Annotated in this window: 28 protein-coding genes and 1 pseudogene; 11 read left to right on the top strand and 18 right to left on the bottom strand. The window is 46.6% G+C overall.

The genetic code is table 11. The annotated features are described in order from the left end of the window. Position 1: 1 nt before the first annotated feature. The 6 genes and pseudogenes from J4G07_06540 to J4G07_06565 form a co-directional block, all read right to left on the bottom strand. Positions 2-460 (bottom strand): annotated as a pseudogene (locus tag J4G07_06540) (glycosyltransferase). 139 nt (positions 461-599) lie between these two features. Further along, a complete protein-coding gene (locus J4G07_06545) occupies positions 600-2,360 on the bottom strand; it encodes a hypothetical protein (GenBank protein ID MCE2413645.1) in 1,761 nt (586 codons plus the stop codon). 27 nt (positions 2,361-2,387) lie between these two features. After that, positions 2,388-3,377, bottom strand: coding sequence for an RRXRR domain-containing protein (locus J4G07_06550; protein ID MCE2413646.1), 990 nt, complete (start codon positions 3,375-3,377; stop codon positions 2,388-2,390). Between the two features lie 23 nt (positions 3,378-3,400). Then, positions 3,401-4,786: an AAA family ATPase gene (locus J4G07_06555; GenBank protein MCE2413647.1), complete on the bottom strand. Its 1,386-nt coding sequence runs from the start codon at positions 4,784-4,786 to the stop codon at positions 3,401-3,403. Continuing rightward, entirely contained in the window at positions 4,783-7,224 is a 2,442-nt protein-coding gene (locus tag J4G07_06560; GenBank protein MCE2413648.1) for a tetratricopeptide repeat protein, read from the bottom strand. Before J4G07_06560 ends, J4G07_06555 begins: the two co-directional genes overlap by 4 nt. A gap of 205 nt (positions 7,225-7,429) precedes the next feature. Next, complete coding sequence (locus tag J4G07_06565; GenBank protein MCE2413649.1) at positions 7,430-11,149, bottom strand: Eco57I restriction-modification methylase domain-containing protein; 3,720 nt, start codon at positions 11,147-11,149, stop codon at positions 7,430-7,432. Between the two features lie 183 nt (positions 11,150-11,332). Here J4G07_06565 and J4G07_06570 point away from each other — a divergent pair, with 183 nt between their 5' ends. Then, complete coding sequence (locus J4G07_06570; protein MCE2413650.1) at positions 11,333-13,363, top strand: TonB-dependent receptor; 2,031 nt, start codon at positions 11,333-11,335, stop codon at positions 13,361-13,363. A 127-nt stretch (positions 13,364-13,490) separates the two neighbouring features. Beyond that, positions 13,491-13,877 (top strand): hypothetical protein, encoded by a 387-nt coding sequence (locus J4G07_06575; protein MCE2413651.1) that lies wholly within the window; start codon positions 13,491-13,493, stop codon positions 13,875-13,877. On the opposite strand, the gene J4G07_06580 is transcribed toward J4G07_06575, so the two are convergent. From J4G07_06580 to glpK, 3 genes are read right to left on the bottom strand one after another with little or no spacing between them, the layout of a single operon-like run. Then, a complete protein-coding gene (locus J4G07_06580) occupies positions 13,874-15,262 on the bottom strand; it encodes a sigma-54-dependent Fis family transcriptional regulator (GenBank protein MCE2413652.1) in 1,389 nt (462 codons plus the stop codon). The two genes, J4G07_06575 and J4G07_06580, sit on opposite strands and share 4 nt — an antisense overlap. Before the next feature lie 30 nt (positions 15,263-15,292). Continuing rightward, the gene (locus J4G07_06585; protein MCE2413653.1) at positions 15,293-16,849 is read right to left on the bottom strand and encodes a hypothetical protein; all 1,557 of its coding nucleotides are present in this window, start codon (positions 16,847-16,849) and stop codon (positions 15,293-15,295) included. Position 16,850: 1 nt separating this feature from the next. Further along, a complete protein-coding gene (gene glpK / locus J4G07_06590) occupies positions 16,851-18,395 on the bottom strand; it encodes a glycerol kinase GlpK (GenBank protein MCE2413654.1) in 1,545 nt (514 codons plus the stop codon). Positions 18,396-18,798: 403 nt separating this feature from the next. Between glpK and J4G07_06595 the strand changes: the two genes are divergently transcribed. Together J4G07_06595 and J4G07_06600 are read left to right on the top strand one after the other, a co-directional pair. Continuing rightward, positions 18,799-20,676 carry a hypothetical protein gene (locus tag J4G07_06595; GenBank protein MCE2413655.1) on the top strand — a complete coding sequence of 626 codons (1,878 nt, stop codon included), beginning with the start codon at positions 18,799-18,801 and terminating at the stop codon, positions 20,674-20,676. 131 nt (positions 20,677-20,807) lie between these two features. After that, positions 20,808-22,952, top strand: coding sequence for a WD40 repeat domain-containing protein (locus J4G07_06600; protein MCE2413656.1), 2,145 nt, complete (start codon positions 20,808-20,810; stop codon positions 22,950-22,952). 58 nt (positions 22,953-23,010) lie between these two features. Here the strand turns inward: J4G07_06600 and bioA are convergent, their stop codons facing one another. Further along, entirely contained in the window at positions 23,011-24,369 is a 1,359-nt protein-coding gene (bioA, locus tag J4G07_06605; GenBank protein MCE2413657.1) for an adenosylmethionine--8-amino-7-oxononanoate transaminase, read from the bottom strand. Positions 24,370-24,390: 21 nt separating this feature from the next. Beyond that, positions 24,391-25,650 carry a ferredoxin family protein gene (locus J4G07_06610; GenBank protein ID MCE2413658.1) on the bottom strand — a complete coding sequence of 420 codons (1,260 nt, stop codon included), beginning with the start codon at positions 25,648-25,650 and terminating at the stop codon, positions 24,391-24,393. A 261-nt stretch (positions 25,651-25,911) separates the two neighbouring features. On the opposite strand from J4G07_06610, the gene truD reads away from it, so the two are divergent. Next, positions 25,912-26,991 (top strand): tRNA pseudouridine(13) synthase TruD, encoded by a 1,080-nt coding sequence (truD, locus tag J4G07_06615; GenBank protein MCE2413659.1) that lies wholly within the window; start codon positions 25,912-25,914, stop codon positions 26,989-26,991. A gap of 42 nt (positions 26,992-27,033) precedes the next feature. Here the strand turns inward: truD and J4G07_06620 are convergent, their stop codons facing one another. After that, positions 27,034-28,665 (bottom strand): PEGA domain-containing protein, encoded by a 1,632-nt coding sequence (locus J4G07_06620; GenBank protein MCE2413660.1) that lies wholly within the window; start codon positions 28,663-28,665, stop codon positions 27,034-27,036. A gap of 437 nt (positions 28,666-29,102) precedes the next feature. Between J4G07_06620 and J4G07_06625 the strand changes: the two genes are divergently transcribed. The 4 genes from J4G07_06625 (at position 29,103) to J4G07_06640 (ending at position 34,368) form a co-directional block, all read left to right on the top strand. Beyond that, the gene (locus J4G07_06625; protein MCE2413661.1) at positions 29,103-30,494 is read left to right on the top strand and encodes a TolC family protein; all 1,392 of its coding nucleotides are present in this window, start codon (positions 29,103-29,105) and stop codon (positions 30,492-30,494) included. 2 nt (positions 30,495-30,496) lie between these two features. Then, positions 30,497-32,470 carry an HlyD family efflux transporter periplasmic adaptor subunit gene (locus J4G07_06630; GenBank protein ID MCE2413662.1) on the top strand — a complete coding sequence of 658 codons (1,974 nt, stop codon included), beginning with the start codon at positions 30,497-30,499 and terminating at the stop codon, positions 32,468-32,470. A gap of 230 nt (positions 32,471-32,700) precedes the next feature. Next, positions 32,701-33,366 (top strand): ABC transporter ATP-binding protein, encoded by a 666-nt coding sequence (locus J4G07_06635; protein ID MCE2413663.1) that lies wholly within the window; start codon positions 32,701-32,703, stop codon positions 33,364-33,366. 33 nt (positions 33,367-33,399) lie between these two features. Beyond that, complete coding sequence (locus tag J4G07_06640) at positions 33,400-34,368, top strand: beta-ribofuranosylaminobenzene 5'-phosphate synthase (GenBank protein MCE2413664.1); 969 nt, start codon at positions 33,400-33,402, stop codon at positions 34,366-34,368. A gap of 46 nt (positions 34,369-34,414) precedes the next feature. Here J4G07_06640 and J4G07_06645 read toward each other — a convergent pair whose 3' ends face one another. The 4 genes from J4G07_06645 to acs form a co-directional block, all read right to left on the bottom strand. Continuing rightward, a complete protein-coding gene (locus tag J4G07_06645; protein MCE2413665.1) occupies positions 34,415-35,029 on the bottom strand; it encodes an iron-sulfur cluster assembly accessory protein in 615 nt (204 codons plus the stop codon). Positions 35,030-35,050: 21 nt separating this feature from the next. Beyond that, the gene (locus tag J4G07_06650) at positions 35,051-36,334 is read right to left on the bottom strand and encodes a sigma-70 family RNA polymerase sigma factor (protein ID MCE2413666.1); all 1,284 of its coding nucleotides are present in this window, start codon (positions 36,332-36,334) and stop codon (positions 35,051-35,053) included. 282 nt (positions 36,335-36,616) lie between these two features. Then, entirely contained in the window at positions 36,617-37,111 is a 495-nt protein-coding gene (locus J4G07_06655; protein MCE2413667.1) for a hypothetical protein, read from the bottom strand. Between the two features lie 270 nt (positions 37,112-37,381). Beyond that, positions 37,382-39,295, bottom strand: coding sequence for an acetate--CoA ligase (gene acs, locus J4G07_06660; protein MCE2413668.1), 1,914 nt, complete (start codon positions 39,293-39,295; stop codon positions 37,382-37,384). A 260-nt stretch (positions 39,296-39,555) separates the two neighbouring features. On the opposite strand from acs, the gene J4G07_06665 reads away from it, so the two are divergent. Then, positions 39,556-39,828 carry a type II toxin-antitoxin system RelE/ParE family toxin gene (locus tag J4G07_06665; protein MCE2413669.1) on the top strand — a complete coding sequence of 91 codons (273 nt, stop codon included), beginning with the start codon at positions 39,556-39,558 and terminating at the stop codon, positions 39,826-39,828. Next, entirely contained in the window at positions 39,828-40,241 is a 414-nt protein-coding gene (locus tag J4G07_06670; protein MCE2413670.1) for a hypothetical protein, read from the top strand. The genes J4G07_06665 and J4G07_06670 overlap by 1 nt, the downstream gene beginning before the upstream one ends. Here J4G07_06670 and J4G07_06675 read toward each other — a convergent pair. Beyond that, a complete protein-coding gene (locus J4G07_06675) occupies positions 40,238-40,873 on the bottom strand; it encodes a hypothetical protein (GenBank protein ID MCE2413671.1) in 636 nt (211 codons plus the stop codon). The genes J4G07_06670 and J4G07_06675 overlap by 4 nt on opposite strands. 364 nt (positions 40,874-41,237) lie before the next feature. Next, on the bottom strand, positions 41,238-41,515 hold a 278-nt coding region (locus J4G07_06680; GenBank protein MCE2413672.1), incomplete at its 5' end, for a hypothetical protein.

The raw sequence follows: 41,515 nt of genomic DNA on the forward strand, positions 1-41,515 counted from the left end.
CCAGAATCGGAATATCCGGAAAACCACCGATCTTCTCGAAGTCGGGGCGTGCTACAAAAATACCGCTATCCCCATAAAATACTTTTAGGTATTTACCTCGGGCGTTTCCTGCTATTTCAATCACACGATAGAGAATATTTTTGCCATCGATTTTCTGCCGGAATCCACCACCGATGTAACCTGACGACAGTGCTGATTCTACTGCCTTCAATGCCCCGGGTTCAAGCCAAATATCTGCATGTAGGAAAATCAGGATATCGCCTGTTGCTGCCGCTGCCCCTGCGTTTAACTGCTTTGCTCTTCCGCGTGCTGACGTGAGCACCACTCCGTATTTCTCCGCAATACAGACAGAGTTATCATTGCTTCCACCGTCTACGATGATAAGTTCATGGCGTTCCAATTCAATTTTTGCTTCGTTCAGAATCGGAATAATGACTGATATTTTTCGTGACGTTTCCATGCACAAACCTAAGGGATTGCTGGAATGGAAGAAGAGAAGGCTGGAAGAAAAGACTGGAAGGATACGGCCCCCGACCCTTCCAGTCTTCCAATCTTCTATCCCAACACTTTCCATCTGCTATCCAAATACTGATCACTGACTACTGATTGCTGATTGCCATTCTGTTGAGCGCAAGTATCGGAAAAACAGATGCATAAATCGGATCGGCATAACCACCGATAATTTCCCAATAGATACCGACACACTGTTCAAGCCATGAACCGTCTTCTCGCTGGTGTTTAAGTAGAAACGCTATCCCTCGTTCAGCGGCAGTGTTTTCGGGGTTCGCAAGCAGGAGTGCGTAGGTGCTCCATGCTGTCTGTTCAGCTGTGCTTTCGGTGGGATCCCCAAACATATCTTCTCCCCATCCACCGTCGGCATTTTGCGTGCGTTCGAGCCATGCGACACCCTGCTGGACTTCAGGAGCATTTTTGAGTCCGACCTTGACAAATGCTGCTATAGCACAGGCAGTGCCATACGTATCCTTTGCTAACCAGAGGTCTCGCCAATACCCATCGCGATTCATTTGTTTGCGGAGCCAGTAGACGCCAGCAACCATCGCCTCGCGAACATGCGGTATATCAGGGATATCGCTCTGATCAAAAGCAAGCAGTGCTTCAATCGCATGTGCTGCGATGCTCACGCAACCAACATCTCCTTGCCCGGGTTGATATGTGCTCCAACTGCCATCGCGTCCTTGCTGTGTCTTTAACCATGTGATGCCGCGGTGAACTGCGTTATCTAATGCCTCACGATCAATAGGTGAACCTACAAGGCGTGAGCGAATCAGTGCGAGGGTTCCGAGTGCGGTATCATCAGCGTCACTTGGAAGTGTGCTGTCGCCTAACCCCGAAAACGCCCATCCGCCATCTTCATTTTGATGGTTGACGAGCCACTGCGCGGCACTCTTTACTTTGTCTATGAGTTCATCTGTAAGAGGGATATTTTTGCTTGGGTGTTTCCCCAGTTCATTGTGTGTCGCGTATACCTCTGTCAGGGCAATGATGCTCAACGCTGTGTCCCACACATTCAGGTTTAATGCCTCTCGGCACCCACCATCACGATTTCGCGTCGTTCGGAGCCAACCGATACCGCGTTCGATAAGTTCCGCGATATCTTCATCTGCTTCCCATTTTTCTTGAAGCTCAATAAGTGCTAAAACAGAAAGGGCAGTAATGTAGTTAACCCGAAACCAACTCCCGTCGCTGAGAACGTGCGTTTTCAACCATGCCGCGAGAGAGGCTATCATTTCAGGACGTTTTGCCGTGTTCAGTTCAATCATGATGAAGACAGGTACGAGCGTATGTTGCTCAGCAATGAAGAGGGCATCGAACAGTGGCGTGTTGAAAAGCGCGACAGGTGGCAGGCGATGTCTTGGTGGCTTTAATCGACTGCCAAGGAACGGAATTTTCGTCAGTTGTCTTGCGAGTTTCATGAGAGGGAGAGCATTTTCTGACAGCGTCAGTTCCTTCCAATCGAACTGATCAAAAGCGGCATACGCCAATTTGACTAAGGCGAGGTGTGGGGGAAATTTCGGAACGGATGCCAGCAGTTTTTGGAGGGATGGATCGGGTGAACGTTGATGCGTTTGCTCCAGTATTAAGTGAGCAAATCGGGTCGCTTCTGCATTTGAGATATTTGCGGTATCTAATCCCCATCCGCCATCTTCCTTCTGATTCGCGATAAACCATTCAATCAGAGCCTGATCTGGGGTCTCACCTCGGACGAGTTCAATCCACGCGTACGCGCAGGTAGGGAACGTACTCGAGGAGAGTTGTCCCTCAAAGTTACCGTCTTTACACTGTTGTGTGAGTAAAAAAGCAGTGCCGCGTGTTAGCGCGGATTTAATTTCCTCTGTCATCTATCTTCGGGCAGGAGACCCCATCCTTTAGGTTGGGGAGGAATGCCCGCTCCTGTAATAGAAGTTGAGGCGTGTTAGTACTTTAAAATCAGACCGCTTCGCCCCTGTAGTTAATCGTTTGTTTCCCATACTATATATTGAAAACAAACCCTTTGCGTTAACGCCAGCAAGTCGTGTTAAACCGTATTTGACATGCTTAATCAATTTATTTTTGACGAGGGTTCCTTGACCGAATACACTGCCGCCCACCCGTGAGCGTTTACCACCCTTCGCTTCCTGTTGCCTATGCAACTCTCGACGCTTTATCGGTATCGGTGAGATACACATAAGAGTCGTGTTATCGGGTGTATCCGAACCGCCTACGATATAATAAGCGAGACACCAGCTATCCACGCAATGAGCATCAAAGGTTTCTGATAGTTTCTTTGACGACTTTTTGAGTCCTAACCTATCGCGTATCTCTTGGGTTTCCCACCCGTGAAGGGTTCGCAACTGCCACTGCTTGCGGATTTCGGTATAAAACCACTGCTTACCTACTTCAAGCGGACTAAAGGAGGTATTCCATTTCTTCGCACGTTCTATCGTGCGTGCCTTAATATCTTCTACACAGACGTGTGTGACCGGATACAACTTTGAAAGCCAATCCAGGATACGAAGTTTCCACTCCCACCTCGCACGCGTGCCTGCCGGGATACGTTCTCTATTCGTAAGGCGGTTGGTTCTATTCTTGCGATTCGGACACTTACGAGAGCGTCTACTCCTACGCAACTCTCGACGCTTTTTAACTTTCTTACCGACTTTATTATGCGCGTCTGCCTGAACATTCAAATAGGTATGAGATTCTGATTTGACGGTAAACCCTTCTTTCTTGCTACCCGGGTCTACACCCACAGCAATCTCTTGAGTGTATTGAGAAGTCTCGTAGTTGAGTCGAATACAAAAGAGTCCGTTATCCCAATATGGCGTTGCCTTCCCACTTTTGATAAGGTGTCTGGCAACCGGCGGGGAAGTTGGCATCCGTCGCTGACCTTCTTTAGATTTTATCTGTAGATGTTCGTAAAGGTAGCGTGACTTAATTCGTTCAGGATAAATTTTCGCGCCCGTTCAATTTTGTCAACGATTCTTAAATCTAAAAGGAGGTGCCCGGTTTCGTCCTTTTCCGTTTTTATGGGTACCCAGAAGTCCTCACTTCTCAAATCCCTCGGATTTTCGCGGTACTTGATAGTAAGATCCCTGTTCCCACAATATTGCTTGATTGCTGCTTCAAAAGCCGTGCGAACGTAAATTGCGCAGGCTTTATAGTCATTGGCATCAAGATATTCCCTTGCCTTTTCAAGATATGCCTTATTTTCCACGTATATCGGCACTTCATACTCATCGGTTTGGGAGAAATAGAATTCAACGGCTTTCCACTTTCCGCTACGGGATGTGCGTTGTTTCACAATTTCATACCACGCCTTATCGTAAGTCGTCAAAAAGATTTGGTAGTCTGAGAAATACTCGTCAAGGATATCAAGGACTGGGAGCCGATTTGACATGTCCAAGCCAATGAGGACATCATCTAAGGCGAGAATTTTTAGTGTACTATCAGGTTGGATCAGAATTGATGAAAGATAGATTGCAATTGCCATCGCTGATAGCTTTGCCTCGTTAAGAAAGATGTGATGTGCAGGTATTTCTGTATCAAAGAATTCAACCTTTAAGAGTATCTCTTGATTATCAAGCGTTTTCTTATCTTGATTATATACAATCCCCTGAAAATCTAAGTCGAGCACAACATCATATCCGAACTTGTTGAGAATCTCGTCCACCTTCGGACGTAGGTCCGCTAATCTATTGGCTAATTCTCTATTAAAATTAACTATCTGTCTTTCAAGAGCGGTAATTTGGGTTTTCGCGTTTCTGCGGGGAAATGGCGGCTGAATGGCACTCCAATCCTCGGCAAGGCTTCGCTCTGTCACCGGATTGATGGTATTTGCCAGCAGCCCATCAACCAACAAATCGAACAAATTCACGGTATCGTTTTCACGATGAAGATAGTGTGTTTCTAACAGTGCCTTATAGTCAAGGAACCCCTTTACTTTTGAAGCTTCGGTAATCAACTCGTCATTTGTCTCACCTGTAACACGCTGTGACCATTCATAGGTATTCTTCTTTGACCACCGGTCGGCGCGGAGAGAAAGCTTAATGTGCCCTGGGTCTTGAATAAAAATATTTTGATGGTTTTCAAAGGCAGGACTTTTGTTGCCTTCGTTGTTCTCGTCTACACCGGATTCAAGGAAGTGCTTTAGCGCGAGATATAGCGACGATTTGCCGCTCCCGTTTTCACCATAAACCAGTAGATTCTTGCCTGTTTTGCCCAGATCAATTTGATAAGTTGCAGGAAAGGCTCTGAAGTTTTTAATCTCAATGTCGGTAATTCTCACAATTTCCCCTGAATGACGCGAACAGGTTTTACACTGTCTACAAAGAAAAGGTTACGCCGGATTGGATGCGTTCTTTCATATAGCATCTCAAAGATGTCTCGCAACGCAGGCATCTTATCTCCTTGAATTTCTTCACACAAAGGCAACTGTTCCTCCAACAACGGTTGGAAAAAGTGCTTGTCTCCTTTGTGAAGATCCTCAGGTAGGTAAGACTCATAGACCAAACCATCAATAATTCGTTCAAAATACCCGAGCATCACGGCATCGCGAGCGTGTGCCAAATCCTTGCTATCTGTTGTTGGCTGCTGCTGGAGATAGATCAGGTAATCAACGATTTTAGCAATTAGTGCTTTCTGTATTGACGTAAGGTCGGGAATCGGAATCTGTTGGATATATCCGCTCCGCGCCCGAAGAGGATCGATTGTTAATTGCTTCGATACCTGTGAATAAAACCACTCTACTGTGCGGGAATTGAGGAGCCCGCAGAGCCACTTTTCCTCGGTTGGGATAAGATAGGCGGTTTTGTCATAATAATAGCCGGCTGTATCAACAGCAAAAGTCTGATGGTTATAGGTATTTGGACAGACCAGTTTCGGTTGTGCAAAACGCTCCACATCCCTAAGAGATACTTGAAGTTCATACCACTTCTGTTTGCCTTTTCTTTTTTCCAGGCTTTCGTTATGCTTTTCCAAATACTTCAGAATTGCTGGGTAGTCGTCTATCGCGATGCCGCGATGGGTGAAGATTAACCATTGCTGCGGTGTATCAACGTGCCAACGCCTTAAATCCCGCCCGTGCAAAAACGGCTTCAAAATATCAGTGGATGAGGGATGTGCCGCAATGAGTTCACTCCGTGTTGTTTTGTTTACCACAAATACCTCAGTGGGTGCCGTGTTGATTCCGAAGGCAGGCTTTGCCTTGATGTACTCGCTTAATGGTGGCCCAACATTGCGAAGCTGCTCACGTAAATTCACCACATTCGAGGATTTAATAGGATTGCCATCGGCATCCAACACTTTTTGTGTCTTCGGGTAACGGGTCCGCCGACGTTGTGTCAGCAGAAGCGCGAGGTCCTCTGGCAATTTGACGAGGCGATTCTTCTGATACGTCTCAACATCTTTGTAGGAATTGTGGAACACTGCAATGATGTCAACGCCCAACCGTTTAGCGGTTATGAAATCAGTTTTGGCTTTGTCCCATTCTTTTTGACATAACCACGCTTCCCCACGAAGGTAGTACGCTCGAGCCAACTGAGAGTCCTGTTGAATCGCTGTGGTATAGTCCTCAATAGCCTTATCAAAATCACCTTTGTTGAAATAGACTATACCGCGATTGTTATAGGCACCAGCAAATTTCGGATTTAGCTCTATTGCTTTGTTATAGTCTTTTATAGCTTTTTCAAACTCGCCTTTCTCAGCGTAGTTAACCCCGCGTACACTGTATGCCTCGGCATAACCGGGTTTTAGTTGTATAGCTTTGGTAAAATCTTTTATGGCGTTGGCATAGTCATTTTTGACAGTATAAGCACGGCCTCGATTGTGATATACCTCAGCAAGATTGGGTTTTAGTTTTATCGCTTTGGTAAAGTCGCTGATAGCGTTATCAACCTCGCCCTTGTCAACGTAAGCATTACCCCGATTGTTATATGCCTCGGCGAAATCTGTTTTGTGTTCTATTGCTTCTGTATAGTCCCTGATAGCATTATCAAAATCACCCTTTTTAGTATAGACAATGCCCCGGCCGTAATAAGGGGTGGCATAATCTGGTTTGAGTTGTACCGCCTTACTAAAGTCCGCAATGGCGTTATCAAGATCACCTTTGCGACCATAAATAATGCCCCTATTGTTATAGACTCTCGCGTTAAGCGGGTTAAGGTTGATAGCATTGGAGTACGCACCAATTGCCATATCCAGTTGTCCAAGCAGAAACAGAATATTCCCATGTTGAAAATCCATTTCAGCATGTAGTTCCTTTTCAGAAATTTTGGATGAGGAAGCTGCTTGAATCTGAATCTTTTTAAGGACTCTTCGAATACCATCTACTACATTTTGCCAACCATCACTTTCAGGTTGCCATTTGTTAATCGGATTTCCTTTATCAGGAAGAGCTTGGAAATCACTCAGTTGATGATTTAGCCAATCGCAGTTCTCAAGGATAATTGGAATCACCCTTATCTCTGCATTCAGTGCCGCTGCTAATTCCTTATTACAGTTTTCAGATTCAAGACTATAAGTGGAAGTGAGATAGAGGAGAAGGTCAGAGTCAGCAAGGTTATTGAAAATAGCGTCACGCCATTTGTCCCCTGGCAGAATTTCATTGTCATGCCAGATGCTTATTATGCCTTCACGTTTCAGCAAGGCAAGACCTGTTATCAATTTGTCCTTTTCTGCCGTATTTTTATGTGAGTAGGTAATAAAAACTTTTAACTGTTGGCTCACAGTTTCCTCCCCTCCACAATACGAATTTCTTGAGGTAATAATAACATGCCAGACGAATGGATGTCAACCGAATTTGGGGATATGATACCCACTTAATTTCAAGTGTCACATACCGCTCCGCTGGAGCGGAAGATTGGAAACGCCACGCGGGCTATAGACATATCGCTCCGCTGGAACGAGGATGTGACGCATTTACCTATTATCCCTATTTTCCCTTCAAACTTCTCGCCTTCCGCAACCGTGATTCCACAAGATTCACAACCGCTTCATACACTCCATCCCGTTCGCCTTGCGTGAGATTGAGGGTGTCGAAAATAATCGCATCAAGCGCGCGACGGTGATCTGAGGGATCAAGCATTTCCCAAGCAACTGATGTGAATATTTCTTTATTCTCAAATGCAAAGGTTTTTGGGTCTAAACAAAGCAACTCCGAAACTTCATAGGTCTGAATCTTCAATAAACCACCACCGAAATTAGAACGTCCCGCTATATTTACCATCAGTTGAAACAATGACGAATTCAAGGAGGCACATAAAGGTAATATTAAATCCGAATCCGTGTGGATTTCCTGAAAATTGTCGCTTGTATAACAACCGTCTTGGGCGTACAGAGTTCTTGCAGTTGAGGAAATCAGATAGTTAAAAGAAAGCAATGGAATTTGACGTTCTCCCAAATCCCACCAGCGTGTGCGGACTCGGCAACTCGGTCTCCGATGATATCCCTGTGACTCGCCCCATTCAATATACGCCAACACCGCAGTGCCGGATAACGCGGCTTTATCTGCATGGCACATAAACAACTTGAACTGTAACTGACTCGGATCCACACGGATGCTTTTGCATTCCCGTGGACTCTTGATGATAGGCTTCAGAAATTCATCCTCAATGCCCCATGCCTGAACCCGTTCCGCATCAAGATAGAAGAACTCATTGGCACCTGTTGTGAAACCACGCCGTACCTCCGCAACGTCACTGAGACGGACCAGTTTATCTTTCCCTTTCTCCAGAATTGTCCAATAAATGCCAGGGGCGCGTAGATATTTCCCACCCCACTTGTCCCCGGTGTATCTGTTATCGCGCATGCCCGCTTGTGCCAACTCAGGATAGGTAGGCATTCGCTCGCGACGGTTTTCCACGTTTGGATCGCCTATGAATGTCTTGAAGGTAAGAAAACGGATGTGGGAATCCGCATCGGGAGTCCCGTTGTAGAGAATACTGACAATGGTGTTGATGTCCGCACTCTCAAACTCTCGTTCCGCCTCGCTGTAGCAGATAACGGCACCCGCGGTGTTGTCCAATAGATACTTCTGTAATGGCGCACCGTAGTTCACATCCAGCCAACTGTTGGAACAGATAAAGGTATGTGTGCCGTTTGCGTTGAGCAGTTGAAGCCCGCGTTCATAAAAGTAGACGTAGAGGTCTGCAGCTCCCGTGTAACAGGTGTATCGTTTTTTCAATATGGGTTTGAGTGCCTTGATTTTCTCTTGACGGACATAAGGCGGATTGCCAATTACGACATCAAATCCGTCTGTGATGCCGAACATCCACTCGGGGTCAAAGAAGTCTGCGGTGGCGTTCTGGTCGTAAGGATCCCAGTTGGCAATTTTTTCCGTCGTCTCACTCGGAAACCCGTCCGACTGCAACAACGCGCTAATCTCGGCGCGGAGTTCCGTGTCGCGGTTGCGATACCGGTCTTTGGTACGGGGTGTTCGTGCGGTGAAGTGTCTACGGCGCACCTCCTCCAATGCCTTCTCTTTGGTGTCTATCTCTGGATTGCGGAGGAGAAGTTGGGTGGGTTTCTCCACATCGAGGAGTGAATTCGCCGCGACGAACTTCGTCTCCAGATTCGGCAACGGACGCACGCCTCGGTTTTCGCGTGTGTTATCAACCTCCTGCTCTACAATCAGGGAAATGAAGAATCGGAGTTTAGCGATCTGGGTCGCAATCGGTTGGATGTCTACCCCGTAGATGCAGTTCTCTATCAGGTAAAGTTTTCTGCCGTAGTCGAGTGCGTTGCGTTCAAATGCCTCGTTGATGCTCTCAATTTCGCCCTCTAATTCGTCAATCGTGCTTTCACGGATAACGCTGTCGTCAATCTTTTCTGCTGTCGCGATGGTCTTTTCGACTCTGTCAATCTGGCGTTGCCGCCATTGGGCGTTGCGGGGATCGAGTTTACCGAGCAAAAAGACGAGTTTGTGGAGGATCCCCATCGGGAAGGCACCAGAGCCGCACGCGGGATCGAGGATCTTGAGCGTGTCTATGGCGTTAATGAGATGTTCCACTTCGGTATCGGTGAATTGATGGGGTTCATCGTTGTAGGACAGGAGGTGACGGAGTTTGGTCTCTGACGGGCAATGAATGGTTTCCCTACTACAAACCGCGTTTTTGAGATAGGCGATGAGGGATTCGTCTACCATGTAGTTGACGATCTCACGGGGTGTGTAGAACGACCCGGTCTGTTTACGCGCAGTCGTGCCGGTTTCGGGGTTATACGCGGCGAGTAGATTCTCAAATACCTGACCGAGTAGCTCTGGATCCAGGGCGACCTCTTCTTCTATCGGTGTGTTCTCAGCAATCGTGAACTTGTAGCGATTGAGGATGTGGATTAAACCCCGAACGGTATACCGGCTGTTTTTTGTGTCGTAGACGGCGTTGAGATTTACGGCTTGCGGTTCGGAGAAGAAGAGCTCGTTTGGGACATGGAGCGGGTTATCCTCCCTGTCAGAGAAACCATCTACACGCAAGATCATTTTAGCATCGTCTGGTGCAGGTTTGTCGAGACATTCAAACAAGCCTCCGTTGAGGAACGGAATCGTCTCAAACAAGCGAAGTGCTACATCTGGATCAGTGAAATAACGTTTGTAGCGATAGAGCGATGTGATATTATAGTGTTGTCGCCCCTCGCCGCGGAACTTGCGGGTATTCGGTTTTTCAGGCGTGTTCATCTCTTGATTCAATGTTGCGAAGAACAGGTTCTGGAGGATCGCCTTGTAATAGGTGCTTTCCTGGGTTTCAACACTCGTGAGTAGCTCTGCAATGTCGGTTTCGTCAAACAGAACGTTCGGCACGAGGTTTTGCTCCTTGAGAAACCAGACGAAGATGAGCCGTGTTATCAGGCGGATGATGCAGGTGGCGTTGTGGACATCGCGGTTAGAAACCGCTCCCACCGATTCACCGGCATCGGGTGGAAACGCCACTTTTCCAACTGCCCAGAAATACCAATCGGCAATCTCTTTGAAGAAGCGTCTGTTGAGTTCGGAGGTATCCAGCGTTTTCTGCCACGCCTGATGCAGCTCAAGGAAATTCGTAAACCCGTGCTGCTGATAGAGTCCATCCAGCGACAACTCCGCCAAGATGTCAAGGTGTGCGCGATGCGGATTCACAACATCAATATCCTTGATGAGCGTTACTTTCTCCAAGACATCACGATCGCTATCACGCTGACTCGGTCTACGGTTGATAATCGCGAAGGTGAGCGTGCGTCCATGCTGGAAAATCAGCAGTGCGGGCATTGTATAGAGTTTGTTAATCTCTCGCGTGATAGTGGCGAGTGCCGTGCGGGAATAGGTATCCGCCTTGAGTTTAATGGCGAGAAAGAGATAGGAATAATAGATGGTCTCATCAACGCCTCGGTTTTCATGGAAGATTATGGTTTCTTGTGTATGCTGTCTGATTTCATCAGCCGTGAGTTGGAAGAGGAAGTCTACGGTCTGCCATTCATGGAGCAGTGTGTTCTCTCGGTTCATCCGTCTGTGAGTGTCAAAGTCTTCGAGGAATGCCTTGACGGTATTGGACGAGCGGTTGAGGGTGCGCTGACTTTCGTATCCTAACAGTTTGAGGAGGTGGGTTGCGTTTTCGGCGAGGTTTCCGTCCGTGAAGTTGCTGAGTCCTCGCTGAATTTCCATTTTAAGAGGTGTTTCGTGCATCGTTCGTTTTCCCTTCAGGTTTATATCTGTTTAGTCTATACGAATTCTCACAGAGATGCAAGCGATAATTGTTTGAATCTACGAGTCCTTATTGTCTGGGATTCTCAATTGACTGCAACGGTCAGGATATGCTATAATTCTATGTTAGGAGCAGATAGATTTAAACCCTTGAGGTGTGCCTAAATGTGCAGTGCCAATTTTCTGAGACCCGTGTATTTGGCTTTTTATATTCTGTTTTTTGGGGTAGTGGGTCGGTTTACTGCTCTCGCGGAAGATGATGCTGCGCCTGTCCAATTGGAGAAGATTGTTGTAACGCCGGGTCGTTTTACGATTTACGATGGCGCGTCGGCGAAAATCTCCCTATCTAAGCAGGAAATTGAACGTTTTCCGCTCATTGATAACGATGTCATGCGGGCGGGTCATATTTTCCCGGGCGTGGCTTCGAGCGATTATAGCACACGCTTCAGTGTGCGAGGTGGAGAGAAGGACGATATCTCAGTTAGATTAGATGGTATGGAACTCTATAATCCGTATCATCTCCAAGACTTCGGTGGTGCAGTCTCACTGATAGGTTTAGGTCTCATTCAGAACACCAATTTGCTGATAGGTGGATTTCCTGCGGAATATGGAGAAAAGATGTCCGGTGTCTTTGACATCACGACGAGGACCCCAAACGCTGAGAAATTTTCCGCTAATTTTGGTGTAGACTTAATTAACGCAACCGCCACACTCGAAGGACCTCTATCCCAAAAAGGGAGTTGGCTTTTGTCAGCCCGCCGTGGGTATATTGATCTCATTCTCACGCTCATGGATATTGACGAGAACTATAAACCGCAATACGCTGACCTCTATAGCAAATTAACCTATCAAGTTACACCCACAGATACAATCACCTTAAATGGTTTATACGGTTGGGATACGAATCGGATTCGCGTGGACGATGTAGACAATAACTTAGATTCCCGATACGACAATTCGACAACATGGGCGAAGTGGCGGCATATTTTTGGGGATTCATATTGGACGGACCTTTTTGTTTTCGCTGGCACATCCAGTCAGGATAGAACGACAGGGAAAGCAGATATTGATAATCGCAATTTTGGATTCTTTGGGACGAAAGCAGAACTTACAGCAAATCTTTTTGACAAACACACCCTCCGCAGTGGTGCCACATGGCGTTGGTTGACTGCGCAGTATCAATATAATGTTCAGGAACGGCAGGCGGGTATAAACGTCTACACGCCAATTCTCGCGGATATTGACGATAAGGGGAATGAATTCAATCTATTTCTCCAAGATGAGTGGCAGCTCCATTCCAAACTTGCGCTCAATGTCGGGGGACATTACCTCTACCAACATTATCGAGAGGAAGGTATTCAGCGGTATGAAGTTGGTCCACGAGTCGCACTTGCTGTAAAACCAACGAAAAGTCTCGTTTTGCGGGGGGCATGGGGTATTTATCACCAACCCGTTCACCTGATGGGTATTCCTGTGGAAGATGGCATTGAAACGGTCGGACGCGCTGAGCAAGCCGTGCATTACATCCTCGGGGTTGAGTATACCCCCGTTGATAGCTTCTTGGTGCGTGTTGAAGGCTATTACAATACCTTCGATAATCTTGTTGGGCGAATTCGTGAGTTTGGAAGGCAGAATCAGATTTTTAATTCACCTGAGTCCGGAGATGCCAAAGGCGTTGATGTGTTCATGACCCATGTCGTATCAAATCGTTTGACGTGGACACTCGGCTACGCGTTTGGGATCGCAGAAGAGATCGCAAATGGAACAAAACGCTTCCGTCAACATGATCGGCGACATTCTTTCGCTGTTAGCAGTAATTATCAGTTCGCACCGACGTGGTATCTCTATCTGAGTTGGCGTTTCCATACAGGTGAACCGAGAACCCCTCTTATTCACAGGGAAATTAGGTTACCTGACGGCAGTATTGTCTGTGATCGGCAGTTTGGTGATATACACTCGGCACGGATGCCTGCTTACCACAGTCTCGATTTTCGCATTACAAAGCAGAGTCCTTATCGACGGTGGGAGTTGTCTTGGTATTTTCAAATATTGAACTTATATAACCAACCCAACCTGGACCAGTATGCGTTTAGTCAACTACGCGATGAAAATACAGATGCAGTTATCGGGTGTGCGATTGAAGAGGAACCTCTCTTCCCGATTGTCCCTACATTAGGGGTTACGGTAACCTTCTGACCACGAACGATTTGGGTGGCTAAGCTATTTTTGAATAAGAAATCTTCTAACCTTTGAAGAGAACTGAGAAATGTTTCATCATATCCAAAAAGCAGTAAAAAGGATCTGGCGACGGTATATCAGGAATATGCGAGATCGGAAATTGCCGAAGGTTGCGCCAAGCGTAGCAGAGGCGATTCTCCCCTTAGAGACGGACGCGTATGCTATTGCTCCGAATCAGCTTAAGGACATGATGAGCAGAGGTGCCCCCTTCGTTTTGTTGGATGTTCGGGAAGAATGGGAGTATCAAATGGTTCACCTTGAAGGGGCTGTATGGATTCCCTTCGGCGAGTTGCCAAGGCGCTGCAACGAAATTACCCCAGGGGTAGAGGTAGTCGTTTATTGCCACTGGGGCATGCGAAGCCTTGATGCAGCTTTTATTTTGCAACAACTCGGTTTCAAATCGGTGAAGAGTTTGATTGGTGGTATCGATCGGTGGGCACGCGAAGTAGATACACAAATGCCGCGGTATTAGTCGGCTTTAAAGTCTTGGCTTTGCAGACCGTATTTCTGCATCCGATGCTGAAGCTTACGTCGCGAAATCCCCAACAGTTTTGCGGCTTGAATCTGTGTCCCATTGCTTTTTGTTAGCGCACTACACACGTATTCCTTGATAATTTCGTCAAGGGAAACTCCCTCCTCCGGAATATCAAATTCAACGTCGGTGGTTGGCAGCGATGTGTCTAAAATCTCCGGTGGCAATTCATCTTTATCAATCACCTCATTTTCTGAGAGCACAAAAATACGACGGAGATAATTTTCTAATTGCCGGATGTTACCGGGCCAGTGATACCGTCTGAGCACAGATATCGCCTGTGGTGTAACCTGTTTAGGGAGTGCCTCTGCGTATTCGCTGCTGAACTTCTGGATGAGGAAATTCACAAGCAATGGAATGTCCTCTGGATGCTCTCGCAGCGGTGGAATATGGAGCGGGATAACGTTCAGGCGAAAATAGAGATCTTCGCGAAACGCGCTGTTTCGAACCGCTTGGATGAGATTTTTGTTCGTTGCAGCAATCACACAGACATCTACTTTAATGTTCTGAGTCCCACCGATTCGTCGTATCTCGCGCTCCTCTAAGATGTGCAATAGTTTACTCTGCGTTTGGATCGGCAGATCTCCGATTTCATCGAGAAAAAGGACTCCCTCGTTTGCGACTTCAAAAAGGCCTTTCTTTTGGTGTGATGCATCTGTAAACGCCCCCTTTTCATGTCCGAACAATTCACTCTCAATGAGGGTCTCAGGAATCGCCCCACAATTAATTGGGACGAACGGCTTATTTTTTCGGGGACCGTGTTTATGAAGGGCACGCGCGATGAGGCTTTTTCCAGAACCCGTTTCGCCTGTAATGAGAACTTGCGTAACACCACGGCGCAAAATCCGAGTCATGTTTCTGAAAAGATCCTGCATCTTCTCACTATCACCCACGATCTCATCAATCTGAATTTCTGGTGTTGCGTCATCGCTTTCTTCTTCAATGCTTCGGAGCGCCCCGCGAGTCTGTAACGCGTGTTTCACTTCCCGTTTCAGGACTTCAATTTGAATCGGTTTTTCAAGATAATAGAATGCGCCTTCGTGCGCAACAAGATTCACCGCGTCGTTGAGTTCTGCAAAGGCTGTCATGATAAGCACTGGCAGGTCCGGATCGGTCCGCTTTATTTCCCGAAGCAGATCTCTCCCCTCAAATCGGGAGGACATCCACATATCACTGATGACGAGGTCGAACATCTGTTTTTCCAAACTATCAAGTGCGGTTTTGCTATCTCCAACGGTTTCAACTGTGTACCCTTCACGTTTTAAAATACGCTGTAAAATTGTCAGTTGTGCTTGGTCGTCGTCTACAATCAGTATTGATGCCATCGTTTAGTTCTCCTCATTTAAGCCGGGAATTTATGGCAGTTCTTCTGCATTCAGCGGGAAACTAATTTTAAAAGCGGTTCCCATTCCGATTTTGCTTCGGACTTCAATTTTGCCTTGATGCGCCGTAATAATTTGGTGAGAAACGGCAAGACCGAGTCCTATGCCACCTGTGGCATCCTTAGTTGTAAAATAGGCATCGTAAATTTGTTCCTGAATTTCTTCTGGGATGCCTATGCCGGTATCTCTGATTTCAATCACCACATCTCTCGTGTCCTCATCTATCTGCTCCACAAGGGTTGTGATGTAGATACTACCCCCTTTCGGCATTGCTTGGATACTGTTTTGCACAAAGTTGAAGAGGGTCTGTCGCATTAAGGCGGCATCGAGTTGGACATCCGGTAGATTTTCATCGTAATTTCTGATGACTTGCACTTTGGCTTCCTCAGTGATGAGTGCGAATTCAGATAAAACTTGCTCCACAAGCGTGTTGAGGTTTACGGATTCTACATTCAATCTTCTCGGTCGATTTAAAGTGAGAAACTGCTCCGAAGTCTGTTTCAGTTCGGTTATTTTTTGGTCGACGATTTCTAAGAGTTCCTTCGCTTCTTCGATGTCGTCCTGGCTCACTTTCCGTTGTGAAAAAACAGACTTTAGGTGCTGAGCAGTCATCCCAATTGAATTAAGTGGATTCCGAATTTCGTGCGCCACGCCAGCGGCGAATTGCCCTAAGGCAGCAATCCGTTTTGAATGAGAGTCCCGCAGTTGCCACAGCATCCTTGCGAGATTGTAGGTTGCCCTGCCGATTTCATCTGATGAATACGTCTCTTGAAGTGATAAATCCCCATCCTCCGCGCTTTGAATAATACGAGTCATCCGCTCTAAGGGCTTCATAATTAGGTGATTTGTTGTTAGATCGATCAGAATTACGAGTAGTGCACCGACAATCACAATCAATATTGCGTGCATCAGCAATGAATATCGAATTGACCTGCCGATATAAGGAACATCGAAAAGTACTTGTATGTAGCCAGAGACTCTCCAGCCGACATCGTGCTGCAGTGTCCCTTCATCGAGGATTGGTGCGTGTCGGGGATCGCGAGGTTCTAATTCAGTGCGCTGTGGCGCGGTCAAAACAGCCGTATACTTGATGACAATAGCCGTTGCGTTCTGCCCTTCAACCGCGTCTATTGTCACACCTTTTGTCTCGATTTGTTCGAGGTCTGCTGAATCAAGATTTATGTCCCCGGCATCTTCACCGGCGAGCAGGCTCGAACGAATACGAGTATCGTTTAAAGAGATGTGAACATTTAGCACATCCCGCATATCGGGATGTTCCCGCTTCAGTCCATTCAGCACTTGATCCAGTCGCTGCGCATCAAACCGCCTTGTGGCTTCGATTTCTCTTACAACAGCATTAAGAATTGTGTTCTCAACGATTTTCCTCAGTTCGGCACCCCGTTCTGCGCCCAAAGCGTGAAGCGCGTTCATCTCATTTCGGACCCGGATGCTGTCGAAAAAGTAAAACGCCACGAGGATTGCTATAACACAGAGATTAATAACAAGGGAGTACTTCCATTGGAGTCGCATTTTAACTCATAATTCGTTGTACCGCCTCTTTCCACTGCGCGAGTTTCTCATTGCGTTGCTTTGCGTCTATTTGTGGTGAAAAGACGCGAGCATTAAAAGCGGAGTCTTCAAGTTTTGTTTGCTCGATTCTATTTGCCTCAAGCTCTTCGATGTCGTTCCACACACCAGCTGTGATACCTGCCAGGTATGTGGCACCCAAACCCGTTGATTCTATTTGTGTTGGACGTTCCACATTTATCCCTAAGATGTCCGCTTGGAACTGCATGAGGAAATTGTTCGCAGCTGCACCCCCGTCAACACGTAATTGCTCCAGCGTCATCTCTGCGTCAGTCGACATTGCCTTAACAACATCTGCGGATTGATACGCAATGGATTCTAACGTGGCTCGGATGATTTGCTCGCGGGTACTCCCGCGTGTTAAGCCGAGGATAGCCCCGCGTGCATCGGGATCCCAATAGGGCGCGCCAAGCCCGGTAAAGGCAGGAACAACAAAGACACCGCCTGAATCTGGTATAGCGGAAGCCATTTCCTCCGTTTCTGACGCGCTCTTAATAATTGAGATACCGTCGCGAAGCCATTGGACAGCAGCACCGGCAACGAATACACTTCCCTCTAATGCATAAACGGGGTTTTCGTCTAAACCACAAGCGAGTGTCGTCAGGAGTCCAGTTTTTGTTAATACTTTTTCAGTGCCTGTGTTTAGCATGAGAAAACAACCCGTCCCATAGGTGTTTTTCGCCATACCGGGTTTGATGCACAATTGACCGAAGAGTGCGGCTTGCTGGTCACCCGCCACTCCGGTGATTGGAATCCCATCCAGAGATATATTTTTCCCGAAGGTTTCAAGCCAGAAGTTCCGATAGAAACTCGCTGTGCCGAAGTTGCTTGCAGAAGGACAGACTTCGGGTAAAATCGCTTTCGGGACGTTCAAAATTTCCAAAAGGGTTTCGTCCCATGAGAGTGTATTGATATTAAAGAGCAGGGTCCGTGAGGCGTTCGTGTAATCGGTTTTATGAACTGCCCCATCCGTTAATTTCCAGAGGAGCCATGTATCTACGGTTCCGAAAGCGAGTTCGCCGCGTTCTGCACGTTCCCGAGCCCCACTCACATGATCCAGGATCCATGCAACCTTTGTTCCAGAAAAATAAGCATCAATGACAAGTCCCGTTTTCGCTCTAATCTCTTCAGCAACGCCCTGTTTTTCAAGAAGCGCACATTTATCAGCAGTGCGGCGGCACTGCCACACGATCGCTGGGTAAATCGGTTTTCCTGTTTGTCTGTCCCAAATGAGTGTCGTTTCACGTTGGTTTGCAATTCCAATAGCAACAATATTCAGGGCATTTTCTTTTGCAAAAAGTGTGTCTATTGCTTGTAAAGTGGCGTTCCAGATTTCCTCTGGATCGTGTTCCACCCAACCGGGATGAGGATAGTATTGTGTAAATTCTTGGTATCCTTGTGCGATAATGTTTCCCTTTACATCGACAAGGAGCGCGGTAGTTCCAGTCGTCCCTTGGTCGATTGAAAGGAGGCAAGCGGTATTCGACATACTATAGATGCGGCTCCTAAGCGTTTTCTTTTAGAATAACACCGAATTAGAAAAAAATCAAGTGAAAATCAGTGTTTGGCGCGATCTCAGATTCTAACATTTTTTCGAGATTCAGGTTGACATGATGGCTTTTGTTTTGGTATAATATGCTATTATGCTTTGAATGTATCGTAGCATTATATTATACAGAGATATTTCGTTTTCGCCTGTGATATGCATGGCAGAGAAGTCGGATCACTTTAAAATCCAAATTCGCGGATTGCTCCTACTGGACGGCATCCTTGGTTCGCAAAACGGGGCTGCGCGGAAACGAATCAAACCGTTCTACTGTTCAAGCAATTTACAAATTAGAATATTGTCGAAATATAAACAGATTCCAATGGTTCAGAGAGGAGTAGACGTTGTGAAAAAGATTTTGCTTTGCGCGTTTGTGATATTCTGCTTGGCTGCATATCAGAGTCACGCGCAGATTGAGTGGGATGCTGAAAAGTTTATGCCGTTGTCGGAAGTGAAACGGGGCATGACAGGGAAAGGCTACACAGTATTTTCCGGGACAACGGTGGAAGAATTTGAATGTGAAGTTGTGAGTGTCGAATACAACTTTATCCCGGGGTGGCATGTCGTATGGATGAAGGGTTTGAGTGACAACTTCAAGCGGACGGGTGTCGCAGGCGGAATGAGTGGGAGTCCAATATACATTGACGGACGACTCATGGGTGCGCTTTCCCTCGGTTATTTTAATCAGCGGGAACATGCGAATGGTTTTGGTGTCACGCCGATTGAATTGATGGTTAAGGTGGCACAGCGTGGCATGGAGCCTAATTTAAGTTACGAAGGTGCTCAACTTTTTAATCTCAATTCAGCTGCTGCACAGGAATATGGATTGGATGCAGGGCAGTCTTTGCTTCGCGATGGTCAGGTTGCACAGGGACCGCGTGCTTTCGATGAAATGTGGCGTGACAGTATCGCCGATATGCCTTCCCAAGTGAGGTCCGCACGGTTATCCATTCCTGTCACACTTCCAACGCTTAATTCGGAGGTAATACGGTTTATCAAACCGGTTTTTGATAAACTCAATTTTACCCCCGTTCAAGCGGCAGGCGGTGGAGGTCCCGTTAAGGAATCACCGGTTGAGGAAGGACAGATAATCGGGACGGAATATGTCCGTGGAGACGTTTCCTTTTTTGGGTATGGAACTATCACTCACGTAGAGGGTAATGAACTGCTTGCTTATGGGCACGCTGCGTCTGCAGAAGGTAACGTCAATATTCCGATTTCTGGCGGATATGTGCATTTTATCCTTCCGAGCCGTTCCCGTTCCTCCAAAATAGCTTCTGCGACGCAGCCCATCGGGACCTTGGTGCAAGACCGGGATCCTGCTATTGCTGGCATCATCGGAAAACACCCGAGTTATATTCCTGTAAATGTCAATGTGCAGACTGCTGATGGTAAGCGGCATCAGAAGGCTTACGAAGTGATTCGACATCGCAGTTTCTCTCCAGTTTATACAGGCATGGGGGCGTGGATGCTCATGGACACACTTGAGTTTTACCTGGGAGACTACACGCTCAATATGGAAGCGACTATCACTCTCAAAGAACATCCGAACCTCAAAACACGTGAGTTAGTCTATAAGAATATCTATTCTTCCAGAGGTTCACCCGGGTTTGGGATCATGCAGACGCTCTTGATGCCAATGTTTCAGTTAGCAACCAACCAGTATACGAGTGTTCCGGTCGAAAATGTCACCATTGATGTGAGCATAGAGGATAAACGGAGAACGGCGAGGATTCAAAGTCTTCAAATGGATAAACTCCGCTATCGACCTGGGGATACTGTTGAGGTAGAAATTACTTTGCAACCCTATTTTGAAAACCCGATAGTGCAAACAGGGACAATCACGATTCCTAAAGATGTTCCAGATGGGCTTGTGACGCTCCTCGCCACCAATGCCAGTTTTCACGAAGCTTGGCAGCGTAACCGGGCCCCTCTGAACTTTCGGCATAAAAATATCAATCAATTAGTCGAATTATTGCAACGAGGCGAAAATAACTCGGATATCATTATGGAACTCTTTGTGCCTGAACCGGGACTCACCGTTCAGGGTGAAGAATTCGCACACCTGCCGCCTTCAGTCATGTCAGTCATGAATACCGCAAAGCAGATCGGCAATAGCGGATACACTATGGGCACCACACTACACATTGATAAAGTGTCAACCGACTATGTGGTCTATGGAAGCGGCATGATTCGGCTCGTTGTGGATAGGAACGCAGAGTGATAGTTATCAGTTTTCAGTTAATTTTGATTTTATAGTTTTCAGTTAACAGTCTTCAGTGAAGAGAGGCTTTGGATTAAACAACACGCTTCTTGCGGCTGACAACTGATAACTGTTACAGGAGGATATTTTCAATGCGCCGTGTCATCTCCTTTTGGAGTCTTATCTTAACCATCTTTATTTATGCAAGCATCGCATCTGCAGTCAATACATCTTTATGGGAGCAAAAAAATCACGCGGATTTTGCGTCTGGCAAGCCCAAGGACCTTTCACTTACAAGTACCGGGGATGTGATGTTATCTCCCAAAATTGATTCCTTTACGAAGTTGAAAGAGACCCAAGTTTGGGCACTGGTAGAGGATACAGCCGGAAATCTCTATGCTGGGACCGGGAACGAAGGAAAAATCTATAAAATTGCTGCTGATGGCGACACTGCTGAACTTTATTACAATTCACCTGAAGTTACCATTTACAGTCTCGCTATCGGACCCGACAATGCACTCTACGCTGGCACTGGACCCGATGGATTGATTTACAAAATCACTGATGCTACAACGCCTCCGACGACCCTGCTTAATGAAGGGGACAAATATGTGTGGGCGTTGAAATTTGATGATGCCGGCAATCTCTATGCCGCGACAGGTACTGATGGTAAAATTTACAAGATCACGCCAGAGGGTGAGTCCAGTGTTCTGTTTGATGCCGAAGAAAAGAATATCATGACGTTCCTTCTACACGAAAACGGTTTCTATGCGGGAAGCAGCGACAACGGCATTATTTACCATATCATGGACGATGGGACAGCAAAGGTTATCTATCAAGCGACAGAGAAAGAGGTACGCGCCCTTGAAATGGATACTCAAGGCAACCTCTATGCGGCAGTCGTTACGTCCCAACCGGCTGAACCTTCAAGGGGACGACGCGGTGGTTCAAGTGGACCGCCAACCCCCTCGGGTCCCCCGCCCCCGGGTGGTGGTGCACCGCAAGAAAACAAGTCCAGTATCTATAAAATTCGTCCGGATGGCACGGCGGTTTCAATTTGGAATTCGCCAGAACCCCTTATCTTAGCCATCGTTCTCGAAAGTGACTCGCAAATTTTGGTAGGGACCGGCGATGAAGGAAAACTCTATCGCGTCAATCCGATGAGCGGAGACTCTGTGGAAGTCGGCAAATGCTCGGCAAATCAGGTCGTAGCCATACACCAGAAAAAAGGGGATGGAGACACCAAAACGCTCCTTGCGACGGGGAATCCCGGTAAACTTTTTAATCTTACGGACACCTACGTTGAAGAAGGAACGCTTGAATCTGAAGTGCACGATACGAAAAGTTTGTCTCGCTGGGGGAAACTTTCCTGGGAAGGTGAAATGGCAGAGGGAACAGCGGTTGCCTTTTCAACCCGAACCGGTAATACCAAAAAACCAGATGATACATGGAGCGACTGGTCTGATGAGCTCACGACAGCGGAAGGCTCTCAGATTCCGAATGGAGATGGTCAGTACATCCAGTGGCGTGCGAAGTTCACAACCAGCGACACGGCGCAAACACCTATTTTGAAGAAGGTTACCCTCGCCTCCGTGCAGACGAACGTTGAGCCGCGCTTTACCAGTATTGAGGTAGATGATGGTAGTGGTAGCGGGAACCAAGAGAGAGGACGCCGCGCGTCTGGCGGAAGTTTACCTCCCCCAGGGGCACGCGGTGGCGATAGCGGCGGATCAGGCAATGCAGGCGACGGTCCTTCTAAAACATGGAAGGTGAGCTGGAAAGTTGAAGATGCAAATGCCGATACGTTGCAATATACCCTCTACTACAAAGCGACTGACGAGAGCAACTGGCGGCTCCTCAAAAAGGAATTGGCCAAAGCGAACTATGAATGGGATGTCACTACCGTTCCAGATGGACGCTATACCTTAAAGGTCGTGGCAACCGATAAACTCAGCAATCCAGTTGGATGGGCAAAATCCGCTGAGAAAGTGAGTATGCCGGTTGAGGTGGACAATACGCAGCCCAGTATTGGAGAAATCCAAGTCACTGCGAATGGTGACAACACCTACAAAATTGCCTGTGACGTTACGGATATGACCACACCTATCCAGAAAGCCGTCTATAAGATTGACAGTGATGAACACTGGAAGGTTATCTTCCCTGACGATGGGATCTTCGATTCCAAAAAGGAGCAGCTCCACCTCGAAACAGGTGAACTCCCCGAAGGGGCACACACGATTATCATTCAAGTGACAGACAGGGCAAAAAATACGGCTGTCGGTAGGACAAGTTTCTAACCGATTATAGTTTCAGGGCGGGTTTGAAACCCGCCCTATTTTTTTGTCTGAACAATTTTCAATGGCTGGGGTCGCTTGTAACAATATCGATTGCGGTATAAATGATGTCCAATAGAGCATCTAACTCTGAAATTGAGATCTGTAGCGGAGGCATCAAGACGATGGTATTAACAAGCGGTCGAAGGATCGCCCCACGGATGAGTGCCTCTTTGCAAACTCGGATACCTACCTTCTCTTCAAAGGGGTAGGGCGTGTAGGTGTCCGAATTTTTCATTAATTCTACACCGGCGGCAAAACCACAGACTCGGACATCCCCAACGTGCGGTAAAGCATAGAATTTCTGAAGTCGATTCTTGAAGTGTTCAATAGTCGGTTGGAGTCGGGAAAGGAGATTTTCACGCTCGAAAATAGCGATATTTTCTAATGCAACTGCACATGCTAATGGATTTCCAGTGAAGGTATGTCCGTGGAAGAAGGTCTTAAGGTCCCGGTACTCACCGAGGAAGGCGTTATAGATTTCATCGGTGGTTAACGTCGCCGCGAGTGGGAGATACCCACCTGCGAGTCCTTTTGCTGTACAGAAGAGGTCGGGTGTAACGTCCTCGTGCTCGCATGCCCACATTTTACCGGTGCGCCCGAACCCAGTCATCACTTCATCAACGATAAGAAGTGTTTTCCATCGTTTTGCTAATGCCGCAAGTTCCTTTAAAAATCCGTTCGGAGCAATAAGCATACCGCCCGCGCCCTGGATGAGCGGCTCTAAGATAATACCTGCGATGCGCCCTTCATGTTCAGAGAGTGCGCGTTCTACTGCAGTGAGCCAATGCGTTTTAACCGCAGATTCATTAGCGTAAGGAGGGTGATAGGTTTCAGGAGCGGACACGCGGATACCTTTGAAAAGGAGGGAATCAAAAGTAGTGTGGAAACTATCAATACCACCGACACTCATCGCTCCTATCGTGTCCCCGTGGTATGCATTATCAAAATGGATAAACAGTTTCCGTTGCTGTTCTTCCTTGTGTTGCCAGTACTGATACGCTATCTTCAAGGCAACCTCAACAGCGGTTGAACCGTTGTCGGAATAAAACACCTTGTTCAATCCCACAGGTGTGAGTTCTACCAATTTCTGTGCCAGCTGAATCGCGGGGATGTTACTGTATCCAAGCAGTGTGGTGTGGGCGATCTTGTCTATCTGCGTCTTGAGTGCAGTGTTCAGTGCTGGATGATTATGTCCGTGAACATTCGTCCACATGGAAGCGATTCCATCAATATACCGATTTCCGGCAATATCAATGAGGTAGCATCCTTCACCCCTTTCAATGATGACAGGCTCTTCCGCCAGCCAATCCTGCATTTGTGTAAACGGATGCCAGAGGTAACACCTATCCCAATCGACAAGCGTTTCTTTATCAACCATAGCCTATAGCTGCAAGTTTCGCTATCCCTTCAGTTTGGCATAATGCACTATTGGCTCAAGTCCGAGCGATTCACATGTGCCGCTTTTGGAGACGATAATCGTCAATACTTTATTCCGATAAGTCGCCTGAAAATCTTCTGGCTGTCCTGAGATCGGCATGATGTTTGTGAAACCGTTCGGGAATGAACTCGCGCGACCTACAACGGAAGTGAACCTTGGATCATCCAATTGGGTCTGAACAGTTAAAATACTTTCAGGTGCGGGGCGTTCACCGGGGACATACGGCGAACTGAGTTGGATTTCATACGCGTAATCCGGCATCCTATCGGGGAGTTCATGCTCTTCCTTCAAGACCGAATTCGGCACCCACCTCGGAAATTCGATTTCGACCTCGTAGTGATTCGTCAGCTCTGTAACGCGATTTACCATACCGTAGCGTCTGTAACGTTCCCGGACGTCGTCAGAATAGATCACACCATTTGTGAGCACCGATCCGGGCACCGTTTTGCGTTCTTCTTGTGGCTGAACGGTAAGAGCTGAACGCAAGCCACTTAGAAGTGGGGTTGCAATGAGTGATGGAAACCATCCGTAGAAAGCCGCACCGTAGCGCTGTTGTTCAACTTCGGAATTGAACTCGTCTTTAAATCTGTAGATGCCTTCTGAAATGGCGATGATGATCCCCAAGAAAATCATCAGATTGCCTTCACTTGTAAAAAGGTTAGCACTTTGCCCTTTGAGCCCGACGAAGAAGAGGATAAGCGGATAGAGTGTCAAGTTGATGAGGCTATTGATACCTGTTGATACCGCAGAACTAAAGACAACCGAATTGCCTGCCATCTCCTCAAGTCGTGCTTTAAACTTCGCTGAAAAAGCACCGAGCAGCGGTTGTAGAAGCAGTGTTAAGACATTGTATGGTGTGCGAAGTCTTGAGTCTGGGACCTCCGGTATTTGCGCAAATTCCTCAGGTATACCTTGTTGCTTCCCTTGTGCGGCTTTTCCTGTTTCGCCAGCTCCTTCGTCCATGGTTTCAGGTTTAACGAAGGTCTCGAAGAATTTACGATTTATCTCAATATACGATTCCCATTCGCTGGGGACATCACTTTCCATGGAGATTGCGTCAACCGGACACGCAGGTTCGCATGCCGCGCAGTCGATACATTCATCCGGGTTAATATAAAGTTGATTTTCGCCTTCGGTGGTGTGTATACAATCGACCGGACAGACATCAACGCACGCTGTGTCCTTTACATCGACACACGGTTCGCAAATAATGTAAGCCATTTTCCCCTCCTTTTTGGTGTTTCACTGTTAAGTATACCACAATTCAGTGCCTGTGGCAAGGAATATTGCTGATTTCACAGTTTGACAAATAGGTGAATGATGACTATAATGGCATCGAGACTCACGGATATAAGAGAAATCAAAGGAATACTTAAAATTCATAACATCAAAAACCAAGCACGGAATGAAATGGAGTGCGACTCAAAATCAAAACTTCCTAATAACTGATGACGAAACTTATCCGCAAGGAATAATTAAAAAATGATTAAGGAACCTGAAGATTTTATTGTCGAGGAACTACCGCTGTACGAACCTACCCGCTCAGGGACGCACACCTTTTTCGCTATTCGGAAACGGAATCTCAGCACCTTGGAGGCAATTAACAGAATTGCACGGGATTTACAGGTCCGCACTCAGCAGTTTGGTTACGCAGGCTTGAAGGATAAGAACGCAGTCACAACACAAGTGCTATCTGTCGAAGGGGTGCTACCGGAACGGGTTTTGAGAATTGAGCAACCGGATATTGAAGTGCTTTGGGCAGAACGGCATCCGCATAAATTACGGGTAGGACACCTTCGGGGCAACCGGTTTCAGATAATCCTCCGCGATATTCCCCATGATGCCCTACCTCTTATCGAACCGGCAATGAAGCGATTGGCAACTGAAGGGGTGCCGAATCGCTTTGGAGCACAGCGGTTTGGGAATAAAAACGATTCACATCTGATTGGCAAAGCACTGGTAAAGTCGGATTGGGATGCCGTGATGCGTTATATGCTCACGGATGACGTCCTACAGGTCGATGATATCGCCCGCCGTATGCAACGGGAATTAGCGAAGAAACCCCCAGAAAAGGTAGTAATGTGTATTCCACACCGGCTCCGCAAGTTGTTTTTGTCGGCGTATCAGGCGTTCCTATTTAATCGCGTTTTGGAAATGCGAACCCCGTGTTTGGGTAAACTTCTTGAAGGCGACATCGCTGTGAAACACGATAACGGAGCCCCTTTTCTCGTTGTGGATGCTACCGCTGAGCAACCGCGAGCGGATGCGTTTGAAATTAGTCCTTCAGGCCCGATTTTCGGGTATAAGATGCGCTTACCAACCGGCGACGTGCTCGCATTGGAGATATCGCTCCTTGCAGATGAAGGGGTTCGATTTGAAGCCTTTCGTAAGGTTGTCGGTATCCGTTTACCGGGGACGCGCAGACCTTTACGGATGGCGATGCAATTGCATGACGTGTCTGCTGTCAAGGGTGAGGGAGTCCATCTCAGTTTTATGCTGCCTGCGGGTGGGTATGCGACTGTCGTATTGGAAGACGTTATGTCCAATATACAGGTCCCTTAAATGGTAGGTGTGGTTTCCGAGTCGCGTTGGAGGGTAGCGTCTTCAATCTGCCGGTGCAGTTCGCTTGGATTTTCGGAATCTAAAGAACGTCCACGCCCCTGATGCCAATAGGACGACCAGTAATACAATCAGACCGATATTCAAAAGATAACGTCCACGATTCAGTTGCCATAGCCGCTGGCTTGCCAGTTTAGCGGCGGAACTTCCCTTGTCTGCTTTCATTTTCGTCTCTTCCCAATACCTTTTTGCAAGGGCAGGCTGACCGAGTTGCTCCGCGAGTTTTGCTGTAACAATGAGATAGGTGACATCCTGAACGTCTTGTTTCTCTACGGCATCAGCGAAGGAACTGAGGAGTAGAACTGTTAAGTCAGCGGACATTTGCGGGAAATCGCTCGTGAGTTCAATCCCATTCTGAAAAGCAGTGACAGCCCCTTGATGGTTATGTCGGTCGAATTCGATTTGTGCCACTTCAAACCAGGTTCGTTTCACAAGTTGCAGGGGTTGTACTATGTCGGTATAGCCGTCAAACGTGAAAGTTGCCGAACCGTAATTCAGGGCACCCTGTTTCACAAAGAGCGTGTAAGTTTCGCCGAGACGCAATAAACCTGAATCCTCCCACTCATCAAACCGGTAGACTCCATCCGCTTCCACGGTCTGTTGATGCGCCGTTCCATCAATCCAAACAACAGCTTCGACAGGTGATGCACCTGAAACGCCTATAACGGTTCCGTGAATAGCAATAGACTCAAGTACCCAAGCAATATGGACGGATTCTCCAAGTTCTAACTGGAGTTCAGCGGTCTTGGATGGCGGGATGACGTATCCTGCTTTCTTCACGGTTACAGTAGAAGTGCCTTGTTGCAGATTTTCTGTGATGAGTTTCGGTGTGCTTCCGATCTCTACGTCGTTGATGGAAATATCTGCGCCTTCGGGGAATGTTGTGACCTTAAGCGCAGGACTGAGTTTAAGCAGTGCCATTTCGACATCCCCAGTGGGTGCAAGGATACCATCCAAAAAATCAGGATTCATTCGCAATAATTCGTAGCTTTCTATAATACTGAGTTGTCGATTGTCATCTGCATCGGTTGTATCTACCGTGAGCGTATCGTGGAGTTGCTGAAGGAGGGCTGTTGTGTTTGCTGTCTCTGCCGATTGAATTGAGTTGAGCGCAGCAGTACCGAGCGTCTCGCGGTTCGCGTAGTAGGCGTTTAGGTTCGTGTCCTCTGTGTAACCATCGACAATAACAACGGTGTGCTTTCTTTCTGTCTCTCTGAACCAGTCGTTGAGGGTAGCATCTTGGATGCCTTGTTCGTCTCCAGGTGTTAGCAGATGCATAGCGTTCATACCTCTCGGCTTGGTAACTATCCCATGATATAGAAAAATCAGGGTATCCTGAACGGCTGTTTGCCTTCCAATTTCCTGAATCATGGCATGGATCTCTTCAGAGGTGGCACTGTCCCCTTCAAGGTGGTGGATCTGTTCACTCGGTATTTTTCCGCGAGTCGTTAGGAGTTCAATCAGTAAGTTCACCGGTTCATGGGCACGTGCTTCCGGTGTTGCGTCCACAATTAGCCAGTATGTACCAGAATCAGCCGAGAGTTCTGGTGTTGATACGAAAACAACCAATGCGACAGAAATAAAGATGGAGATAAAAGTAATCTTCTGCTTTGACATGTTTTCATCCGAAGTGTGTATTTCAGAGTCTCTAATTTGGTAATAATTTAACAGAAATTCTGAATAATTGCAAGAAAAAAGAACCTCTTTGGGTGTTAAAATGTCTAAACTTTTATCAAGAAACTGCGTCATAATGTTATAAACAAGATCTCTTTGGCGTGCCTTGAAAGTTTAAACTAAAATGTTATAGAATTTCGGAGTCTGTCTTGTATTAAGCATTCAGGTCTGCTGTTAGGAATTCCGCCCACAGATTTGCAGCAGCCAGCCTTAGGCAAAATTGGAGAGACTCGCATAGCAGCTGCAATTCAAATAATAATAATACGGTTTTGGCGAAACGCATGGGTTCCCAAAACTTCCTGTTAGAAAGTGTTAAAACCGACACTAGGCGTCTGCCAAGAAGCACGTCTACAACTGTTGGAACAGACAAGGAGATGTTAATGATTCACGGGAAAGTTATGTCGATTGTTTTGTCAAAGTTTAAAGGAATACCCCATTCAAGTTTCCGAAGCTTGCTCTTAAAATTCATCCTCGCTGTTCAATTTGCAGTCGTTCTTTGTGTCAATGCGCAGGAACCTGCCACCGAAATTGACTTAACCCAGCCTTTGACCCTTGAACAATGTATCCAGGTAGGTTTGGAAAAATCGACGAGTATGCGAAATGCGCGTTTGAATCTTGCGATACAGGAACTTCGGGTAAAAACTGCGCGTGCTGATTATTTTCCACGTGTTTTTTCAACCGGTGCTTACGATTTCTCTGATCGAATCGACTTCGGCTTTGAGCCTGAAAACTACAATTTAGGATTGGGGGCACAATACACAATTTGGGACAATGGTCAACGCGAGGGCGGGTTCGCGCAGGCAAAAGAATCCCTGAGCGCCACTGTGAGCCGCAATGAGGGGATCAAACAAAGTTTAATTTTGCAAATCACTGAAGCTTACTATGATGTCCTTCAATTCCAAGCGTTGGTTGAAGTGAGTGAGCAAAATTTGGCAAGGGCGCAAGAGAACACGCAACGGACTAAGGATTTTGTAGAGGCAGGTTCGCTCATTCCAGCGGATGTAGCGACGGCTGAGGTGCGAGAGGGAAATAATAGATTAGCACTGCTAAATAACCAAAATTCACTTCAAGTTGCCAAAGCCAGGTTACCGCGGCTCCTCGGTTTAGATCCGGGTGTTTTAATTACTGTTGCGGCGGATGAAGCGTTTCAGTTATATCAACAACGCGGCACCATTGAAAGATTACAAATACCGGTTGAGGAAGCTATCCAGATAGCACTTGACAATCGTCCGGAATTTAAAGAAACGGAATCGCAATTGAGATCACAGGAATGGTCCTTAACGCTCGCGAAATTACAGCGTTGGCCCCGTCTGAATGCCGATGTTGACTACAACGTTAACCTCGACGATTACCTCCGCGAACGCGAGAATTTCTCTGACTTCCGGAGTTGGAGCGCAGGTGTGTCCCTTAATTTTACGTTTTTTGACGGTGGTATTTTGGGAAATCGGGTCAAAGAGTTAGCTATGCAATTAGAGCAAACCCGTGAAAACGCAAGCGACTTGGAACGTTCCGTCGCGTTAGATGTCCGGCAATCGTATCTCAATCTCAAGCGCAGTGAAGCCTCTGTTGATATCGCCAAAACACTGGTTGTCAATGCCCGGCTCAGTTTAGAGGTTATTCAAGGGCGTTTTGATGTTGACAAAGCCATCCTGCTTGAACTCCTTGATGCCCAAACCAGTTATGCGCAAGCACTATCAGATGAAGTGAATACTTTCTACGATTACAAGATCTCACAAACCCGTTTACAAGATGCCATGGGAGTATTACAGTAACCATGAAAGATCGAAAAAAATGGATTATCATCGGAGTCGTCGCCTTGGTTGTTATCGCTGTTGGCGCAATTGGTGCGACTCGGATGGACTTCAGTTTCGGTCAAAATAAGAAGGAAACTGAGGTAAAACAGGAAATTGTGCGTCGCGGTGAATTCATCGTTCGCGTCCGTGAGTCTGGCAATCTGCGTTCCTTCCTTGAAGTGGATGTCCGCTCGAACGTGGAAGGCGAGATCGTTGAAATTTTCGTTGATGAGGGAGACGAGGTCAAAATAGGCGATCGTTTGCTCCGAATTGATGATGAGCAAATTCTGGAACAAAGGAAACAAGCGGAAGCGAATCGTGATGCCCAAAAAGCCCAACTCCAACGGGCAGAACTCCAAATTCAAATTACTGAAAAACAGGAAGAAAGTGGTCTTGCGCAAGCACGCAACTCCGTCGCTGTGGCACAGGCGACTTTGGATTCATTTGTTGCAACGACGCAGCAACGAATTACTGAAGCAGAAACACAAGTAGCGACGACACAAATTGACCTGAATCGAGATAAGATTGGCTTAAAGCAGGCTGAGATCGCATTATCACAAGCAGGACTCATGTTTGATCGGGCGGAAACGAGTGTTGAATCCGCAAAGGTGGCACTCGAAACAGCGGCGTCCGAGTACAATCGAAACAAAGAACTGTTTGATAAGAAGTTAGTTTCAAAGCGGACGTTAGAGGAATCACAAAACCAACTCGCCGGGGCGCGATCGCAGTATGAAAACGCACAGAAAGAGGTGGAGTCCCAAAAGGAAACCGTTAAGTCCCAGGAAGAAAATATCAATGTCCGGCAAGAAGCAATTCAGAGCCGCGAATCTACCTTGGAACTCAATAAAAAGAATGTTCTGACCCTTAAAGAATCGGAAGAAGCCCGGAAAAAGCAATTGGAAGCGGAATTGGAGAACGCTCGCACACGGCTCCGTCAATTGGAAGAAACGACTGAAGAAGAAAAGGAATTAACCCGTCATGCAAGAGTCGGCGCGGAGGCGAGTTTGCTCCAAGCACAAAGTCAGCTTGAATCACAACAAGAACGCTACGAATGGACGACAGTTATAGCTCCTATAGCGGGGACGGTTACGCGCCTCACTGTTGAGGAGGGAGAAATTATCACCTCGGGACGTTCCGCTTTTTCACGTGGCGATGCAATTATGCGCATTGCCGACCTCAATCAGATGATTGTGAGGACGCAAATAAATCAGGTAGAAATCGGGAAGGTTAAAGAGGAACAACGCGCCGAAATCAGCGTTGATAGTTATCCTGGACAGGTCTTTCCGGGAAGGGTTAGCGAGATTTCACCGAGTGCGACCCCCCGTGGTCCCCAGAATCAGAGTTCCGTCATCACTTTTGAGGTAGATGTAGAGGTTATCGGTTCTCCATCAGAACTCCTGCCCGGTATGTCTGCGGATGTTGACATTATTGTGTTTGAAGAATCCGATATCCTTCAACTGCCAATACCGGCTGTGCTGAGTCCAAAGGTTTTTACTGTAAGAGCAAAGGTCAATTCCACGGATCTTGGACAATTTCAGGAAGGTCAGGAACTCAAAATCCGGAATTTGATTGGTAACGAGTTCGATGGAAATGTCGGCAAGATTGATCCAGAGGAAACGCGTGGTAATCTTGAAATCTTGCTCGAAGGTGCGCAGAAAGGCTTGAAGAACGGTCCGACTGAGATCTCTATTGTTATTTCTGAACAGAATGTACTCTCCGATATAGAAGCGGAAGTGAGTAGCGAGCGGCAGTATTTTGTTATGTTAGATACAGGTGAACCCAAAAAAGATAAAAAAGAGCGAAAAGGCGTCAAAACTCACATTACAATCGGACAGCGTAATAACACCCACTTTCAAATCACTGGTGGTTTGAAGGAGGGAGACCGCGTTTTTGTGCCTTCTATGCAAGAATTGACAGAAGGACAAGGAAATGATTCAGAAGAAGAAGGCAAATAAATCAAACTTATAGTAAAGTTTAGAATTAATTAGACACTCTAAAGAGGCGAGGGTACAATCCTCGCCAGCGGCGGGGAGGGTTGTTTCGCTGCGCAACTGTCTACATATTTTCCGACTTTACTATAAACGTGCTAAATTGTATTTCTTGTTCATGCTTACCTTCATAAAATCAAGGTTAAGGAGGAAACGTTGTGTTAATAGATGTGCGAGATTTGACGAAAATCTATCAAATGGGTGATGTGCAGGTACATGCCTTACGGGGTGTGTCCTTCGAGATCACACAAGGTGAATTCATTGCGATTATGGGACCATCCGGCTCTGGAAAATCAACCATGATGGATATTCTGGGGTGTCTTGCAACGCCGACATCGGGGCAGTACTACCTTGAAGGTGAAGAGGTCGGCAAGCTTTCCGATAATCGCCTGGCTGACATTCGGAATAAAAAGATCGGTTTTGTGTTTCAGTCGTTTAACCTGCTCCCACGAACCAGTGCTCTCAACAATGTTGAATTACCGCTGATTTACTCGGGTTTGGGTAGAAAAGAACGCAAACGGCGCGCATTTGAATCCCTGGAGGCAGTCGGTTTAGCAGACCGCGTCGATCACAAGTCGACCGAGCTGTCTGGTGGTCAAATCCAGCGTGTGGCCATTGCCCGTGCTTTAGTCAATAGACCTTCAATGATCTTCGCTGATGAGCCGACAGGTAACTTGGATACCCGTTCTGGCACCGAAATTATGGCGATTTTCAACCGTTTGAATGATGAAGGCAATACCATCATCATGGTGACACATGAAGCTGAAGTCGCTGAACACGCCAAGCGCGTTCTCCACATTCGTGACGGTTTAATCGAGCGAGATGTCAGACGAAATGGCGATAATGGCGGGGATACTGGCTAATCTACGGAAAGTCCACAATGATCCGACACGACTATGCACCACGTCAAAATTACCACTCCATCCCGCTTACACTTTTCTCTGCTTGATCTGAATGGTGTGTTGGGACGAGTTGATGGAGGGTTCGGTCTCGCAATTGCTAAGCCCAATTTTCAAATTATTGCTGAGCGGGCAACTGGCATTCATCTACCATCTTCCGTATATCGCGATCGGACTGCTGCAGTACTTAAGCGACTTCAAGAAACCTATCCCTTTCCCGGCATTAAATTAACATTTCAATCTGAAATCCCGATGCACTGCGGATTCGGGTCTGGAACGCAACTTTCTCTCGGTGTTGCCCAGGCAGTCAATCTGCTATATGAACTTGGATTAGATGTGCAAGCATTGGCAAAAGTCGTCGGACGCGGTGGCACTTCAGGTATCGGTATAGCGGCATTCCAAACAGGCGGTTTCATTGTTGATGGCGGACATCGTTTTCCAGAACAGAAGGCATCGTTCCTGCCCTCCTCTGCACTTGGAGATATTCCGCCACCTCCTGTTTTGCTCCGTTATTCGTTTCCAGAAATGCCATTACTCATTGTCATGCCGAATTGTTCACGAATTTATGGTGACACAGAGATCGAATTGTTTCAGACCCTCTGTCCACAACCAGAATGGGTGGCACAGAAGCTTTCACACATCCTATTGATGCGAGTACTTCCTGCCTTGGTTGAAGGAGATATGCGCACTTTTGGCAAAGCCTTAAATCAAATTCAAACGTTTGGATGGAAAAAAGTGGAAATTGACGCACAAGGCACTGAACTCCAATTGACGCTTGACTTCTTACGCGACAGTGGAGCTTTCGGTGCGGGTGTTAGCAGTTGGGGCTCGGCAATTTGCGTGGTGGGTGAAGATATTGATAGGTTAAAGCGAGGCACCGAAGCATTCCTAAAAACACTTCCAGATGGTGGTTCATGTTTTGTTACGCGGGCGAACAACTTGGGCGCGCGCGTTGTGCCGAGTTAAAAATAGAAACGGGCGGATGTTACCATCCGCCCGTCATCTGTATTATTTATCCCTTACTTGGGGAATAGTACGGGTTATCTCCAGCATCGTGATCAGTCGTGTCAATCACGTGCTTAATCTCAGGAAATACTTCTTGAATCATCGCCTCAATGCCGTGTTTGAGGGTAACATTAGCCATGCCGCAGCCTTGACAACCGCCGCCCATGTGAATGTACACAGCATCCTCCTCGACGTTCAGGAGTTCTATCTGTCCGCCGTGTGCCGCTACAGCCGGATTAATCCGTTCGTCAATCAGTTTCTGAACCTCTTGTGCTTTTGGATTGTCCCATGTTGGTGTATTTGGGTTTTCAATATTGAATCCACTGGAATTCAGGTCATCGACATAGTCAATCACAGCCCCTTTAAGGTCAGGTGCGCTTTCTGCATCGACGAGTACATTGAAATGCTCACATTCAACAACAATATCATCCGCTTGTGCTTCAGTCGCTAAACCCAAGCTGTATTGGAAAGCGGTAGCAGTTCTGCCTTGAATACTGATGCGAAGTCCTTCAACTTCAACCTCTTCAGTTTCTACCACTGCTTGAATCTTCTCTTGTGCGGCTTCTGTGACTGTAAGCAAAGGGGTTTCAGATCCTTTGATTTTCTTCAAGAAATTCTTCATAGTTACCTTCCATGAGCGGTATTATGCCGCAGTTTTCCCTGCCCAGGATTGAGAGTTTGACCGAAATTCGCCCATTTCATCATAAAGGTCATACAATCGTTTGATTGCATCTATTTCCAGTTGACGGACTCGTTCGCGGGTAACCTGCAAAGCAACACCGATTTCTCGGAGTGTTTTCCGTTCTCCATCCTCGAGTCCGAAGCGCATTTTCAATACTCTCTGTTCGCGCTCTGGGAGTCTTTTGAGAAATTGAGCAGTCAGATCCTGATTAATCATTTCAGCGATCGGACCATCTTCTCCACTCGTTATTGGATCTTCGATTAAGTCGCCCAATGTAGCAGCGGAACGTTCATCGCTCAGCGGCAAATCCATTGAGATGGTATCAGCGTTAAACGTTAGGATTTCTTCGACCTGTTTCAACGTCAAATCTAAAGCGTCTGCGATTTCGTCGCGCCGCGGTTCGCGTTGTAGCTCTTGACACAACGATGCATAGACAGCGTCGAACTTGTTCATTTTTGCAACTACGTAGGAAGGTAATCGAATGGAGCGGGAAAAATTGTCAAGCGTACGCATAATGGCTTGTTTAATCCACCAAATTGCGTACGTGCTGAATTTAAAGCCCTTCTGATAGTCAAATTTGCTCGCTGCTTTAATCAGACCAATGTTTCCTTCTTGAATCAAATCTTCGAGTGGAACGTTGTGACCTTGGTATTTAACTGCGATAGAAATAACGAGTCGTAGATTCGCTTGGACAAGTTCATCACGCGCGGTACGCGCTTCGCTCTCGGCTGCTCTAATCCGTTTCGCCAGTTCCTGTTTTCCTTCGTCAGATAATGCGTCACTTTTCACCAGCGCGTCTTGTAGTTCGCTTACCAGTGTTTTTCTTGCTTCGCTCCTGCCAGCTTCAATTTGTTCTGTCAGTTGCTCTTTTTTCTCGCGAGCTAATAGGTCTACTTCTACTAAGGCACCTAAGAGTTCGCCTAATGCTTTAACCTCTACAGCTTCAATCCGTTTTGCCAATTGCTTTTTCTTCTCACGAGCTAATAGGTCTACTTCTACTAAGACATCTAAGAGTTCGTCTAACGCTTTAGCCTCTGCAGCTTCAATCCGTTTTGCCAATTGAACTTCTTCCTCGCGGGTTAACAGACGGTGGCCTGCTACGCTCCGAAGCCAGCTCGTTAAAGCACTCTGATCGCTACCTTTATAACTTTCCGAGGGTTCTGCCTCATCTGGCGGATATGTTGCCTCCATATATGGATCAACACTTTCAAGACTCGCTGTTTCACCGAAATACTCGGCTTCCATCTTTCTCCTCTCCTTATTACAGAATTTTGATAAAACAAAAATTAATGATACATTATGTTAAAACGTTTTGTCAAGCAAAATGTTTAATAAAAAGCGACATTTCACAAAAAAACTTGAAAAAACTGTGATTTTAGCAGGATTTCACCGAAAAAAGAGCGCAATAGCGGTGCTGCGTCATCATTTCGCGTAAGAAATCGCGCGAAGCACTCTCAATTACAGGAAAAGAACGCTATAGGTCTCAGCAAAAGAATCTCCACATAGCCGAAAAATGGGCAAAAGATACTATGTAGAATGTCCGATTAAGAGCACCGCTGTTGGGAGTGAAGTTTCTGCCGCCTGTTCAAATGCTCTTGCGATGCACGGAACATCCGCGTCTGTTTCAAGCATTTCATAAGGGAGATTCCACGCTTTCAACGTCGGTTCAAGGAAAGTTGCTACGGAATCAATCCATTGTCCATTTTTATCTCGATTGTGATAACCACGATATCCAATGAATACCACCACTGGCACTTGCATGTTGACAACGGTGCCTCGGATCGCATCGCCTGATTCCAAGAACCCGGTATTTTGGATGATGATCACAGGCTTTTTGCCACCAACGTATAACCCTGATGCAATGGCAAATGCTTCACCTTCACGGGTGACCGTAATGACTTCGATATCAGGCTCTGATCGTAAGCGTTCATAAATCCGGGCACTGCCGTTATCTGGAACGCCTACAGCGTGGGTGATCCCCTGTTTTTTTAGTTCATTTACTATCTTCTGTGCTGATGCCAATTTTTAATTTTTCCTTATTTTAATCCTACCTTGCGGAGGAAGGACGGACGTTTCGATTATCAAATGCGTTCCTTAAACCCGCCCTCCGCTACGCTTACGGACTACGGGGTTTGATACTATAGGACTTACACATTTCCTCTTGAAATCTGCCTAATCAGGGGATTTAGGGGGTTAAATAACTGCAATATGACTTTTTTGGTGAAATATATTGCTGTTTTACGCAATTTGCGTAAGTGCTGACTCTCTTAAGAAACCCCTTTGTTGTGATTTCTACCGTCTGCCTTCAACCAAATCATCAACCACTGTTGGATCGGCGAGGGTGGAGGTATCACCGAGGTTGGAGATGTCGCCTTCGGCGATTTTCCGGAGGATACGCCGCATAATCTTGCCGGATCGCGTCTTTGGCAGTGCCGGGGTAAACTGAATCTTGTCAGGCGTGGCAATAGGTCCAATTTGTTGTCGGACTGCCTGTTTGATGCCTGTTTCCACTGCATCTGATGCCGCTTCGCCTGTCATGAGCGTAACATACGCATAGATGCCTTGTCCCTTGATGTCGTGTGGGTAACCGACGACTGCGGCTTCTGCGACTGCGTCGTACTGCCCGATTGCCCCTTCCACTTCTGCTGTGCCTAATCGGTGTCCAGAGACGTTCAGAACATCATCGACGCGTCCTGTAATCCAATAATAACCATCTTCATCGCGTAGGACTCCATCGCCTGTCATATAATAGCCGGGGAATCTGCGGAAATAGGTGTCTAAAAACCGTTCATGGTCGCCGTAGACAGTTCGCATGATACCGGGCCATGCCGTTTTAATACAGAGATAGCCGGTTGCCGGGTTACCTTCTACTTCGTTACCCTCTTCATCAAGTATCACCGGTTCAATGGCGAAGAACGGGAAGGTCGCCGAGCCGGGTTTCAGTGGTGTTGCGGCGGGCAGTGGTGTCATCAGAATCCCACCCGTTTCGGTTTGCCACCATGTATCTATGATTGGACACCGTTCTTCACCGACGATATTGTAGTACCACAACCACTCCGGTTCTTTGATCGGTTCACCGACTGTGCCGAGCAGTCTGAGCGTGGATCTGTCGTATTTTTCGACCCATGTATTCCCTTCTTTCATCAGGGCGCGTAGTGCCGTCGGAGCAGTGTAGAAAATATTAATGTTGTGCTTCTCAACGACCCGCCAAAAGCGTCCAAAGTCGGGATAGTTTGGCACACCTTCAAACATCACACTGATCGCACGATTTGCAAGTGGACCGTAGATAATGTAAGAATGCCCAGTGATCCAACCGATGTCGGCTGTGCACCAGTAAACATCGCCCTCGTGATAGTCAAAAACTTGTTGGTGTGTATAAGAAGTGTAGACGAGATAACCCCCTGTCGTATGCAAAACCCCTTTCGGTTTACCGGTCGAACCGGAGGTATACAGGATAAAAAGCGGGTCCTCCGCATTCATAACTTCTGGTTCGCATTCTGTATCGGCGGTCGCCATTGCTTCGTGCCACCAAATATCCCGCGAATCATCAAAATCGACCGTATCTCCAGTGCGCTCCACGACGACTACCTTTTCAATAGAGGGACATTCCGCAACCGCGGCATCTGCATTTACCTTCATCGGTATATCGCTACGCGGACCCCGCATTGCGGTATCTTGCGTAATTAGCAATTTACATTCAGAGTCATTAATTCTGTCTCGGAGGGATTCTGCTGAAAATGCGCCGAAAACGATAGAATGGACAGCACCAATCCTCGCACACGCTAACATCGCGATTGCCAACTCTGGAACCATCTGTAAGTAGATACAGACGCGATCGCCTTTCTCAATGCCTTGTGCCTTCAGGACATTGGCAAACTTCTTGACCTCAGCGAGAAGTTCACTGTAACTGAAGGTCTTATCTTCGGACGGATCGTTCCCTTCCCAGACAATGGCGGTTGCCTCGCCGTGCCCAGCTTCGATATGCCGATCAAGGCAATTATAGCAAGCGTTCAGTGTGCCGCCATCGAACCATTTAATCTCGCCCTTAACAAAATCGTACGTCAGTCGTTCCGCGATCGTTGCCCAAAATGCTTCCGGATCTTGAATGGATTCGGCGTATTGTGCCTGATATGTTTCTAAACTGTTGACGTGAGCATTCTCTATGGGATAAGCAGTTTCTGCTGGTGGAAAAACGTTATTAGCCATCTTATATCATCATCTCCTCTACAAATCAATCTGGAACACGCGCTTAGAACGCTCTGAAAGTTGTATTGAACATATTTTATAGGAAAACCGTTTCCGAAATTGCCAATATACCTTGCGTTTTTAATAAAAAATGAAGTATAATTACCAATCAACAAACCGTTTATTTATCATTGCATAGCAGGTATGGAACGATTGTCAATAGGGACGGACAACCAATAGAAATACAATACTACCGCGGTCCAAATGGTAGACAACCTTTCATTGAATGGTTTGAATCCATCCGAGATAGAAAGACGCGAAACAGAATTGACAAACGGCTTGCGAAACTTGAAGATGGCAATTTTGGTGATTGCCGATCTGTCGGTGGAGGTGTCTTTGAATTGCGTCTGCACTTTGGACCAGGATATCGCATCTATTTCCGTCAAATTGAAAATATACTCGTCCTTCTGCTTTGTGGTGGAGACAAAGCATCACAGCAGCGGGATATTGAACTCGCGAAGGCCTATTGGCGAGAATATGAGGAGACACATTAATGAGAGAAATGGGGAACTGGCGCGAGTATCAAATTAGAAGACTTGCTAATGATCGAGAGGAAGCAATTGACTATCTCCAATTGACATTGGAGGAATACCGTGTTGACAGTGATTTGTCTTTTTTTCTGAAGGAACTTCGGGTCTTTATAGCATCACAAGGTGGGGTTTCCGAACTTTCCAAACGCACCAGTATTGATGCTGAAACACTCTTGGATGCTCTCTCTAACGCGGATGCCCCGCTATTCGACATACTCAACACTATATTAAATGCCTTTGGGTGTCAGTTGCCAACTGCCAATCCTTTTAAGCGCACACCCCTACATCGGCTAATTGACTGGATACATCCGGCCCGAAGGACTCAAAGAGCAGCTTACAGACTAACTTCAAATAGTGTCGTAACATTTTCGGATTAGTACACCTTGGGGATATCTTCATCCGATATCCAATCTCCCAATAATTTGGTGAGTCCTGGATCATATTCCTTGAGAGCATCCCTCGTTTCAAATTCACCCGCGTAGTACCACATCCTAACCCCTTCTGCCCAATATGATCCAACGTCTTGCAAGGACCTCGGATTACAATCCCATGTTTTTGAGGCGACACTTGCTTTGTAAGATTTTTCTAATGAACTATAAAAGTTTAGATCTATTTGGCAAATTGCATAGTTTATTGCACAGGCTAAGACAAAAACAAAAACCCCCATGTTTGGCTCACCGTCCCATTCAATAACCGATGCCAGATATCCTGGAAACTCTTGATTTTTTTCTGGTAAGAAAGCACATCCATATTTATAGTTTGGATCGTTTTCATCCAATTCCAAATAAGCTGCAACACTTTCCCCTTGTGCAACAAGAATACATACAAAACCAATTAGTTCCGTGCGGATTTCAGGGCGTTTGGAGGTGATTTTCAAAATTATTTCCTGTGCTACATAAAAAGCCTTGTCATCCACATTCTTAGAACCGATTATCACCATATCTTCGACTTCCAAGTGTTTTGTGATTTGTACTTTATTTTTTGCTTTCAGAGGCTTTGGTGCCAGCATTTTAAATTTCCTTTTGTAGAACTTACTTATCCGTTCAGATCAAACATGGACTATTTTATAGTCGTTTTCAGATACATTATACCATTGTTGAAGTGCCGATGCAAATTCAGATTCACCTTATGCCTTGGTAATCTTTTGAAGATTTACTATACCTACCGGGTATCAATGTAGATGTTATGTGTTTCGGAACCGCTCATCGAACCAGAATCTGTAACCGATCTCAGGAAGGCAACCAAAAAGACGAATGAAGGGCTGCCGTCTCTGAAACAGATTCTAACCAGTCTATAGCGGTTGCTCGTTCTGTTCAGTGGTGATTTCGACTGCGCGTTTGGCATGTTCTAATCCGTTGCGGCTATGGATATTTTTACAAGAAGTAACGAGTTCCTGATGATAAAATTCCATATTCTCTACATTTGTCGATTATTACTTCCCTATTTTTACAATTTTCCAGAATAAAGTAGTTTTCCTTCAAATCGCTAATTCTATTAATAGAAATGCTCTTCTGATTGAGTTCCTCAATGAGGACGGTTGGAACAAAGTATAACTCAAAAGCGTTATCGCCTATTGGATGCACTCCGATAACAACGTCTGAGGTCGCTGTGGATTGCGTATAAGTCTTGACACCCGATTTGTACTCTCTGT

It is taken from the genome of Candidatus Poribacteria bacterium (genome assembly GCA_021295715.1).
Taxonomy (GTDB): domain Bacteria; phylum Poribacteria; class WGA-4E; order WGA-4E; family WGA-3G; genus WGA-3G.

What these genes read in the sequence shown, in the direction of transcription:
- J4G07_06625 (MCE2413661.1), top strand. Translation starts at nt 29,103, where the DNA reads ATGATTCACGGGAAAGTTATGTCGATTGTTTTGTCAAAGTTTAAAGGA.
- J4G07_06640 (MCE2413664.1), top strand. Translation starts at nt 33,400, where the DNA reads ATGCACCACGTCAAAATTACCACTCCATCCCGCTTACACTTTTCTCTG.
- acs (MCE2413668.1), bottom strand. Translation starts at nt 39,295, where the DNA reads ATGGCTAATAACGTTTTTCCACCAGCAGAAACTGCTTATCCCATAGAG.
- J4G07_06545 (MCE2413645.1), bottom strand. Translation starts at nt 2,360, where the DNA reads ATGACAGAGGAAATTAAATCCGCGCTAACACGCGGCACTGCTTTTTTA.
- J4G07_06610 (MCE2413658.1), bottom strand. Translation starts at nt 25,650, where the DNA reads ATGGCTTACATTATTTGCGAACCGTGTGTCGATGTAAAGGACACAGCG.
- J4G07_06630 (MCE2413662.1), top strand. Translation starts at nt 30,497, where the DNA reads ATGAAAGATCGAAAAAAATGGATTATCATCGGAGTCGTCGCCTTGGTT.
- J4G07_06670 (MCE2413670.1), top strand. Translation starts at nt 39,828, where the DNA reads ATGAGAGAAATGGGGAACTGGCGCGAGTATCAAATTAGAAGACTTGCT.
- glpK (MCE2413654.1), bottom strand. Translation starts at nt 18,395, where the DNA reads ATGTCGAATACCGCTTGCCTCCTTTCAATCGACCAAGGGACGACTGGA.
- J4G07_06550 (MCE2413646.1), bottom strand. Translation starts at nt 3,377, where the DNA reads ATGCCAACTTCCCCGCCGGTTGCCAGACACCTTATCAAAAGTGGGAAG.
- J4G07_06565 (MCE2413649.1), bottom strand. Translation starts at nt 11,149, where the DNA reads ATGCACGAAACACCTCTTAAAATGGAAATTCAGCGAGGACTCAGCAAC.
- J4G07_06635 (MCE2413663.1), top strand. Translation starts at nt 32,701, where the DNA reads ATGGGTGATGTGCAGGTACATGCCTTACGGGGTGTGTCCTTCGAGATC.
- J4G07_06650 (MCE2413666.1), bottom strand. Translation starts at nt 36,334, where the DNA reads ATGGAAGCCGAGTATTTCGGTGAAACAGCGAGTCTTGAAAGTGTTGAT.
- bioA (MCE2413657.1), bottom strand. Translation starts at nt 24,369, where the DNA reads ATGGTTGATAAAGAAACGCTTGTCGATTGGGATAGGTGTTACCTCTGG.
- J4G07_06585 (MCE2413653.1), bottom strand. Translation starts at nt 16,849, where the DNA reads ATGCGACTCCAATGGAAGTACTCCCTTGTTATTAATCTCTGTGTTATA.
- truD (MCE2413659.1), top strand. Translation starts at nt 25,912, where the DNA reads ATGATTAAGGAACCTGAAGATTTTATTGTCGAGGAACTACCGCTGTAC.
- J4G07_06570 (MCE2413650.1), top strand. Translation starts at nt 11,333, where the DNA reads ATGTGCAGTGCCAATTTTCTGAGACCCGTGTATTTGGCTTTTTATATT.
- J4G07_06675 (MCE2413671.1), bottom strand. Translation starts at nt 40,873, where the DNA reads ATGCTGGCACCAAAGCCTCTGAAAGCAAAAAATAAAGTACAAATCACA.
- J4G07_06600 (MCE2413656.1), top strand. Translation starts at nt 20,808, where the DNA reads ATGCGCCGTGTCATCTCCTTTTGGAGTCTTATCTTAACCATCTTTATT.
- J4G07_06645 (MCE2413665.1), bottom strand. Translation starts at nt 35,029, where the DNA reads ATGAAGAATTTCTTGAAGAAAATCAAAGGATCTGAAACCCCTTTGCTT.
- J4G07_06580 (MCE2413652.1), bottom strand. Translation starts at nt 15,262, where the DNA reads ATGGCATCAATACTGATTGTAGACGACGACCAAGCACAACTGACAATT.
- J4G07_06620 (MCE2413660.1), bottom strand. Translation starts at nt 28,665, where the DNA reads ATGTCAAAGCAGAAGATTACTTTTATCTCCATCTTTATTTCTGTCGCA.
- J4G07_06575 (MCE2413651.1), top strand. Translation starts at nt 13,491, where the DNA reads ATGCGAGATCGGAAATTGCCGAAGGTTGCGCCAAGCGTAGCAGAGGCG.